Origin of the sequence: Yinghuangia sp. YIM S10712, from assembly GCF_051388935.1 — a bacterium.
GTDB lineage: Bacteria > Actinomycetota > Actinomycetes > Streptomycetales > Streptomycetaceae > Yinghuangia.
Genome location: NZ_JBPKBI010000004.1, coordinates 75188 through 132858, shown reverse-complemented (window position 1 = coordinate 132858; position 57671 = coordinate 75188). Strand labels below are relative to the sequence as shown.

Sequence of the window (57671 nt, the reverse complement as noted above, 5' to 3'; positions counted from 1 at the left end):
GCCCATGCCGCCGGCGCCCAAGCGGCGCAGCAGACGGTACGACCCGACGACGCGCGGGTCCTGCCGCCGCAGCCGCACCATCGTCATCGGGGGAGTTCTCCTCGCACGTGGTCGTTCCCGCCTGCGCGGACCGTCGATTGGGGCAGCCGAGCGGAGACGATCGGCCGTCTGGCACACACGGTAGAGGAATGTCCGTGCTTCCAGCGGTAACAACGCCCCGGAGCGAGCCGCGCAAAACCGGGTGACATCGTACGGCCGGACCGCCACCCTGGACGCGGTTCGGCGCTCAGCCGTCCTCGGCCCGCGCTGCGCGTCCGGGCCAAACCACAGTCGGTCCGGGGCCGTTGCGGAACCGGCCGGGCCACGCGGCGCACGCCGCCCATGGCGTCAACCGCCCGAAAACCGTCGAAATCCCCGACCCAAGGACCGTTTGTGCAGTCTTCCGTGACCGTGACCCCCGCCGAACTGCCCGACGTGCTGCTGCACGTGGCCGTGGTGCGACCGGTGTTCCTGTGGGGTGCGCCCGGCATCGGAAAGTCCTCGATGGTCCGGCAGTTCGCGGACGGGCTCGGCCTGGAATGCGTTTCGCTCCTCGGCACGCAGCTCGCGCCCGAAGACCTCATCGGTGTCCCGCAGATCGTCGACGGCCGCAGCCGCTTCTGCCCGCCCGAGCAGATAGCCCGCGACGAGCCGTACTGCCTGTTCCTCGACGAACTCAACGCCGCCTCACCGGACGTGCAGAAGGCGTTCTACTCGCTGATCCTCGACCGGCGCATCGGCACGTACGAACTGCCGCACGGTTCCGTTGTGGTCGGGGCCGGGAACCGCGCCACCGACAACGCGCTCGCGCGCCCGATGTCCTCCGCGCTCGCGAACCGTCTCGTCCACGTGCACCTGCGCGCCTCCGCCGCCGACTGGCTGACCTGGGCCGTGCACGCGGGCATCCACCCGTGGATCGTCGAATACCTCACGCAGCGCCCGGACCACCTGTGGAGTGCCCCGCCCAAGACCGAGGAGCCGTTCTCGACGCCGCGAAGCTGGCACATGCTGTCCGACACCCTGATCTCGTACGGCGACGCCGTACGCGGCCCGCGCGGCACCGACACCGTCGGCCTGCTCGCGTACGGCACGCTCACCCCCGCACACGCCGCCGGCTTCCTGGCATACCTCAAGACCGTCCGCAACGCGTACGGCCTCGACGCCATCGTGAAGGGTGCCGCGCGCTGGCCCACCGCGCCCGAGGACCGCGACCTGCTGTACTTCCTCGCCGAGACGTTCCGCGCCCGGCTCGTCAAAGAGCTCCCGGCGGACAGGCGGCACGCCTCGCCGGCAGTACGCCAGTTCGCGTTCCGTGCCAAGACCCTGCTCGTCGAACTGGCCGAGATATCCCTGGAGATCGCCCAATTGGTGATCGCCGACGACGAGCAGGGCGATTCCCGCCTGCCCGCGTGGTTCCTGGTCGACGCCGCGAAGGACATGCCGCGTCTGGTCGCGGCCCGCGCGGGGAAGTGACGCATGGCCAAACGCAGGTCCCCGGGCGGGGCGAGCGCCCAGACGGTCCACGACACCCGGCGCAGGGAGGCGATGGCCGCGGGCTGGGCGCGCGTACGCGAACACCCGGTCATGTGGCGGCTCGCCCGCGAGGCGGTGCTCTCGGACGCGCCGGCGGAGCAACCGGGCGGCTGGGCGCGGGTCACGTCGGTCGGCCGTGTCGACGCCGACCCGTACCGGGACGGCCGGCCGGACGAGTGGGCCTGGGTCTTCACCCACCTGCTGCTGCACCTCGGCCTCGGACACCTCGCCCCCGAACGCCTGCGCGAGGCCGGCATCACCCCCGGCGAGCCGATCCCCCAGGCGTACGCGGCGGCGTGCTGTGTCGCCGTCGAACGCTTCGCCCAGGAGGCCTTCCGCCTCGGAACCCCCCTCGTGCACCTGCCGGAACTCCCGGGCGGCGACGAACTGGCGCTCGCCGCCCGGTGGTCCGTCGAGGGCGTACCGCACGCGCTGCGCGGCCTCGGCCCGAACAGCCCCCGTCCGTGCTTGTGCTACATCCCCGAACCCAGCCGCCGCGACCCGAGCCTGGGCCCGTGGGACACCGACTGGCCGCAGTTGTTCGCACGCGGTCTCGCCGAATCGGCGCAGGCGGCCATGCAGAAGGCGAACGCGCGCGTGGGCGGGGCGGGGCGCAAGGCAGCCTCTGGGCCGTGGGACCGTGCGCTGGGCTGGTTCGTGTCCTCGTATCCGCTGCTCGGTGCGGTGGCCGCCGGGCTGACCATCGTCGACGACCCGGAGGTGGCGCGCGCGTGGGACATCTCCATCGCGGCGGTGAGCCCGAGAGCCGGGGAGATCTACATCAACCCGCGGGCTCGGCTCACCGAACGGGAGTGGCGTTTCGTTCTGGCGCACGAGATGCTGCACGCCGCACTCGGCCACGACCGCCGCGTCGCCGGCCGCGACCCCGAACTGTTCAACGTCGCCTGCGACTTCGTCATCAACGACTGGCTGATCCACATGGGCGTGGGCGACATGCCAGAAGGGCTGCTCTACGACCCGCAGTTGCACGGGCTGTCGGCCGAGGAGGTCTACGACACCCTGGTGACCGATCTGCGGCGCGCTCGGAAGCTGGACACGCTCGCCGGACGCACGCACGGCGGCAAGACCGGTGACGTGCTCGGCGATTGGCTGTGCGACACGCAGGCCGCCGACCGGCGCGGCAGCCGTTCCCGCGACCGCAGGCAGGCGGAGAGACGGGACCGGCGCGACCGCAAGGGCACGGCGGCACCGGCCGCTCCATGGGACCGCCCGGGCGCCCCGCGCGACGCCGTCGACCTCGACGCCTTCTACCGGCGGGCACTCGCGACGGGCCTGGAGTACCACGACTCGGCGCGCGGCCTCGTCCCCGCCGGGCTGATCGAGGAGATCCGGGCGCTCGAACACCCGCCGCTCGCCTGGGACGTCAGGCTCGCCCGCTGGTTCGACGAACACGTGCGCTCGCCGGAACACCGGCGCTCATTCGCCCGCGCGTCACGCCGCCAGGCAGCCTCCCCCGACATTCCGCGCCCGGGCCGCCACCTCCCCGAAGAGATCGCGGCGCGCTGCACGTTCGGTGTCGTGCTCGACACGTCCGGCTCGATGGAGCCCGAACTCCTCGGCAAGGCGCTCGGTGCGATCGCCTCGTACGCGGCGGCCCGCGACGTGCCGCGCGCCCGCGTGGTGTTCTGCGACGCTGCGGCGTACGACGCGGGCTACATGGCCGTCGAGGACATCGCCGGGAGCGTTCGTGTGCGCGGGCGCGGCGGCACCGTCCTGCAACCCGGCGTCGATCTCCTGCAACGCGCCGAGGACTTCCCCGCCGACGGGCCCGTGCTCGTCATCACCGACGGCTATTGCGACCGCGTGGTCGTGCGGCGCGAACACGCGTTCCTGGTACCGCGCGGCGCACGCCTGCCGTTCACGCCGAGGGGGCCGGTGTTCCACATCGCCTGACCGGTAGCCTTGCCCGGTTGCCGTGAGAGAGGACGGACCAACCGGATATGGGCGTGACGGACCGTCGAGAGATCGTCCAGCGGCTACGGGACACCTTCGCGTGGCGGGACACCCCCGTCGGGGTCTTCGCCGATCTCTCCGGCTGGTGGCGCGACCCCGAACTCCTGCGGATGCTCGGCCCGTCGCTCGCCGCGCTGCACACCGGGGCGCAGCCGACCGTGGTGGCCGGCATCGAGACGCGCGGCCTCGTCCTCGGCCCGCTGACCGCCCTGTCCCTCGGCGTCGGTTTCGTCGAGATCCGCAAGGAGTACCGCATCGCGGGCGAAGGGCAGCGCGAGGAGGACGACCCGATGCTGCGTGCGGGAACACCGCCCGGTTACCAGGACGGCGGGCTGACGCTGATCGCCCCGCGCCGGCTCTTCGGCCCGGGCGACCGGGTGCTGCTCGTCGACGAGTGGATCGAGACCGGAGCCCAGGCGAACGCGGTTCGACGCATGGTCGACGAGGCCGGAGCCGACTGGGCGGGCGTCTCGGTGATCGTCGACGCCTGCCCCGCGGACGTACGCGAACGCCTGTGCGTCAAGGCGCTGGTGACGGAGGATCAATTGCCGGGCTGAGCGCCCGCGCGCACCGGTCTTGCGGCTGTGGGGAGTTCACCGCGCACAACGCGCTCACGGCACGCGCGGCGCGCGCTGCCGGCGGCACCCGACACGGCCGGACCCCGCGGGGCGCGTCCCGGCATCGAACACCGCGGATTCCGCGGTGTTCCCGCCGTTCGGATGTGCCGCGCTCGGCGTCGTCGGCCGGTCGCCCCCGCGACGCCCGGCCCCGTCGTGTCTGATCCCGTCGTTCCCTGTCTGCTTTTCTTGTCGCCCGGCCTGCCCGGTCTGCCCGGTCGCCCGTGGCTACGCCGCGTGTTCGCGTTCCCGCAACAGCGCGGCCCGCTCGGTCTCGCCCATGCCGGCCCAGACGCCGCGCCGTTCAGGAACGGTCAACGCGTGGTCCAGGCACAGCCGGCGGACCGGGCAACTGATGCACACCTTCTTCGCGACGCGCTCACGGGCCCGGCGCTCACCGGGACGCTCCTGGTCGTCGCCGAAGAACAGTGCGGCGTCCATACCCCGGCAGGACGCGTCTTCCTGCCATCCGTACCGTGGCGGTGTCGGAATGGCGATCCTCGTGGTCCCCATCGCCCGGTTCTCCTCCTGCTGCTCGACCGGCACTCCCCGATCGGATGTCCGTTGGGCCTGTGCCGTACGGCCCCATGTCTCTATCCGACGCGTGTCCCGCCGTAATGGTTTCCGTGCGGCAGGAGTTTTCGTGCGAGAAGATGAGGGGCCGCTCGTCGTGCCGTCGCAACCGACGAGACAACACGCGTTCCAGGCGCGCTTCCTCCTGCGTCCCGTGACCGTTACGTGCCGTGTCGACCGCATTCGTCGACTCCCCGTCTGTTGCTCGGACTTCGACATCTACAGCTCGGTCACAACCCGTCCGCATCCTCCCCGCCCGTGCCCGGTACGGGTGTCCGTTGGATACCGTGGCGGGCACGGTACGGCCGGGGAACCCGGCGGTTGGGTGGAAACAGGAGGCGTTTAGTGGGCAGGACAAGGCGACGGATCCCCGCGGCAGTGCCGTTGGCTCTGTCCGTCGTGGTCACGGTCGCGCTCACCGGGTGCAGTGACGACGGCAAGGCCAAGGACACATCGCAACAGACCGCTCAGGAGTTCCTGGCCGCGTGGCAGGCGAAGGACATCGCCAAGGCCGCCGCCCTGACGGACGCCCCGGAGCAGGCCAAGACGGTGCTCACCGCCGCCCAGGGGCAACTCGGGCTCAACCAGGGCGAGTACGTGCCGGGCGTGTACACCAAGGCGGACGGCGACAAGCCCGCGACGCTGGAGTACAACGCGAAGCTCACCGTGCAGGGCATTCCGAAACCGATCGAGTTCAAGTCGTCGGTGCCGGTGGTCGAGGTGGACGGCAAGGCGGTCGTGCACTGGCAACCCACCATCGTGCACCCGCAGTACACCGAGGGCGCGAAGTTCAAGAACACCCGTGACGTGCCCGACCGCGCGCCGATCCTCGACCGCAACGGGCAGCAGCTCGCGGGCCCGACGCCCGCGGTCTCGATCTCGGTGTGGCCGGCCAAGATGGGGCCGAACGCGGAGGCGATCTACGCCGCGCTGTCCGACCCGGTCTTCGACAAGGACATCCCCAAGCTGCGGGAGGCGGTCGCCAAGTCCAACCCTGACATCGCCGTCCCCGTCGTCACGCTCCGCAAGGACGTGTTCGAGTCGAAGGCGAGCGCCAAGCTCGCGCCCTTCGGCCAGGCGATCGTCGTCAAGGACATCACGCTCCAGACCTCCGACAAGGCCAAGCAGCTCGTCGGAACGGTCGGCACCGCGACGGCCGAGATCCTGCAGAAGGAGGGGTACCAGAACGCCACCGCCGAGGACCAGGTCGGCGTGACCGGCCTCCAGGCCCGCTACCAGGCCGAACTGGCCGGCGTCGCCACCAGCAAGGTGACCATCCAGGGATCCAACGGCGCCGATATCGCCGTGCTCGCCGAGGTGCAGGGCCAGCCGGGAACACCGCTCAAGACCACCCTCGACCAGCGCATCCAGCAGTTGGCCGAGAAGGTGATCGCGGAGAAGAACGGCGGCAAGACCGCCGCCATCGTCGCCCTCGACGCCAAGACCGGCCAGATCCTCGCCGCCGCGAACAACCCCCCGAACGGCGCGAACATCGCCTTCACCGGCCAGTACGCCCCGGGCTCGACGTTCAAGACCATCACCGCCGCCGCACTGCTCCAGGCGGGCCTCAAGTCCGCCGACAAGGCGCCGTGCGAGAACACCCTCGTGGTCAACGGCCAGACGTTCAAGAACTACGACGGCCTGCAGCCGATTCCGGACGCCGACTTCCGAACCGACTTCGCCGAGTCGTGCAACACCGGATTCATCGCCCAGCGCCAGCGCCTGCAGAACGACAGCCTGAGCAAGGTCGCCGGCGAGTGGTTCGGCATCGGCCAGACCTGGGACGTCGGCGCGTCCACGTTCGACGGCTCCGTTCCGGCGGCGGCCTCCCAGAACGAACTGGCCGCGTCCATGATCGGACAGGGCAAGGTGGCCGCCAGCCCGCTCGTGATGGCCTCGGTGGCCGCGACCATCGCCTCGGGCACGTTCAACCAGCCCGTTCTCGTCACCGAGCCCATGCCGGCCGGCCGACTCGCGGCCAAGCCGCTGGACCCGGCCATAGGCGGTGAGCTGAAGAACCTCATGCTGGGCGTCGTCCAAAACGGCACCGCGGACATGCTCAAGGGCATCCCCGGGACCGTCGGCGCCAAGACCGGCACCGCCGAGTTCGTCGAGAACGGCAAGGTGCTCACCAACGGCTGGATGATCGCGTTCAAGAACGACATCGCCGTCGCCGTACTGGTCGAGAAGGGCGAGTCCGGCGGCAAGGCCGCGGGCCCGATCGTGCAGGCCTTCCTCAGCCAGGTCTGATCCTTCGGGAGTCTTGCGAACCCACGGCGGCCCCGGCGCTCTGCGCGCCGGGGCTGCCGTCCATCTGTCGCGCTTCGCCTCGGCGGGCGCCGGGTCAGTGACCGGCGTGCCCCCGCCGCCGCGCCGCCGAGGCCTGCTCCAAGGCCGTACGCAGGAACGCCGCCGCGTCGACGCTCTCCTGCGGGTCCGCCGACAACAACGCGTCGAGCAGGTCGGTGACCGCACCCAACGGCGAACCCACACCGGCCAGTTCCGCGAGCGTATGGGCGGACACCGCGAGATCCGGGCCCTCGCCGCGACGGGCCGTCCGATAGCGGCGGAACAACCCGGCGCGGTCGGGGAGATAAGCCCCGTTCAGCTCGCGCGCGAGGCGTACGGCGGTCTCGGACGGCATCTCGGCCGACCAGTCCCGCAGGTCCAACGCCTGCACGGCGTGGCTGCCGTTGTCGTCGGCAAGCGCGACCGCGCTGTCCAACAGCCGGTCCACCAGCAGCGGGCCAAGGCGCTCGGGCGGCAACGACGTGGCGTGGATGGGTGGATGACGCTGCATCAACTCGAACCAGCGGGAACCCACGACGCGCAAAATGCCGTGATACGTCGGACGCCACGGCTCCTCGGCGGCCACCGGGACCGCCGCATCGTCCTGTTGCTGCGGCACCCCGGGCAGCTCCTCCTCCGACGGTGCCTCCTCCGGTACCGCCGATCCCACCGCGAGGGCCCGAACCCCGGCCTCCGAGGCCTCCGAGGACTCCGAGGGCTCCGAACGCGCGGCAACAATCCCGGCGTTGGAAACCGGATCGCCGCCGACTGCCTCATCCGCGTCCTCACGATGCGGGCGGCACCGCCCGATCAACCGCATCGCGGTCGCCCGGTCCGAGGCATCGGGGGAGCGCATCAGGTGCTGGAGCTCGATCCCGACGTCCTGGTCACCGGCGTCGACCAGCGCCTCAAGGGCCACGGGACGCCGCGGCCCCGGCGTCGCCGCGAACGCGCGCACCCACATCACGACGGCCGGGTTGTCGCTGCCCGCCGCCGTGCGCACGAGATCGGCGAAGACGTCCGCGTCCGCGACCGACAGGGCGTCCATGAGCGTCACCGCCAGACGCGGGCGCAACGGCTCGGGCACCCCGACACAGACCAGGATCGCGAGCAGATCGGCGCGCGTCCCCGGGGCCGGGTGGCTTACGGCCAGGTCAAGCAGGCGCTCGGCAGGCTCGGGTGCGAGTGATTCGCACGCGTCGATCACGCTGACAACCTCCCGGCACCACCAGCGTCCGGCCCACGGCCTGTCCCCGGCCGATTCGTCGCTTCCCATGGTGGTACCCGGCACCCCTCCGGGGCCATACCCGGCACGCCGAGCGGCCCGGGTTTCCGACGCCGGTCCCCGTGACTCCGTGCCGGGAACGGGCCCACGGGCGCGGCCACCGTGCCGCGTTCGGACACGAACCGGCGGCGGTACGCGTTCCGGTGGCGCCAACTGGCAAGGATTCCAGGCGGAACACCGCGGCCCAAGGCTCAAGAACCCGGCCCGATAGGCCGATAGGTGTCGATAAGTGCCCACAGTCGTCCGGGCGTCCTCGCCCCCGACAGATCGGAAGCCGCATGTCGAACAACGTGACCCTGGGGCCCCGTGTGCCGGTCCTGCGCTCCACCGACGCGGAACGCCCCGTCGAACTGCGCTTCGGCCCGCACACCGACGCCGAAGGCCGCCCCACGGAGGAATGGACCGTCGAACGACTCACCCTCGCGCAGGCCGCGAGTCTCGTCGAGGACCTGGCCTCGATGCTCGGCCTCCCGGTCGGTGGCCCGCCGGACCTGCGCGTCGTCTCCTGAAGCCCCGTCCGCGGCGCTGACCGGCGACGCCCACCGCGACCTCCGCACCCGACAGGTCCGCGAACCGGGATCGTCCGGCGCGGTCGCCAGGCTCACGACGGCCCTCCTCCGCAACGCGACGCGCGTGGCGAGGAGGGCCGCCGAATTCCACCCGCCGCTGATCGCCGCGACACCGGCCCGGCACCGCGGCGATCAGCCCGCGCCGAGCCTGACCCGCCGGCTCGCCGAAGCCTGACGTTGCGCGCGCTGCCGGGGCAAGACGGCGTCTTGAGTGAGACATCTGAGGCAGCACGAATGGACATATCCGTCAAACGGAAGGTTTGGGCCACATGGGTGGTTGGGGTGGTCCCGGAGCCCAAGTTCTCGGGGTCTCGGGGGTCGGCGACCTAAGAATGTGACGCGTGATCAGCACCATGACCGGGGCGGCACGTCGTACCGGGCACGCCCCCTCCCGCTCCCGCACCGCGACGACCCCGCCTCCGGGCCGCGACGACGGCCTCGTGTCCTCCGGAACCCGGGTCCCCGGCCCCGCGCCCGAGCCGGCCGACGGATTCGCGGGTGTTCCCGGAGCCCCCACCGACCTGCAGGGCCCGCCCGAGCTGACCCGCCCCCGCCGCACCCGGCCGCCGCGCGTGCGCCTGCGACTGCCCGACGGCCAACACCTCGACGTCACCCTCGTGAGCTGGCACCAATACGCCGACGGCACATGGCGGGCCCGGGTGAGCTGGGCGCAGTGGGGTGCGGTCGTGCACGCCGGCGAGGTGCAGACCCGTAGCTGCGCGCAGCAGGCGTACGTCCCCGCCCGTGTGCTCAGCCCCCTGCCCGGCGAGGACTACCGGGCGGTCCGCCGGCACCGGCCCCGGATCAGCGTCCCCCGGCAGCCCTGACGACCCTGCGGACGGCGCGGGCGCGAATCCGTGCAAAGGGTGGCAGAGCGCCCGCCCGACGTCATCCGGTGTTCTTGTTTTTGAAATCCTGTTGCCCCCTGATCCGGGGCAGCGGATGCTGGCGGCATGTTCGATCCAGCAAGGAACAAGTCATGACCAGTCGGGCACGTGCCGCGTACGAGTCGGCCGACCCGGCCGGTCCCGCGCGCACCCCGGCCGGCCCCGCGTCGCCGAGCGACCTGCCCGCCCGGTTGCGCAGCGGCCACGGTGAGGGGGCCCGCCGCGCGGTCGCCACATGCGGCGCCGCGCGTGCGGAGGTCGTCGCCGCCCTCGACGACTGCGTCCTGCGCGACCCGCGCGCCGTCCCGGCCTCCGAGTCGCGTTCCTTGTATTACGCACGCCTTTACGCCGAGCTCGACGCGTCGCTCGACGCGCTCGCCGAGCACCTGCTGTGCGACGAGGACTGGACCGACGAGAACGCCGACCGCACCGCGCTTCCCCTCGCCGTCCTCGGCGACCTCGCCCGCGCCGACCGCCCCGAGGCCGTCGGCCTGCTGCGGCGCTACGCCGAAGAGGGCCGCGACTGGACGCTCGCACTCGACCACCTGGCCCGCGCCGCGGATCCGCGCGCCCTGGCCGGAATGCTCGCCCTCGCCCTCGAACGCGCGGACGACGACGAGCTCTACGACTGCGTGCGCCGAGGCACCGCCATGCGGCCGTGGCGCATGTGGGGCCTGGAGGACGAGCGCATGCGCGCCGTCGTCGAGAAGGTCGACTTCGACTGGTGGCGCTGGGAGCTGTCGCGTGGCAAGGGCACCGCACCCCGTACGCCGCTGACCGTCGACCAGGTGCTGTCGGAGGCGGCGGCGAGTCCGAGGAGAAGTTTCGTGTGCGGCAGACGCCTCGCGTCCGTCGCCACGGCCGAGCACCGGGGGCTCATTCTCGCGACCGCCTGGGCCGGTGCCGAGGGCGCCCGCGTCGCCGCGATGCGCTACCTCGGCGACGTCGGGGACCCGGCGCTGCTCGACCTTGCGGAAGCCGCGCTGACCAGCGCCGACACCCCCGCGCAGGTGCGTCACGCGGCGGCCTCGGCCGTAGGCGCGCTGCGCTCGGCCGAGGCCGTCGTCAGAGCGAGAGCCTGGCTTGCGGCCGACGGCCGGACCGGCGAAGACCCGGCGGCCGACGCGGCGCCCGCGGCGAGTTCGGGCCTGGCGCACGTCGCCGTGCGGATACTGGCCGGCGCCGGCGCACCCGCCGACGGGCCCGCGCTGATCGAGGCGCTGCGGCGATGTCGGCCCACAGCGGACCAGGACAAATTCACCCTCATCGACCTCGTCGACGGCGTCGGCAGACTCCGGCTCACCGACGCCCTCGAATCGGTACGCGGCGTCTACCACGACACCCCGTGCGCGGGTCTGCGCTCCCGCGCGGTGGACGCACTCGCCCGCATAGAGCCGGGCTTCACCGCGACGACCGCCGTCGACTGCCTGTGGGACTGCGAGGCCGAGACCCGGCTGCGCGCCGTCGACTGGGCGGATGTCACCGTGGACGGCGTCGCCGACCGCCTCCGCGTCCTCGCCCGCGATCCCGCCGAAACCGACGACGTGCGCGAAGCCGCCCGCCGCAGACTCGCCGCCACGTGACCGGAGTGGCGGGCCTCGCACGACGAACCGCGCGCCGGCGGTGCCCCCTTGCCGCCGCTCGGCCTACGACGCGCTTCGCGCGGAGCTCGTGGAGTTCGTGGAGTTCGCAGGGTTCCGTAGTCGGGTAAACTCACCGGTCGGTCGACCCGCCGCACGGGACAGCCGACAGACCGGCGTTCCGCCGGTGCGTCCGGCCGCCAAGTGGCTTCCTTCCCGGCCCCGGTCGTCCGCCGCGGCACCGGGAGGAAGTGTCGCGGGGACGCTCTACTCTTGTCGACCGTGACCGTTTCCGCCCAGGCTGCCCCTTCTTTCCGCGAACCCGGCGCGCGCCGGGGCACGGTCGCCATGCCCGGACCGCCGCCCGCGCCGGGTGGCGCCTCGTACCGTCCCGGGTTCACCGAGGAGGGTTTGGCCCGCCGCCTCAAGGCGCTCGCGTGTACCGCGCCGCTGCACGACCTGGAGGCGCGCAAGGTCAACCTCGCGGGCGAGTATTCGGTGTACGCGATGGCTGAAATCGGCCTGACCGCCATCGACTTGGTCACCGTGACCATGGACTTCGACACCGGCGCCGACCACGAGGAGGTCGTTGCACGGCTGCGCCCCCGGGTCGCCGCGCAGGCCCCCGAGCGCAGTGCCGCCGAGCACGAGCGCGTCGCCCGCTGGGTCTTGGAGAACCTCATCAACGTCGGCAACGTCGACCGGGGTTTCCGTGCCGTCTACGGCACATGGACGCACGGCGGCGGATACGTGCGCCGCGACTACGACTTCAAGCTCCTTGAGGAAGTCCCCGGCCCCGAGGGCGACATCTTCCTGCGCGCCACCGACGAGGCGGTCAACGTGCTCGTCGGCGCCCTCGACACCGACGTCACCAGCGCGCAGATCGCCGCCGAGGTCAAACTCGAACACCTCATCCGGCGCGGGCGCCTCGCCGAGGCGCGGTTCGCCGCCGAACAGGCCCGCTACCGCACGGTCCAGTACGCCGAGACGCTGCGCCGCGCGCTGGAGGCCACCCGTCGCAACGTCCGCGCGGTGGACTGGTTGCGCGCCGTACCGGACCTCATCGACGAGGCCCTCGACCACGTCGCGGACCGCTACCGGCACGAGAACGCCATCCTCACCAACATCCGCCGCGCCCGCGACGAGGCCGAGGACGCCGACCACAAGCGCGGCGCCGCCGAGTTGGTCGACATCGTGCAGGACTGCATCCGCCGCCACACGCAGTTGCAGACCCGCCTGTTGGAGGCCGGGCCGCTTTTTCGGGCCGAGCAGGACCGGCAGGCCTTCGCCGCCCGCCCACAGCGCCCCGGCCTCGACGTGTACGGCCAACTCCTGCGGCCCGTCCTCGAACTCCCGGTGGCCGACGCGCGTTTGGTCACCGACCGTTTCTTCGCGCGCGGCACCGGGCTGCGCACTCCTGTGTCCGTGCGCCTGCACGACCTCACCGAACTGCTGCTCACGCCACCGCTGGAACGCGAGCATCTGGGCGCCGAGGTGCCCGAGCCGGACCTGGTCGCGACACCCGACGACAGCCGCTTCAGCGAGGCTCAGCACGACGCCGCCGCCGCGCTGCTCGACATTCCGCCCGACGCGCCGCGCAGGTTGTCGGGGCTGCTGGCCGAGGCCCGCGCGAGCGACCCCGATCTGCCGTACCTTGTGGCGCTGTTGGCGTTCCACGCCGCATCGCCGCCGCTTGGCACCGCGCTGCGGCAGGGCGACCGCTCGCTGCTGGTCGCGGTGGACGACGGGGCCGAGCTCGACGATCCCGAGGTCGGCGGCGCGGACCTGATCGTCGGCACCGCTCTGCTCACCGCGGAAGACAGGCTCGGGAACGCTGCGGCCGACCCGTTGCACACCAGCGAACCACCCGACCCCATGGACCCGTCGGACGGACACCTGCACTCATGAACGACCCGATCGGCACCCCGGACCGGCCCGCCGTGCACCCTGGCGCGGGCCCGCAGCCGGCGGCGATGACGTCGGCCGATGTCAGCGACGCGGCCCGGCTCGTCGCCTTCGGCCTGCAACCGAAGCTGTTGCCGGCCCGCGACGCCGAATACGCCGAACTCGTGCGCCGCCACCGCGAGGATCACCGCTTCGCAGCCCTGTGCGACGCGGTCGCCGCCGGGCTCGGCCTCGTCGTCCTGGAGGTGTCGCCGCGCGCCGGCATGGCGGTGACCGCCGCCGAGGACTCGGTGTTCGCGGTCCGCATGAGCGACTACGCGCGCCGCGCCTCCACCGAGTCGACCGACCGGTTCCTGCACGGTCTCGCGCATCTGGCCATCGCGGCACTGGCGTTCCCGCGCGCGGACGACCTCGCGGAGGACTCCTACGTCGGCCGCATCAGCGTCCACGGCGTCGACGCGTTCGTCCGGCAGGCGTGCCGGCGCCTTGAGGAACGCGCCGAACAGACCGGCGAGAACAGCGACCCGGCCACCGACGCCCCCGGCTTGGAGGCCGCCTGGCGGGTGTACGCGCGGCGCAGCGCGACGGGTGCGACGAAGGACGCGCGGCGCTTGTCGGCGTCCACGACCGGCATCGTCGGCAAGGCCGTCGCGTTTCTCGTCGACTCCGGTTTCCTGCAACGCGTTTCCGACGACGCGGGCGGCACGTACCGCACCACCGCCCGCTACCAGCTCCAAGTGCGCGACATGGCCGGCAGCGCCGCGATGAGCGAACTCCTCGACCTCGGCATCGTCCCGGTGTCGGACGGCAGCGCCACACTGGTTCCCCCGGCCGACGACGCCGGCGAGCTGGTGCCGGGGGCGGGCCTGCCGTTCCACGGAGTCTGACCGCCGCACCCCCGCAGGACCCATCCCCACCCGAGAGAGAAGACCGCCGCCGATGTACGAGCTGTCCCGCGTCCGCCTGTTCTCCATCGGGCCCGCGGGTGCGCGCTACGCCGACACCGTGCTCGACCTGCGCGGCGTCGGCGAGCCGGTGCCGGACCCGGCGCCCCGGCAGGCCCAGCTCTTCGAGGGCGAGCCCGTCGGCCCGCCGCGGCGGCCGGCGCCGGCGGGCGTGCTGTTCCTGGAGAACGGCGGCGGCAAGTCGGTGCTGCTCAAACTGATCTTCTCGGTCATGCTGCCCGGCCACCGCAACACCCTCGGCGGCGCGAGTTCCGGCGTACTGCGCAAGTTCCTGCTCGCCGACGACTGCGGCCACGTCGCCCTCGAATGGCAGCACACGCTGACCGGCGAACTCGTCGTGGTCGGCAAGGTCAGCGAGTGGCGGGGCCGCCAAGTCTCCTCCGACCCGAGGAAGTTCGCCGAAGCCTGGTATTCGTTCCGGCCCGGCCCCGGCCTGACCCTCGACGATCTGCCGGTCGTGTCCGCCGGGCGGCGACGCACGATGCGCGGCTTCCGCGACGCGCTCGCGGAGACCGCGAAGCTCTACCCGGACGTCGACGTCGTCTGGGAGGAGATCCACGAGCGCTGGAACGACCACCTGGGCCAACTCGGACTCGATCCCGAACTCTTCCGCTACCAGCGCGAGATGAACGCCGACGAGGGTGAGGCCGCCGGGCTCTTCGCGGTCAAGAACGACGCCGACTTCGTCGACCTGCTGCTGCGTGCCGTCACCGACACCGCCGACACGGACGGCCTCGCCGACCTCGTCGACGGCTTCGCCGCCAAGTTGTCGCAGCGCGCCGAACTCACCGCCGAACGCGACTTCGTCGACGGCGCGACCGGCCTGCTGCACGCCCTCGCCGACGCCTCCGACCAGCGCACCCGCGTACGTGCCGCGCACCGCGCCGCCGAAGACGAAGCACGCTCCCTGGGACGCGGCTTCACAGCCCGTGCGGAACGCGAACGCGACCGGGCCGGCGAACTCGCCGAACAGGTCGCCGCCGCCGCCGAAGAGGTCGACGCCGCGCAACGTTCGCGCGCCCACACCGCTCTTGTCACCGCCGAAATCACCCATCGGCACGCCGGTATGCGCCTGGCCGCCGCCGAGGCGGACGCCGCCGCGCTGAAACGCGAACTGACCGAGGCACGCGGCGCGCACGCGGCCTGGCTCGGCACCGAGGCGGTGCTGCGGCACCGCTCCGCCGTCGACCGCGCCGAGCGCGTGGCCATCGCGATCCAGGCCGCCGAGCGCGACGCCGCACCCGCACTCGCCGCCCGCCAGACCGCCGCGGGCGCGCTCGTCCGCGCGCTCAACGCCGCCGCGGCCGTCGCCGCGGAACGCGCCGACGAGGAGGAGCAGCGCGCCGCCGACCTTCAGGCCCGGGGCGAGGCCGCGCAGCGCGCCGCCACTGTCGCCGCGACCGAGTCGCAGCGCACCCGCAGTGAGGCGGTCCACCTGCGGGCCCGGCTCAGCGAGGTCGGCAGCGAGCTCGATCAGGCCGTCGAAGCGGGCTGGATCGCCGCGGACGACGACCCGGCGGAGGCCGCGCAGCGTGCCGCAGCCGACGAGAAGGCGGCCACCGCCTCGTGGAACGAGGCCCGCGCGGCGGTCGAGCAGGCCACCGCTGCCGTACGCGACGCCGAGACCGAGCGAGGACGCGCCGAACTCGCCGCGGCCCGCGCAGCCGACAGACTGGCTGCCGCCGAGCAGGAACTGCAAGGCGTGCGCACCTCCGCCCGGGCGCTGCTCGACGACCCGCGCACCGCCGAACTGCTCAGCCTGGAAGCCCAGTCCGCGGGGTCGGCGGGATCGCAAGGCGTCCCGGGGCCCGCCGACGGCGCGGCCGGGGCCCAATCCGCCCGCGGGCCCCGCGGCGCCGGTCACGCACGCACCGCACGCGGCCCGGCGGGCACCGGCGACGCGCCCCACACCGCAGGCCCCGGAGCGGCAGCCGACCCCGCCGGCCACGCCGCGGTGCTCGACCGGGCCGCCGACGTCCTCGCCGGGCTCCTCGCCGACGCCGTCGGTGAAGGCGAGCGCGCGTTGTTCCAACTACGCACCGACGCCGCCGAGGACAGCCGCATTCTTGCCGCGCTCGGTGACGGCGGCCTGCTGCCGCCCGCCCCCGACGTGCTGGCCGCCGTCGAACTCCTGGGCGAACACGGCATTCCGGCCCTGCCCGGATGGCGTTACCTCGCCCAGTCCGTGCCGCCCGAGCGACACGCCTGCGTCCTCGACGCACACCCGGACCTGGTCGACGGCGTCGTTGTCACCGCCGCCGACCAGATGCAGCGCGCCCGGGAGGTGTTGGCCGAGGCCGCGCTGCTGCCGCGCTCGGCCGTCACCGTCGGTACCCCCGAGGCGCTGCTCGCCGACCGCACCGACGCACCGTCCGCCGACACGGTGTTCCTCGTCCCGCCGAACCCCGCGATGCACGACGAACGCGCCGCCGACACCGAACGCCAGGCGCTGCGCCGCCGCGCGACCGACCGCGACGACGCGATCCGCGCCCGCGCCGCCCGCCTCGACGGCGACCGCACGCTCGCCGGGCGGCTCGCCGCGTGGCGCGCCACCTGCCCCCCGGGCCGCGTCGCCGAACTCGTCGCGGCGCTGTCCGCGGCCACGGACGCGCTGGTCGAGGCCCGTGCGGCCGGTGCCGACGCGGAGGCCGCCGCAGCGACCGCGGAGACGGTACGCGCCCGCGCGGTCGACCAGCGCGACCGCCGCATGGACGCCGCGCAACTCGCCCGGCGCCGCGCCGACACGCTCGCCGCCCTGGCGTTCCGCCTGCGTGAGCGCGCCGGATGGACGCGCCGCATCCGCGAGCTGGACCAGGAGACCGGCGAACACGAGAGTGCCGCCGAAGCCAACCTCGTCCTCGCCCGAGCCGCCGACCAGGACCGCCGCCAGGCCCAGCGGGCCGCCGACGACGCCCGCCGCACCGCCCGCGCGCTCCTGGAGGAACGCGCCGAGATCAGCGGCCACCTGCGTATGGCGGCCACCGACTCGGCCCCTGACGACGGCGACACCACGGAGGCAGGCGACGCCCCCGGCGCACTGCCCGCGCTGCGCGAGGCGTACCGCACGGCGTCCGTGCTCTACGACAAAGTCGGCGTCGGCGCCGACCTGCGTGCCGAGCAGGCCCGCGCGGAGAGCGAACAAGCCGCCGCACAGGCCGCGTTGGACCGGTTGTCGGCGCGCGTACGCAAGCACGCCGGCGAGCTGCTGGCAGGGCCGGACGGCGCCGCCGGGCCCGCGCGCCTGGCCGCCGCCGCCCGCGCGGAAGAACACGTGCGCACCCTCGAAGGCCGCACCGACGCCGCCAACGAACTCCTCGGGCGCCTGCGCGGCGAGGTCGAACGCCACGCCCCCGGCGACGGCCGAGAGGCACACGTCGAACTGCCGGCGGACCGCGTGCCGCGCGATCCCGCCCACGCCCAGGAGCTCCTGCGCGAGGCAGCCGCCGAGCACGCCGGGTGGAGCGAGCGGCTGGGCGCCGCGCGCGACACCCACGCGCGGCTGGTCCGGGCGCTCTCGGAGGCCGAATCCGGCGCCGCGGTGTTCGCGGAGATCGCCGTCTCGCTCACCGACACGTTGCCGTCCGTCGAGGCGTCCTTTGACGAGACCCCCGAGGCGTTCGACGGCAGCGCCGCCGAGGCCCGCGACGCGGCTGCCGCGTGCCGCCGCGCACTCCGGACCGCCGCCGGCGAACTGACCGCCGCCGAAGGCCAGGTCCGCGAACGCGCCGAAGCCGTCGTACGGCACGCCGGCGCGGCCCGCTTCGAGCAAGTGCGCATGCCCGCGCGCCAGCAGATCCGTGAGCTTCCGCTCTCCGCCCTCCCCGAGCACGCCCTCGCCTGGGCCTCCGCGTTCGAGCCGAGACTGCGCGTGCTCACCGACGAGCTCGCCCAGATCGAACGCAACCGCGACAGCATCGTCGACCGCCTGCGCGGCATGGTCGAGGCGTCCCTCACCACGCTGCGCGCCGCGCAACGGCTGTCCCGGCTGCCCGACGAACTCGGCGAGTGGTCCGGCCAGGAGTTCCTGCGCATCCGCTTCGACGACCCGGACGCCGCACACCTGTCCGAGCGCCTCGGCGAGGTGGTCGACGAGGCCACGCGCGGCACCCGGCGCCCGGGAGGCTCGGCCGGCCCGGTACGCCGCGACGGTATGACGCTGCTCCTGCGCGGCGTGCACGCCGGTCTCGACCCCCGCGGCGTCCAGGTCGAAATCCTCAAGCCCGACTCCGTGCTTCGCGCCGAACGCGTGCCGGTGGGCCAAATGGGTGACGTCTTCTCCGGAGGGCAGCTCCTCACCGCCGCCATCGCCCTCTACTGCACGATGGCCGCGCTGCGCAGCAACGACCGGGGCAGGGCGAGGCACCGGCACGCCGGGACGCTGTTCCTCGACAACCCGATCGGGCGCGCCAACGCCTCCTACCTGCTGGAGCTGCAACGCGCGGTCGCCGACGCGCTCGGTGTCCAACTCATCTACACGACAGGGCTGTTCGACACGACCGCGCTCGCCGAGTTCCCGCTCGTGGTCCGGCTCCGCAATGACGCCGACCTCCGCGCGGGCCTGAAGTACATCTCGGTGGAGGAGCACTTGCGTCCCGGACTCCCGCAGCCCGACCCCGACATCCCCGACGGCCTCGGGCAGATCCACGCCACACGCGTCTTCCGCAAACCGCCCGACAGCGCGGAGACGGCCGCCGTACCCGCGCAGCCGCACCCGCACGACACGCCGGGAGTCAGCGTGCCGTAGTGCGGTCCGGCGGATCTCCGCGATCGGTGTGTTTTCGCCCGGGGGAGTCGGTCGTGATCGGCGGCGTGCGGTCGCGAGGTGCGGTCGCGAGGTGCGGGCGGGGAAGGGCAGCGGGCAGGGGAGACCCACCGGACGGGCCTCGGGCCCGCAAGGGCCGACGCGGTACCGCCGCCGCGACTCCACAAGCTGCCGGACCGGGCAGACCGCCCGACCTTGCCGCGTTAGTGTGGAAACGGCGATCTTCGACACGGTGAGGGATTTCATGGCGTTCGGCGAGTACGACCTGGGGATCCGCGAATACGCCGGAGAAATCCGCGAGTTGGGATCCCGGTGGCTGGACCGGCTGCTCTCCGATTCGGCCGTGGACCAGTCCGGCGGCAACGTCGTCTGCTCGCCGACCGGGCTGTGGCTCGCCCTCGCCGCCATCTCGTGCGGAGCCCTCGGCGACACCGCCGAGGAACTCGCCGACCTGCTCGGCGTCGCCGGCCCCGAAGCCGAACCGCTGGTCACCGCTGTGGCCCGGGACCTCGCCGCGACCGAGGCACTGGCCGTGGCGACCGGTGTCTGGAGCGCGAGCCCGGTCCGCGACGAATTCCGCGGCGGCCTCCCCGACATCACGTTCGGCGAACTCGGCGACCCCGCCGCCATCGACGCGTGGATCGCCCGCGCGACCGGGGGAATGATCGATCGAGCCCCTGGCGTACCGAGCGACGACGCTCTCCTTGTTCTCGTCAACGCCCTTGCCCTCAAAGCCCGTTGGGCCGAGCCGTTCGATCGCGACCTGACGATGGACGCGCCGTTCCGCCCCCGCGACGGCGACTCGGCGAGCGTCCCGATGATGTTCCGCGAGGTTCCCGCCGCGGACGTGTGGACGGTCGGCGCACACGGCGGCCCGGTCCATATCGTCGAACTGCCCTGCGCCGGCGACCATCCCGCACTCATCAGGTTCGCGCTCGGTCCCCGGGGCATGGCACCGGCACCGGTGATGTCCGCCGCGTGGGCGCCGCGCAGTATCGGCAACCCGATCACCGAAGAGGAAGTCGTCCTACGGCTCCCACGCTTCGGCCTGCGGACGTCGTTGCCCGTCCACGACCACCTGCCCGCTCTCGGTGTCACGCTCGCCCTCGCACGGCACGCCGCGGAATTCGGTGCGCTGTCGCCCGACCCGCTCTACATCGACCGAGTGGACCAGGAGTCACTGCTGCGCGTGGACGAGGAAGGCGTCGAGGCCACCGCCGTCACCGAGGTCCGGATGGAGCTGATGGGCTTCACCCACCACCCGTCCACTCTTCGTCTGACGTTCGACCGCCCCTTCGGCTGCGCGGTGATGGACGCCTCGGGAACCGTCCCGCTGTTCGCCGCCTACCAGGCGACGGTGCCGCGTCTCATCTGACACGGTTCCAACCGGTTGTGCCGGCCTCAAACGGTTTTCCCGGGTTGCGGGCCCGCGCCCGGGTAGCGTTCGCGCATGGTCGACTCCTCCGGATCCGCCCGGTCGCTCCGCACCCCCATCAGTGCCGCCGACATCGAATACGCCGTGGCGCTCGCCATCGCGGCATTCCGACGCGCCCCCGAGGGCGCCGACTGGCACGCCCCTGCGGGCACCCTGGAGTGGGACTGCTGGGAGACCGCCGAACACCTCGTCGACGACCTGCTGCAATACGCGTCGCAACTCGGTCCGGCGACACCGCCCACGACCATGGACACCCCGTATCGTTACGCCGCGCTGCGCCCCGGCGGGCCTGCCAACGCGGTCTTCGTCGACCGCGTGAAGGGCGCGGAAGGGCTGTTTGCGGCGCTGGAGGCGACCGCGGGCATGCTCGCCGCGCTGGTGTCGCTGCGTCCGACCCACGTGCGTGCGTACCACGGCTACGGCATCGCCGACCCCGAGGGATTCGCCGCGATGGGGGTGGTCGAGACATTGGTTCACGCCCACGACGTCGCGTCCGGCCTCGGCACGGTGTTCGTGCCGCCGTCCGACCTGTGCGCCCGTACACTCGGACGTCTTTTCCCCGAAGCCCCGACCGACACCGACCCGTGGGCGACGCTGCTGTGGGCCACCGGACGCGCCGACCTGCCCGGGCGCGAACGCGTCGTCGGCGATTGGCGCTGGCACTCGGCGCCGCTGGAAAGCGAGGTCTGAGCCCCCGGCCGACCGACGCGACTGACTCGCGGGGCGGACCCGACCCATGCCGGCCCCGCCCCCGCCCGACGCGCACACACGGCCGACTCGCACCGCCCACACCTGCACCGGGGCCGCACGCGAGACGCGATCCTGGCAGCCATCGACGCCGACGCGACGCCGCTGCGCCTCGTGCTGGGCAATGACGCCGTGGACGCGGTCCTGGCCCACGCCGACCAGGTGCAGGCCGACGTGCGGGCGTGGGAGAAGGTCGCCCGCAACCTCGACTTCGTCTGACCCGACCGGGCCACGCGGCCGGTGCGGTAGGTCTCAGTGGTGGAAGGCGCTCGCGGACGCGTCGGCCGACGCGGTCCCCTGGCCGAGTCGTTCGCATGCTCGGCTGAGGTCGGCGAGCAGCAGGTCGGCGAGGTCGTGGCTGAAACCGTTGCGGACCACCACGCGCAGCACCGCCAGGTCGGTGCGGTTCGCGGGGAAGGTGTACGCGGGCACCAGCCATCCGCGCTCGCGCAGCGCCCGGGACACCTCGAACACGGTGAAGCGCGTCTCGTCGGCGCGGATGCGGAAGGCGAAGACGGGGAGTTCGTCGCCTCGGGTCAGCAGCTCGAACGGCCCGAGGCGCGCGACCTGCGACGACAGATACGTCGCCACGTCGCGGCAGCCCTGCTGCACCCTGCGAAAGCCCTCGAAGCCCAGCCGCAGGAACGTGTAGTACTGCGCCACGACTTGCGCGCCCGGCCGCGAGAAGTTGAGCGCGAACGTGGGCATCTCGCCGCCCAGGTAGTTGACGTTGAAGATCAACTCCTTCGGGAGCGACGCGGCATCACGCCACAGCACCCATCCGATGCCTGGATAGACCAACCCGTATTTGTGCCCCGAGGTGTTGATCGACGCGACGCGCGGGAGCCGGAAGTCCCAAGCCAGGTCCGGGTCGAGAAACGGCGCGACCATGGCGCCCGACGCGCCGTCGACGTGCACGGGGACATCCGGACCGCCGCGCGCCCGCAACGCGTCGAGGGACGCGCAGATGTCCGCGACCGGTTCGTAGGAGCCGTCGAACGTCGAGCCCAGCACCGCGACCACGCCCACGGTGTTCTCGTCGCACAGCGCCGCCGCCTCGTCGGCGCCCAGGTGGAACCGGTCGCCTTCCATCGGCACGTATCGCGGCTCGACCTCGAAGTAGTTGGCGAACTTCTCCCAGCAGACCTGGACGTTGCTGCCCATGACCAGGTTCGGCCGGTCACACGCGAGCCCCGCCGCCCTGCGCCGCTGCTGCCAGCGGCGCTTGAGCGCGAGACCGGCCAACATGCCGGCCTCGCTGGAACCGGTCGTCGAGCAGCCGACCGCGCCCTCGGGGTCCGGAGCGTGCCACAGGTCGGCCAGGATCGCGACGCAGCGGTTCTCCAGCACCGCTGTCTGTGGGTACTCGTCCTTGTCGATCATGTTCTTGTCCGCACACTCGGCCATCAGGACCCTTGCCTGCGGTTCCATCCACGTGCCGACGAACGTGGCCAGGTTCAACCGTGCGTTGCCGTCGAGCATCAGTTCGTCGTGGACGATCTGGTAGGCGGTGTCGGGATTGATTTCGGTCGCCGACAGCTTGTGGCGGGGGAGTTGCAGAGGCTCCCGGGAGAAGAGCGGGTTCGCGATGATGTCGCGGTGCAGACCGGACGGTCCGTCGGGATGCCGCAGGACCACTGTGGGCCTCCATATGATCGTTCGCCCTCGCCGAATGAAAAGCGACCATATGGTGACGAATAGCCCCCCGTTGCCGTGACATGCCGACCGATGCTTTGGGCGTGTGTGGTAGTTGTGAGGTCGACTTCGTGGAGGCCCAGGTGACCACCGAACACGCGTACCGCTACGGCATCACCGTGCCGCTCAACGCTCCGCTGTCCGAACACCCGCGGCTTGTCCGCGAGTTGGTGGCGGCCGGTTACACCGACGTCTGGTCCGCCGAGGTCGACGGCCTCGACGGGCTCACGCCGCTCGCGGTGGCCGCGACCGCGGATCCGTCGGTGCGGCTCGGCACGGCCATCGTCTCGCCGTACACGCGCGGCCCGGCGACTCTCGCGATGAGCGCGGCCGCCATGGCGGAACTCGCGCCGGGGCGTTTCCACCTCGGGATCGGCGCGGCCTCGCAGATCATCGTCGAGTCGTGGAACTCCGCCGAGTTCGACCGGCCGTACCAGCGCGTGCGTGACACCGTGCGCTTCCTGCGCGCCGCGTTCGCGGGCGAGAAGGTGACCGAGGAGTACGAGACCTTCTCCGTGCGCGGCTTCCGCCTCGCCCGGCCGCCGCAGACCCCGCCGAAGATCTTCGTCGCGGCCCTGCGCGAGGGCATGCTGCGCCTCGCCGGCCGGGAAGCGGACGGCGCGATCATCAACTGGCTGTCCCCCGACGACGTTCGGACCGTCGTGCCGCACGTGCACGCGGGCGGGCCCGGCAAGGAGATCGTCGCGCGGATCTTCGTCTGTCCGGTCGACGACCCCTCGCACGCCCGGTCGGTCGGCCGCCGGATGATCACGTCGTACCTGAATGTGCCCGTCTACGCGGAGTTCCACCGCTGGCTCGGGCGCGGCGACGTTCTCGCGCCGATGTGGGACGCGTGGGCGGCCGGCGAGCGCAAGAGGGCCCTCGAACTCGTGCCGGACGAACTCGTGGACGAACTGATCGTGCACGGCAAGCCGGAGCACTGCCGGGCGAGGATCCAGGAGTACGTCGACGCGGGGGTCACCGTGCCGGTCCTCGGGGTGATCGGCACCTCCCCGGACGCGGACCCGATGGAGGCGGCGCGGTTGCTGGCCCCGGTCGGCTGACGCGGGTCACACCGGTTGCGCCGTCTCCCCGTCACTCCTGTCGGACCGGTCGCACCATGCACTCGCGCGGCCACCGGTCGAGGCCGTGCTCGGCTTCCCGGCGGCACAACTCCGCGAGCTGTGGGGTGACTTCGTCGTCGCGCAGGGTCCGGAACCCGACCCGGCGGTAGTAGGGCGCGTTCCAGGCCACGTCGGAGAACGTGGTCAACGTGAGTGCCGGGAAGCCGTGCCGTGCCGCGTGCCGGGCGGCGTGGTCGATCAGCGCACGGCCGACCCCGCGCCCTGCCGCGTCGGGGTGCACGGACACCTGTTCCACGTGCAGGTTGCCGTCGACGGGTGCGGCGACCAGGTAGGCGACGACGTGCTCGGTGCGGCCGCGCGCCTCCCCGGTTCTGTCGACGGCGACCCACGCGCGTCCGGCCCGCCGGAAAGCGTCGAGTTCCTCGACCGACAAGGGCTCGTCGTCGGCGATCTCGGGCATGCCGACGGAGCGAAAACACGCGCCCGCGGCCCGCTCGATGTCGCGTAGTACAGGCAGTTCGGCCTCACCGGCCGGGCGAATCCGCACCGTCGCCTCCCGTTCCGTGCTGCTCGCCTTCACCTCTGCTCCGCGTCGCCGAGCGACGCGAGCAGCGCACGCAGGCCGTCCCGCAGCGCGTTGCGCTCCTCGGTGGTCAGCGGGGCGAGAAGGCGTTCCTCGGTGGCCAGGTGATCGGGAAGCGCGGCGTCGATCAGCACACGCCCGGCGTCCGTGAGACCGACCAGGCGGTTCCGTCCGTCGGCTTCGCTCCTCGTACGCGTCACCAGCCCGCGCGCCTCCAGCCGGTCGAGGCGCTGAGTGATCGCCCCGGACGTGACCATCGACGCGCGCATCAGCTCGGCCGGGGTCAGCCGGTGCGGGGGAGCGCTGCGCCGCAGCGTCGCCAGTACGTCGAATGACGGACCGTCGAGTCCGTGCATCGCGAACGTGCGTGCGAGTTCCGTGCTCACCAGCCGCGCCGCCCGTGACAACCGGCCGAAGACGGCCATCGGGGATACGTCCAGGTCGGGGCGCTGGTCGCCCCACTGCGCGAGGACCAGGTCCACGTGATCCGTCATGCCGCCAGGCTAGCGGATATCTTAGCGTTGAGATATATTCTCTTAGTACTAAGAGATTATTCTCGTGAAGGAGTGCCTCATGCGTATCGCCGTGTTCGGAGCAGCGGGCAACGTGGGCAGCCGGGTCGTCGCCGAGGCATGGGCGCGCGGCCACGAGGTCACCGCCGTCGTACGAGGTCACCGCAACCTGAGCGGGCTTCCCGCCGACGTGGACGTGCGTACCGGAGACGCCCGCGACCCCGACGACGTCGCGGCGGCCACCGTCGGCCAGGACCTGGTCATCACCGCGACCCGCCCGGCTCCCGGCCGCGAGGCAGAACTGCCCGAGGCCACACGGGCGTTGCTGGCCGGCATCGGCAAGACGGGGGTGCGTGTCCTCGCGGTCGGCGGCGCCGGCAGCCTGACGGTGCCCGGTACCGGCGGTCGCACGGTCGCCGGCATGCCCGATTTCCCGGCCGATTGGGCGCCCATCGCGGCGGCGTGCGCCGAGCAGTTGGACGTGTACCGCGCCGCGCCCGCCGAGATCGACTGGGCGTACCTCAGTCCCGCCGCGATCCTGGAACCGGGCGAGCGGACGGGGGTGTATCGGCTCGGCGGCGACACGCTGCTGGTCGACGCGGACGGCAACTCGTCGATCTCGACGGAGGATCTGGCGGTCGCGCTCCTCGACGAAGCCGAGCGGCCCCGCCACCACCGCACGAGGTTCACGGTCGGCTACTGACTGAAGGCGGGCCCGCCCGACTCGGGCGGGCCGCACCTCTAGCGCGTCACGACGACCGACGAGCCATGGCCGAACAGCCCCTGGTTGGCGGTGATGCCGACCTTGGCGTCCGGCACTTGGCGGGCGCCGGCGCATCCGCGCAACTGCCATGTCAGTTCGCACACCTGCGCGATCGCCTGGGCCGGGACCGCTTCGCCGAACGACGCCAGGCCGCCTGACGCGTTCACCGGGATGCGGCCGGTGATCTCGGTCTCGCCGTCGCGCAGCAGCTTCTCCGCCTCACCGCGCCCGCAGATCGCCAGATCCTCGATCCAGTCCGACTCCAGTGCGGTGGACAGGTCGTACACCTCGGCCAGGCTCAGGTCCTCCGGGCCGAGACCGGCCTCCTCGTACGCCGCGTGCGCGAGTGACGCCCGGAAGGACAAGTCGCCGGGGGGCACCGCGGCGGACGAATCGGTGGCGATGTCCGGCATCTCGATGATCGCGCTCGGGAACGTCGGAGTGACCGTCGAGACCGCCGATATCCGCACCGGGCGGGTCGTGTGCCGGGCTGCGAACTCCTTGCTGCACAGCACGATCGCGGCACCGCCGTCCGAGGTGGCGCAAATGTCCATCAGGCGCAGCGGATCGGCCACGACCGGCGACGCGGCGACCTGCTCGGGGGTGAACGCCTTGCGATAGCGCGCGTTCGGGTTGTGCAGGCCGTTCTTGGCGTTCTTGACCTTCACCCGGGCGAAATCCTCGACGGTCGCGCCGTAGAGGTCGATGCGGCGGCGTGCGTACAGCCCGAAGTACGTCGGGTTGGTCGCCCCGAGCACGGCGAAACGCACCCAGTCCGGATCGTCGGGACGGTCGCCGCCGACGGGTGCGAAAAAGCCCTTGGGCGCGGCGTCGGCACCGACCACCAGGGCGACGTCGGCCAGACCGGCGAGGATGTGGGCGCGCGCGTTGGCGATGGCCTGCGAGCCGGACGCGCACGCCGCGTACGAGCTCGACACCCGGGCGCCGGTCCAGCCCAGCGCCTGTGCGAAGGTCGCGCCCGCGACGAAGCCGGGGTAGCCGTTGCGGATGGTGTCCGCGCCGGCGACGTACTGGATGTCGCGCCAGTCGAGCCCGGCGTCGGCGAGCGCGTCCTGGGCCGCCTTGACGCCGTACTCCACGAAACTGCGGCCCCACTTGCCCCACGGGTGCATGCCGGCACCGAGGACGACGACCTCGTTCATACCGCGGCCCCCGTCGGCTTGAACTTCCAGGTGGTGAAGACCTGTTCGTCGGTCTCGTAGAGCACCCCGGGGACGATCTCGACCTCGGCGCCGACGGTCAGGTCGTCGACGGTGACGCCGGGCTCGGCCTGGCCGAGGACGATCATGCCCTCCTCCGCCAGCCGCACCGCCACGATTGTGAAGGGCTCCCACTCCGTCTCGGCGTCGGAGATGTACGGCGCGGGCGGCCGGTACCCCGCGTTCGTGTATGACCACACGGTGCCGCGTCCCGACAGCCTGACCTCCTCGAACTCCCGGCCCGCGCAGGCGGGGTTCCGGCAGAAGGCGTCCTGTCGGGGGAAGAACACGGTCCCGCAGGCGGTGCACCGGGTACCGAGGAGGCGGAACTCCCCGTCGTCCGTGGTGAACCAGCCGGGGACCACAGGCTTGCGGTCCTTCATCGCGCGGGCCTCCTTGGCGTCGGAAACGGCCCCGCCGACCCGAAACGGGCATGCGGCGGCTCGGGTAGGGCCGGCGAAAGCCCCACCCGTCTATTCTGACGGTACGTCAGTTCTCTGGGGCAAGACGCCGGGCAACACCGATCCGCCAATCGAACACCGCACGACCGGGCACGGGTGTTACCGCAGGTAACGAGGCCGTGTCTCCCGTCGCCTGTCCACCGTCCGAGCGCGCGCCGAACAGCGCTGCCCGCCACATCGGGTGGCATCCTCGGGACAGATACGACTGCCCGGAGGTTCGCCCATGCCCGCCGTGCCCGAGCCGCCCGCCGCTCCCGAGGTTCTGTGGCGACCCTCGGAAGAACGCGTACGCGCGGCCCGCATCACGGACTTCGCCACCCGCACCGCCGAGGCCCGCGGTATCGACCCGTTCACCGACTACGCCGACCTGTGGGCCTGGTCGGTCGCCGAGCCCGAAGCCTTCTGGGCCTCCGTCTGCGCCTACTTCGACGTCGCCTTCAGCGCCCCACCCACGCGCGTGCTCGCCGACGCGGCCATGCCCGGAGCGGTCTGGTTCCCCGGTGCGCGCCTCAACTACGCCCGGCACGCGCTGCGCCGCGCCGAGACAAACCCGGACGAAACAGCGATCGTGCACCTCGGCGAGGCGCTCGACCCACGCGAGATCACGTGGGGCGAACTCCGGCGCTTGGTCGCCGCGTTCGCCCACCACCTGCGAGGGCTCGGGGTGGGCCCGGGCGACCGGGTGGCCGCGTACCTCCCCAACATCCCCGAGGCGGTCGTCGCGATGCTGGCCTGCGCCGCCGTCGGGGCCGTGTGGTCGTCCTGCGCCCCCGACTTCGGCGCGCGCAGCGCACTCGACCGCCTGCGGCAGATCGAACCCGCGGTGCTCATCGCGGTGGACGGCTACCGCCACGCCGGCAAGGACATCGACCGCCGCGGTGAAGTCGCCGCAATCGTCCGCGAGTTGCCGACCCTGCGGCAGACCGTCCACGTCCCGCTGCTCGGCCACGCCGCGCCCGAAGGCGCCGTGGCCTGGGGGGACACCGTTCACGGGGACCATGAAGTCGCTTACGAGCCAGTCGATTTCGACCACCCGCTGTGGATCCTCTACTCCTCCGGCACCACCGGCCTCCCCAAGGCCATCGTGCACGGCCACGGCGGCATCCTGCTCGAACACCTCAAGCACAACGCGCTCCACCTCGACCTCGGCCCGGCCGACCGGTTCTTCTGGTTCACCTCCACCGGCTGGATGATGTGGAACCTCCTGGTCGGCGGCCTCCTCGTCGGCTCCACGATCGTGCTGTACGACGGCAGCCCCGCCTTCCCCGACCCCGACACGCAGTGGACCGTCGCCGAACGCACCGGCACCACCGTCTTCGGCACCTCCGCGGCCTACCTCATGGCCTGCCGCAAACACGGGCTGCGCCCGCGCGAGACCCATGACCTGTCGCGCGTACGCTGCGTCGGCACGACCGGATCCCCGCTTCCGCCCGATGGGTTCCGCTGGGTGTACGAGGACGCCGTCCCCGATGTCTGGCTGGCGTCCGTCAGCGGCGGCACCGACGTGTGCAGCGGCTTCATCGGCGGCGTCCCCACCCTCCCCGTTTACTCCGGCGAGCTCCAGGCGCGGCTGCTCGGCTGCGCCGTCGAGGCCTGGGACGAGGAGGGCCGACCGGTGACCGACCGGGTCGGGGAACTCGTCCTCACCGCCCCGATGCCGTCGATGCCCACGATGTTTTGGAACGACCCGGACACATCGCGCTATACCGCGAGTTATTTCGACACGTATCCCGGCGTGTGGCGGCACGGCGACTGGATCACGATCACGTCACGGGGAACCGCCGTCGTCCACGGCCGCTCCGACTCGACACTGAACCGCCAGGGCATCCGCATGGGTTCCGCCGACATCTACGAAGCCGTCGAACGCCTGCCCGAGATCACCGAATCGCTGGTCATCGGCGTCGAACAACCCGGCGGCGACTACTGGATGCCACTCTTCGTCGTGCCGGCGCCCGGAGTCCGGCTCGACGACGCGCTGCGCACACGCATCAAGGACACGATCCGCACACAGGTTTCGCCGCGCCACGTCCCCGACGACATCATCGAGGTTCCCGGAGTGCCGCACACCCTTACCGGCAAACGCCTCGAAATCCCCATCAAACGCCTCCTCCAAGGCCACGCCGCAGCCGAGGCCGTCAACCCCGGTTCGGTCGACAATCCCGACCTGCTGCGCTACTACGCCGGCCTGGCCGCCGAACGCGCCTCGGGCCCCGACGAGACCGCCTGAACGACGCCTATGTGGGCGGTGGTACGGTGCTTTCTCGGCACGTACACCTTGGCGATTGTGCGCCGGTGAGGCAGACCCTCGACAGGCTCGGCATCGTCGCCCACGGGGTAGGCCGCACAAGCTCCGGCCGCGCGCGAGCACAACCCGACCGGGGCCGCGACCGGCCGATATTCTGACCGCGGCCGTGTTCTCCGGCCATCCGTGCCTGACGTGGAGTCCGCTACAGACATGTCCTTCCACCGCGTGCTCGTCTCGTCCTTTCGCGAGCTGCTGACCCTCGCACCGCGGGCTCCGTTCACAGGCAAGAAGGACAAGACGTTCCGCCGAGGACGACTTCTGCTCATGGCCGGTATTCCGGCGGCGCTGCTGACGGTCGGGCTGTGGGTGTGGTGGTCGGTCACCCAGGACGTCATCTTCTGGCGAATGCTGGACTTGAACGTCTACTACGGCGCGGCCGAGTCGCTCGAGCGAGGCCAGCAACGGCTTTATCGCGAGAACCACGGCGACTGGGAACTCCCCTTCATCTATCCGCCCTTCTCCGCCTACATCTTCTACAAGCTCCCGTTCGGCTTCGGCGGCCTGCAATGGGCCATGACCGTGACGAGCTTCGTCTCACTCGCGGTCATCGTGTGGGCGGCGTGGGGCATGCTCGGCCACCGCCGCACGTGGGGGCGCGTCGGCATCACACTGCTCACCTTCGCCGCCGTCGTGTGGTTCGAGCCGGTGGCGTGGACCCTGATCTGGGGTCAGGTCAACCTCGTCCTGCTCGCCCTCGTGCTGGTCGACCTGTCGTTCCCCGACTCGCGGCGGTGGAAGGGCATCGGCATCGGCATCGCCGCCGGCCTCAAGCTCACACCGGCGATCTTCGTGGTGTACCTGATCATCACGCGCCGTTTCCGGGCCGCCGCCGTCGCCGTCGGTGCCTTCCTGGCGACCGTCGCGTTCGGCTTTCTGATGATCCCCCGGGCGTCCAAGGAGTACTGGACCAACCTCGGTGAGATCAGCAACAAGGTCAACGGCGAACTCAGCGTCGGCACCCTCAACAACCAGTCGATCAAGGGCATGCTCACCCGCCTGATCGACAACGAGACGGTGGTGACGGGCATTTGGCTCGTGCTGTGCGCCGCCGTCGTGGTGATCGGCCTGCTCGCCGCCGCCAAGGCGTCCCTGGCCGGGCGCGAATTGCTCGGCGTCGTGATCGTCGGCGCGCTGAGCCTGCTCGTGTCGCCGATCTCGTGGTCGCACCACTGGGTGTGGGTCGTCCCGGCGTTCATCCTGCTCGTCCACACCGCGTACCGCCGGGCGACAAGGCTCTGGTGGGCGGCGGTCGGCGCGTTCTTCGTGTTCTACGCGTCGTGGCCGATGAAGATCAACGCGCTCGGCGAGTGGGACGACAACGTGCCGTTCCAGCCATTCGGCCTCATGTGGCTCGTGCCGCGCGACGGCGGTCGCGAGAAGGACTGGAACATCTGGCAGTTGTTCGTCGGCAACAGCTATCTGCTCGGCGGCGCCGTGTTGACGGTGGTCATCTCCTGGCTCGTGCTCACCAACACGAGGCTGGCCCCGAACGCGGTCCCCGCCGTGCCGGTCATCGTGCCCGAGGCTGTTCCGGCGGTCGCGTCGGCCGCGTCCGGCGGCGGCAAGACGGCGAAGGCTTCCGCCGACGCTGCGGCCGCGAAAGACGGCACGTCAGGCGACCCCGGCGACGGCCCCGACCGGCGCGGCGTCGAAATAGGGAACTGACGCGGAATCAACAGCGGCCGTCCGGCGCGGTGCCGGGCGGCCACGGTGCGTTGACGGGTCGTTAAGATCTCGCACACGCGTACGAGAAGGGAGGGCAGCCGTCACACGTTCGAGGACCCCTCGAATGGCGCCCGCGACCGCGCGAACGCCATGATGCAGCCCATGCCGACACTGGGGACGACAACCGCAGCCATGCGCAACGAGCACCAGCGAGACAGCCACGACGGCGGCGGAAACACCCTGCGTGCCTTGCAGCGCGAGGTCGTGACCTTCGCGCCCCGGGTGCCCTACCGCCCGGCCGATGACCGCTCGCTGGCCGCCCGGCTGTGGCTGCCGCTCGGCATCGTCATCGCAGCGGTCGCCGCCGCGACGTGGGTGTGGACGGTCCGTCACCATCCCGAGTGGCTGTGGCGGTTGATAGACCTGAGCGTGTACGACGACGCGGCCGATTCCCTCAACCGCGCGCAACACCGGATCTACCGGGACCGCTTCGGCGAGGGCAATCTGCCGTTCATCTACCCGCCGTTCGCCGCGCTCGTCTTCTACAAGCTGCCTTTCACCTTCGCGACGCTCAAGCTCGTGGCCACCGGGCTCACGCTGGCGTGCCTGCTCGCGGTGGTCTGGGCCTCGTGGGGCATGCTCGGCTATCGGCGCGACTGGGGGCGGCTCGGTGCGACGCTCGCGGTCGGCGGCATCGTGCTGTGGCTGGAGCCGATACAGCAGACGCTGCTGTTCGGCCAGGTCAACGTGATCCTCATGGCGGCGGTGGTCCTCGACCTCTCTCTCCCCGACACCCGCTGGTGGAAAGGCGTCGGGATCGGGTTGGCCACCGGGTTCAAACTCACGCCCGGGATCTTCATCGCATACCTTGTGCTCACTCGAAGGTTCCGGGCCGCCGCCGTGGCGACGGGCACGTTCGTCCTCACCGTCGTGGGTGCGTGGGCCCTGATCCCCAGCGCGTCGAAGACCTATTGGACCGACGCGATAGGCGTGGGCGACAACGTCGGCCAGGACTTCATCTCCAACCAGTCGTTCAACGGCATGCTGCGCCGCGTCTTCGACGAAGGCCCCGCGGAGAAGCCGCTGTGGCTCCTCGCGGTGGCCGTTACCGCCGTCGTCGGGCTCGGCGCGGCGACGCTGCTGTCCCTGCGCGGGCGTGAGCTCGCCGCCGTCGTGGCGTGCGGCATGACCGGCCTGCTTGTCTCTCCCATCTCGTGGACCCACCACTGGGTCTGGATCGCGCCGATCTTCGTCCTGATCGCGCACGTTTCGCTCACCCGCTTCCGTGCGTCCGCGTCGGCGGCTGTCCGGGCCGGATGGGCCGCGCTGCCGATCGCCTTCGTGCTGCTGACCTTCGCGTGGCCGATGTCGATGGACCGGCGGCCCGCCCTCACCCCGCAGGGCCTCCTGTGGCTGCTGCCGTACGCCGAGAAGCGCGAACACGACTGGAACCTGTTCCAGTTCCTCGCCGGGAACTCCTACCTGATCGCCGGCGTCGCCCTCATCGGCATCGCGGCCGTCACGGCATGGCGCACGCCGCCCCGACGGGGGGACGCGGCGGCGCCTCCACCACCCACCGATACGCTCAGGGCATCCGTACCGAGCGTCGATCCCACCCCGTGAGCGGCACCAGATGACGGCAGATTCGAGGGAGTCACGCGTGGCCGAGGCGCCTCAGCCCCCTGCGGCCGAGCCCCACGGCAACGGCGACGTGGTCACCACCGACCGCGTCCTCACCATTCCCAACCTGCTCAGCTTCGCGCGTCTGCTCGGGGTGCCCGTCTTCCTCTGGCTGATCCTGTGGCCGGAGTTCGGCGGTCCGAAGAACGACGTCATCGCGCTGGTCATCCTCATGGTCAGCGGCTTCACCGACTGGCTCGACGGCAAGTTGGCCCGGCGGTGGAACCAGATCAGCAAGGTCGGCCAGGTGCTCGACCCGGCGGCCGACCGGCTCTACATCCTGTCCACACTCATCGGACTCACGTGGCGGGAGATCCTGCCGCTGTGGGTCACCGCCCTGCTGGTCGCCCGCGAGTTGTTCATCGCGGCACTCTTCCCGTACCTGCGCGCTTACGGCTACGGCCTGCTGCCGGTGAACTTCATCGGCAAGGCGGCAACATTCAATCTGATGTATGCGTTCCCCTGCCTGTTGCTGAGCGACCACAGCGGCAGTATCGGAACGCTGTCTGCCATCTTCGGCTGGGCGTTCGCCTGGTGGGGTATCGCGCTGTACTGGTGGGCAGGAGTCCTGTACGCGGTCCAGGCCAGACGTCTGGTTTCCGCGGTGAAACAGGCCGAGGCCGGGTACGCCTAGCGAGCCCTGCGTGTCTGTCCGGCTCGTGAGGCATTCGCCCTGTGCGGTGCCATCCGCGCGGGCCAAGCGAAGCGATAGGAGGACGTGACTCGATGAAGGCCGTCGTCATGGCCGGTGGTGAGGGAACCCGCCTGCGCCCGATGACCTCAAGCATGCCCAAGCCGCTCCTGCCGGTGGTCAACCGCCCGATCATGGAGCACGTTCTGCGGCTGCTCAAGCGGCACGGGTTCTCCGAGACCGTGGTGACGGTCCAGTTCCTCGCATCCCTCGTGCGGAACTACTTCGGCGACGGCGAAGACCTGGGCATGAGCCTGACCTACGCCAACGAGGAAACGCCGCTCGGCACCGCGGGAAGCGTCAAGAACGCCGAGGAAGCGCTCAAGGACGACACGTTCCTGGTCATCTCCGGTGACGCGCTGACCGACTTCGACCTGACGAAACTCGTCGAGTACCACCGCGAAAAGGGCGCGATGGTGACGGTCTGCCTCACCCGCGTCCCCGACCCCGTCGAATTCGGCATCACGATCATCGACGACGAGGGCCGCGTCGACCGCTTCCTCGAAAAGCCCACGTGGGGCCAGGTGTTCTCGGACACCGTCAACACCGGCATCTACGTCATGGAGCCCGAGGTCTTCGACTACGTTGCCGCGGGCGTCTCGGTCGACTGGTCCGGGGACGTCTTCCCCAAGCTCCTCGAAGAGGGCAAGCCCATCTACGGCTACGTCGCCGAGGGCTACTGGGAGGACGTCGGCACCCACGAGAGCTACGTCAAGGCCCAGGCCGACGTCCTCGACGGCAAGGTCGACGTCGACATCGACGGCTTCGAGCTGGCACCGGGCGTATGGGTCGCGGAAGGCGCCGAGGTCGATCGCGACGCGATCCTGAAGGGCCCCCTCTACATCGGCGACTACGCCAAGGTCGAGGGCGGTGTCGAGATCCGCGAGCACACCGTGCTGGGCAGCAACGTCGTCGTCAAACGCGGCGGTTTCCTGCACAAGGCCGTGGTCCACGACAACGTCTACATCGGCCCGCAGACCAACCTGCGCGGCTGCGTCATCGGCAAGAACACCGACGTGATGCGCGCGGCCCGCATCGATGAAGGCGCGGTCATCGGCGACGAATGCCTCATCGAAGAGGAGTCGCTGGTCGCCGCGGGCGTCCGCGTGTACCCGTTCAAGACCATCGAGGCCGGCGCCGTCGTCAACACGTCGGTCATCTGGGAGTCGCGCGGCCAGAAGAACCTCTTCGGCCCGCGCGGGGTCTCCGGCATCCTCAACGTCGAGATCACCCCCGAGCTCGCGGTGCGCCTGGCCGGCGCGTACGCCACGACGCTCAAGAAGGGCGCCACCGTCACGACCGCGCGCGACCACTCGCGCGGTGCCCGAGCGCTCAAGCGCGCGGTCATCTCAGCACTCCAGGCGAGCGCGATCAACGTGCGCGACCTCGAAAACGTGCCGATGCCCGTGGCCCGCCAGGAGACCGCGCGCGGCTCGGCCGGCGGCATCATGATCCGTACGACCCCCGGCGTTCCCGACTCCGTCGACATCATGTTCTTCGACGAGCGCGGCGCGGACCTCTCGCAGGCCGCCCAGCGCAAGCTCGACCGCGTCTTCGGCCGTCAGGAGTACCGCCGCGCCTTCCCCGGCGAGATCGGCGAACTCACCTTCCCCTCGCGCCCGTTCGACAGCTACGCGGGCTCCCTCCTGAAAGCCGTCGACGTCACGGGCGTGCCCGACGCCGGCCTCAAGGTCGTCGTCGACGCGGCCCACGGCAACGCGGCCCTGGTGCTGCCCAGCGTGCTCGGCCGCCTCGGCATCGACGCGCTGACCGTCAACACCGGCCTCGACGACGGGCATCCGACCGAGACCACCGAAGACCGCGCGGCCGGGCTCGTCCGGCTCGGCGAGATGGTGTCGTCGTCGCGTGCGGCGTTCGGCGTACGCTTCGACCCCGTCGGCGAGCGCATGTCGCTCGTCGACGAACGCGGGCGCATCATCGACGACCACCGCGCCCTGTTGGTCTTCCTCGACCTCGTCGCGGCCGAACGCCGAGGCGGGCGCATCGCGTTGCCGGTCACCACGACCCGCATCGCGGAACAGGTCGCGGCGTACCACGGCGTGCAGGTGAGCTGGACGACGACATCCCCCGACGACCTCGCGCGGGTCGCCGCCCAGGACGGCACGGTCTTCGGCGGCGACGGCCGCGGCGGTTTCGTCGTGCCGGAGTTCAGCACGGTCTTCGACGGCACCGCGGCCTTCGTCCGACTGATCGGCCTGGTCGCCCGCACGCAACTGACACTGAGTCAGATCGATGCGCGCATCCCGCGCGCCCACGTGCGGCGCCGCGACGTGCCGACGCCTTGGGCGGCCAAGGGCATGGTCATGCGCTCGGTCGTCGAGGCGGCCGGCGAACGCGGCATCGACACCACCGACGGCGTACGCGTCGTCGAGTCCGACGGCCGCTGGGTGCTGGTGCTTCCGGACGTCGCCGAAGCCGTCACCCACCTGTGGGCCGAAGGCCCCGACGACACCGCCGCCGAGGAACTCCTCGACGAATGGGCCGCAGTAGTGGAACGCGCCGGCGACTGACCAACCCGTGGGGGCGGCCCACCCCGCCCCCACACCCACCCCACCCCGCTCACGCGCTCACGCTCACGCTCACGCGCTCACGCGCTCATCCCCATTCCTCCGCCCAGCCCTACGGGCCGTGTCCGTTAGGGATGCGCTTCGTGGCTTTGTGTTCATGGGCGTTTCCGCGTACGTGCGTGCGTTCGTGTCGCTCGCGTACCCGGCATCCGGACACCGCGACGGGCGCTACCGTCGGCATGGAACGATGGGGCCCATGACGCGGACACCGACGCCCGGGGAGGCCCGGTACGAACGCCCCGATGCGTCGATGTCGCTGCTGATCAACATCATGGACCACAGCCTCGACGAGGGATATGCCGAGGCCACCGCGCGCCGGGCGGTCCGTGGTGAGGTCCATGGCGGCAATCGCGCGCGCGGCACCCGTTTGTTGGCCGTCATCGGGGTCGCGCTCATCGCCGCAGTCGTCACGTTGGCCGCCATCCACCAGGTCCGGGTCGCGGCTCCCCGCGCGGCCAAGGAACGCGAAGACCTCGTCAACCGCATCCACGCCGGCGAAGCCGAGGCCGACCGGCTCCAGGACGAAGTCGAGGCGCTGCGCGACCAGGTCGACGCGATGCAGGACGAAAACCTCTCTCCGGACGAGGCCAAGCGCGTCGGGCTCCTCGCCGCGCGCGCCGGCGCCGACCCCGTCGAGGGCCCCGGGGTCAAGATCGTCGTCGACGATGCCGAGCAGGCCGGGGCCAAGGACGGCGCCAACCAAGACCCGAGGCAGCAGCAGGCGCTCGCCAACGGCCGGGTCCTCGACCGCGACCTGCAACGTGTCGTGAACGGTCTGTGGGCGGTCGGCGCCGAAGCCATCGGTATCAACGGGCAGCGCCTGACCGCCCTTTCCGCGATCCGTGCGGCCGGGGCCTCGATCCTGGTCGACAACCGGCCGCTGTCGCCGCCGTACACCGTGCTCGCGATCGGTGACGCCAAGAAGATGCGCACCGACTTCCCGAAGACCTCGGACGGCATCTACCTGCACGACCTGACCCAGAGGTTCGGCCTCCGCGCGACCATCGGGACGCAGAAGAAGATCAAACTGCCCGCCGCGATCGGTATGACGCTGCGCGTCGCCCTGCCCGAGGGCGCGGTGCCGGCGACGGGCACCACGGCCACCCCCGTCCCGGCTCCGGGACCGACGGCAACACCCGGTACCGGTACGGTGTCTCCCTCGGCGGGCACGACCGGAGACGCGGCCGGGACCCGGACCCCGTCCTCGTCGAGTTCCGCGCGTCCGACGCCGTCGAAGTCCGCATCGCCCAGGACCACACCGTCCGCCACCGGGACGGCCACCACGGGGGCCACGACCAGACCTCCGTCGAGCAACGCGACCGCGCGGAACACCGGCGCCGCGCCGTCGCACGAGGAAGGACAAGCGTGATCGCGGTACTCGGCCTGGCGTTGGGAGTCGTGGTCGGCTTTTTCGCCCGCCCGGTGATCCCGGCCGACCTGGAGCCGTACCTCCCCATCGCGGTCGTGGCCGCCCTCGATGCGGTCTTCGGCGGTGTCCGCGCGCTTTTGGACGGGATCTTCGACGACAAGGTCTTCGTCGTGTCGTTCCTGTCCAACGTCGTCGTCGCCGCGCTCATCGTCTTCCTCGGCGACAAACTCGGCGTCGGTGCGCAGTTGTCGACGGGTGTCGTCGTCGTTCTCGGCATCCGGATCTTCTCGAACGCCGCGGCCATCCGTCGGCACGTCTTCCGGGCCTGAGAGGGGGAGCTGTGGCCGAGGAACCCCCGCCGCGCGACGGCGCCGGTACGCCCGAAACCGGTCGGCCGCGCCGCGAACCGCCTCCCTACCGCCGGTATTTCGCTCCGGAGACGCCTTCGGAGGCCGAGGAGTACGTGGACGACCCGGGCGCCGGGTCGGCCCCTCCTGCCGCCGGCTCCGCCACCGATCCCACCCGTGAGCCCTTGCCGCAACGGCGCCGGCCGGTCGATCTGCGGCACGACGGCCGCGAGGCGCCGGGAGGCCACGGGGACGCGTGGTTCCGCCGGAGCCCGAGCGAGCGCGGCGCCGGGCCGCAGGCTGCCGGGCGCGCTGCGTACGATGAGGACTGGTACGGCGACGAGACGCGCCGTACCGCTCCGGGGTCGGCCGCCGGTGCGACGGCCGAAGGGGAGCCGGGGCGTTCCAAGCCGGACGTGTCCGCCGAAGAGCTGCCGTCCCCGTACTTCAACGCGCCCGCCGCGCCTCGTGGACGCCGCCCCGGTCCCCGCACGCCGGACGAGCGTGCACGGCCGTCCGAGGGCTCCCCGGACCGGACACCGCCCGCCGCCCCCCAGGGGCCTGACGCTGCGTCAGAGCCCACGCCCGAGCCGCCCCCCGCCGTCCCGCTCCGTAGGGCATCGCAGGACCGGCCTTCCCCTTACTTCAACGTGCCGGCCCGGCGCGGTCAGGCCCGGCGGCCTACGGGCGGCGATCCGGCGGCACCGCAGCCGGTGTCCGGCGGAGAGAGCGCCCCGCCGGTTCAAGGGAGCACATCGCCCGCTCCGACCGGCCGGTCTCCACGGCCGCCCGAGGCCGGCGGCGGCCCGACTCACCCGCAGTCGCCCGCCGAAGGCGGCACCGCGCCTGCCGGTGCCCGGCGCCCGGCGCTCTCCTTGCCGCCTGCCGGGCCGCGCACGCCCGCCACCGAGCAGGCGACCGGAGGGCCGTCGGGCATTGCGCCGGGCACCCGGGAAGCCCGAGCCCCATCGGGTGACGCCGCCGTGCGCGCACCTCGGAGCACGGGCGGTGCGGAGCCCGCACGCTCTGCGTTCGGCCGCCGCGACAACAGCCCTGCCGACGAGGGCCGTTCCGGTCCGGGCCGACCTCGCCCCGACGCTTCCGAACCCGCGTCGGGTACGGCCCCCGGTGGCCCGGACGTCCACGGCCGAGGCGCGACCCCGGGCGGCGCCGCATCCTCCCCGGCCCCCGTGCCCGAGGGCCGCGAAGACGGGGACAGGACCGCGCAGTTGCGCGTCGGACCGCGTGACACGTCCGGCGGCCGCGCCGACGGACCGCCGGGTGATCGCCGTACCCCGGCCCACCGAGCGAGTTCCTCCTCCGCCCCGCAGGCCCGGCAGACCGCGCCGAATGCCCCTGAGGCCGAGATCACGCAGGCCACCCCTGCCGTCGCCGACTCTCCGGAGCGGACGGGACCGTCAGGCGGCCGTACGCTGCGCCGCAGCCGGGGCCGGAAGCACCGGCAGACCCGTGCGGCCAGGTCCGCCGAATCCCGGAGCGAAGCCGATGCCGCGACGGACGAATCGCCGGCCCTTCGTGATCCCGAGGAGCCCGGCCGCCGAGCCGGGGCGCCCCGACCCGAGCCCCCGAACGGACCGGATGCCCAAGCGACTTCAGGTGCCCTCGGGACGCCGGGCGCCTTCGGCGACGACGGTGCCCCAGGGGGCACAGGTGGCGGGGACGGCCCCGACACGCCCGGCGGGCCCGGCGAGTTCGACGGAGACGAACCCCCCGAAGACCCCAACACCCCCGAACCCAGCGGGCGTCGCCGACTCGCCGCCGCGCTGTGGCCGCCACGGGTCAGCCGCGCGCAACTGGTCGTCGGCGTCCTGCTGTTCGCGCTCGGTGCGGGTCTCGCCATCCAAGTGCGCAGCAACACCTCCTCCGACCCCCTGCGCGGCGCGCGCGAATCCGACCTCGTCCGCGTCCTGGACGAGCTCGAACAGCGCACAGAACGGCTGGACTCCGAGAAGAGCCGCCTGGAGATCGACCGCGCCGAGTTGGAGAGCAGCAACAACGCGGCCGAGGAAGCCCGCGCGCAGACAGACCAACGTGCCCAGGTGCTCGGCATTCTCGCGGGCACGATCAAGGCGACCGGGCCGGGGATCACGCTGACGATCACCGATCCGAAGGGCACGGTGAACTCGGACATGCTGCTCGACACCTTGCAGGAACTGCGCGCGGCGGGCGCCGAGGCGATCCAGATCAACCAGGTCCGGGTCGTCGCCGAGACGCACTTCACGCAGCCCGGCGGCCCCGGGACGCAGATCTCCATCGACGGCCAACCCGTCGCCCAGCCGTACGTGTTCAAGGTCATCGGCAATCCGCAGGACCTCGAACCGGCGCTGAACATCCCGGGCGGGGTGATCCGTACTTTGGAGAAGAAGGAGGCGCAGGCCGTCGTCGTGCCCTCCCAGCAGGTCGTCGTGGACGCCTTGCGGGTGCCGACGGCGCCTGACTACGCTCGCTCGGCACCGGATGCGGGCAACGACGGCTGATTCCCGAATGATCGAGACCTGACAGAATCAGCGTCAGCACCGCCACGCGGCGCCTGCGGCAATGGTTCGACTGTTCCGGCGGCGGTTTCGCGAGCGCACGCACGGAGCAACGACGCAAGGAAGGCAGGGCGGATCCGGCATGTACCCGGAGGACCTCACGTACACGGCGGAGCACGAGTGGGTGCGCTCCCTCGGCGACGAGGACGGGACGTTGCGGATCGGCATCACCGAGTACGCCCAGGACGCCCTCGGCGACATCGTGTACGTGACGCTCCCTCAGAACGGCGCGACGGTCACCGCCGGCGAGCCGTGCGGCGAACTGGAGTCCACCAAGAGCGTCAGCGACGTCTACGCACCCGTCAGCGGTGTCGTGGTCGCCGTCAACGACGTCTTGGAGACCGCGCCGGATCTGGTGAACTCCGACCCCTACGGGGACGGTTGGATGTTCGAGGTACGCCCCGACGACCCCGCCGCAGCCGGCGCGCTGTGGGACGTCGCGGCCTACGTCAAGAGTCTGGACGCCTGAGCACCATGCCAGGAATCCAGCGGCCACGGCGGCGAAGCAGCCGTGACACCACCGGCCCCACGGGCGGCACCGAGGTGCCCGCCGGTGCGGCCACACCTACGACGACACATTCCTGCCCCATGGGCGGGCCAGGCTCTCTCGGGGAGGTTCTCGCGTGAAGTTGTTCGCGAGGCTGTTCGGTCGTTCGCGTCGCGCCGAGCAGGAGGCACCGCAGGCGCCTGCCTCAGTGCCGTACCCCGGGCCCGGAGCGGCGCCGCAGGGCGGCCCCGGACCGGCGCAGCCGGACCCGCGCATAAGCTCGGGGCACTCCGCAGGCGGCGCCTACGAGGCGCCGGAGCCGACTCCGCCGGGCGGCGTCCCGATCTTCGGCGCGGCGGCCGGCGGGCCGGAAGCCGGCGCGGTCACGTGCCGCAACTGCGGCAACACCAACCCGGCCGCCAGCCGATTCTGTTCGAACTGCGGCAACCCGCTGCGCCCGGACGTGGAGCGCCCGTCGGAGCAGACCTCGACGATCTCCATCACCGGCATCGAGGCGCTGGACGCCGACCAGGCGGCCCCGCGCGAGGCCTTGAGCCCGGAGGCCCAGGCCGCGGTCGAGGCGCTGCCGCCGGGCACCGCTCTGCTCGTCGTGCGCCGCGGCCCCAACTCGGGCAGCCGCTTCCTGCTCGACTCGGACCGCACCACCGCGGGCCGCCACCCGGAGAGCGACATCTTCCTCGACGACGTCACGGTCTCCCGCCGGCACGCCGAGTTCCGGCGCACCTCGGGCGGCTTCTCGGTCGCCGACGTGGGCAGCCTGAACGGCACCTATGTGGGACGCCAGCGCATCGACGAAGTGCCGCTCACCGCAGGCGACGAAGTGCAGATCGGCAAGTACCGGCTGGTCTTCTTCCCGAGCCGCCACACGCAGATCGGCAGCGGGGAGCACCCGTGACGTCGGCGCCGCCCAGGCCCGGCGGCGGTCGCACGCTCGTCGGCATCGGCGAGGTCATGGAGATGCTGCTGCCCGAGTTCCCGGACATCAGCATCTCCAAGATCCGCTTCCTGGAGGCGGAGGGCCTCGTCGAGCCGCAGCGCACGCCGTCCGGCTACCGCAAGTTCGGCCCGACGGACATCGACCGCCTGCGGTACGTGCTGCGCGCGCAACGTGATCAGTACCTGCCGCTCAAGGTGATCAAGGACCACCTCGACGCGATCGACCGCGGCCTCGAACCGGTCGACGACGGCCGCGACCCGGTCGGCACTGACCCCGAGGGTGTCGCGGCCCACCCCGGCGCGGCCGACGGCCCGAGCCGTGCGCCGGTGCTCCTCGACCGCGCCGAACTCCTTGTCGCGGCCGGGATAGACGAAGCCGCACTCGCGCGGCTGGAGGAGTTCGGCCTGATCGAGCCGCGGCGAACCGCCCCGGACGCGGGCGCCGCGACTGCGGCCGAGGGCTCGGAAGCCCCGGGGGAGCCCGGTCCCCCCGGGGAAGCGGCCGAGGCCGCGGCCGAGATGGCGGTGGACGCCGGCAAGGCCCCTCCGGCCCCGCCGACGCCCCGCTACGACGGCGATGCCCTGGTCATCGCCCGCCTCGTTACCGCGCTCGGCGAATACGGCCTGGAACCGCGCCACCTGCGCCAGGTCAAGGCCGCCGCCGACCGTGAGGCGGCACTCGTCGAGCAGATCGTCGCGCCGCTGACGCACCGGCGCGGCGCGGGCGCCAGAACCGGTGCGGAAGAGACCGTGCGTGATCTCGTGTCGCTGACCTCGCGGCTGCACACCGTGTTGGTGGGCGCCGCGCTACGGCCGCTTCTCGACCGGTGAACACGAAATTCACACGATCCGGGGTTTACCGCGACCGAAGAAAATGCGACGAATACATGCGCGAATGGGCCCCGGGGGATCTGTGCTCCTCACCCGGGCGCGCTAGTGTGGCGATGTGAACGAGCTTGAGGTCGTGGGCGTCCGGGTGGAGATGCCTTCCAACCAGCCGATCGTCCTCCTGAAGGAAACAGGGGGCGACCGGTACCTCCCGATTTGGATCGGCCCCGTGGAGGCGACCGCGATCGCCTTCGCGCAACAGGGCGTGGTCCCGGCCCGGCCTCTGACGCATGACCTGTTCCGCGACGTGCTTGAGGCACTGGGCCAGGAGCTGACCCGCATCCGCATCGTCGACCTCCGCGAAGGCGTTTTCTACGCCGAGCTGGTGTTCGCCAACGGCACCGAGGTCAGCGCCCGGCCGTCCGACGCGATCGCGCTCGCCCTGCGCACCGGTACGCCGATCTTCGGCGCCGAGGCGGTCTTGGACGAGGCCGGGATCGTGATCCCGGACGAGCAGGAGGACGAGGTCGAGAAGTTCCGGGAGTTCCTGGACCAGATCTCGCCCGAGGACTTCGGCACCACGAGCCAGTAGTCCGGACGTCCCGGACACTCCGGAGACCCGGAGGCACCGGGACCGCGTCAGTCGCCGCTTGCGGGGGGCCGCGGTATCTCCGCCCCGAGCCCACACGACGAACCCCAGTCCGAACCCGCTCCAACCCCACGCGAACACCGCGCGCCACGACTTCGGCCGTGCGCGCGGTCTTCCTGCCCGCATGCTGTATGGTCACTCGATCGAGTGACCGGGCGCGCCACCCGATCGGTCCGATTCGACTCCGGGTCGCACGGAGCCGACAGATGGGCGGTCGCCATGGCTACCCGGACCGTCGCGGAATCAAACGCAAATTGAGACCTGCGTCACTCGGCGTGCCGAATGCGGCGGTCGTTGACGCGCTGTGGGTGACTGCCTACCGTCGAAAACGACAGTTCCGGGGATCATCCGCGCGCGCTGCAAACTGCCGCTTGCGGTCCGGAAGTCACGGTATTCCTCTCCCCGCAGGCCAGGGCGGAGAGGCGAAACGGAGGTCGGCGTGAGCAGCACCGGCGAAACTGCGGGCCGGGCCCGCGCGACGCGCCCGATGCCGTCCGCTGCGCCTCAAGGCGCTTACTCCGATGGGCCCAACGGCCGTCCGCCGTCCGCGGCCGACGAAGTCGGCTACCGCGGCCCCACCGCGTGCGCCGCCGCCGGCATCACCTACCGGCAGCTCGACTACTGGGCCCGTACGGAGCTCGTCGAGCCGAGCATCCGTCCCGCCCACGGCTCCGGTACGCAGCGCCTCTACAGCTTCCGGGACATCCTCGTCCTCAAGATCGTCAAGCGTCTGCTCGACACCGGAGTCGGCCTGCAGAACATCCGTGTCGCCGTGGCCCACCTGCGCGGTCGCGGCGTCGCCGATCTCGCCGGCATGACGCTGATGAGCGACGGCGCGAGCGTGTACGAGTGCACGTCGTACGACGAGGTGGTCGACCTCGTCCAAGGCGGCCAGGGGGTCTTCGGGATCGCCGTCGGGGCGGTGTGGCGGGAGGTCGAGGCGTCCCTGGGCACCCTCCAGGGCGAGCGTGCCGACACCGGCGAGGTGTTGTACCGCCACCACCCCGGAGACGAACTCGCCCGCCGCCGCCGCGAACGCGCCGGCTGAGACCCCGGCGAGCCAACCCGCTCCCACGGGCGGACCGAGCCCCCGGGGTGCTTTCGGCCGGACGCGCGCGGCCCGTCGCGCACACACCCGCGCCGCCATCGGGCGCGCCGACAACCGCCGCCCATCGGCACGGCGTCCCCTGCCGGGAACCGGTCGGAAGGGCCGAGACGTCCCCCTGACATGGGAATTCGGACAGGCGGCCTGCTGCGGCGTCGACGCGGGCAGCGGATCGTGTTCCAAGCCGCCGTTGTCGCGACGGTGATCGGCCTCGCGCCCGTCACGTGGGTCTATGCCGCGGGCAGCGACCGCATGCGCAGAGTCGACGATGTCCCTCCCGCGCCCGTGGCGCTGGTGCTGGGCGCGGGGGTGCGCGGCGACGAGCCGTCGCGGTTGCTGGCCAGGCGCCTCGATCTGGCGATCGAGCTGTTCCGGGCCGGCAAGGCGAAAGTGCTTCTGGTCTCCGGCGACAACGGCCGGGCCGACTACAACGAACCGGACGTCATGCGCCGCTACCTGATCGAGCGCGGAGTGCCGGAGAAGCAGGTCGTCGCCGACTATGCGGGATTTTCCACCTGGGACTCCTGCGTACGCGCGCGGCGCGTCTTCGGTGTCGACAAGGTGATTGTCGTCAGTCAACGCTTCCACATGCGCCGCGCTCTCGCGCTGTGCGACGCGGCCGGGCTCGACGCGTACGGCGTGGCCGATGACTCGATGCGCGGCGATCTGGTGGGCCTCACCCTCTTCGGCGGCGCGCGAGAGATCCTGGCGGCCTACAAGGCGTTCGGTGAGGCGGTGCTGAAACCCGACCCGGTCGCCCTCGGCCCGCAGGAGCCAGGTGTGGCCGAGGGGATCGCCGCGGCTGCCCGCTGAGGTCGGCATGGCGGGGGTGCGAGGCGCCCGGATGTCGGGGCGGTGCGCCATCATCGGAGGAAATGCGACCCACCCCGGCCATCCTCCACCTCGACATGGACGCGTTCTACGCGTCGGTCGAGCAGGCCGCCAAGCCGAGTCTTCGCGGAAAGCCGGTCATCGTCGGGGGCATCGGGCCGCGCGGCGTCGTGGCCACTGCGTCGTACGAGGCGCGCAGGTTCGGGGTGCGGTCGGCGATGTCGACGGGCGAGGCCCGGCGGCGGTGCCCCAACGCGGCGTTCCTGATTCCGCGCTTCTCGGCCTACCGCGAGGTCAGCGAGCTGGTCATGACGCTGCTGGGCGAGCTGTCGCCGCTTGTGGAACCGCTCAGCCTGGACGAGGCATTCGTCGATTTGGAGGCAGGTCCCTTCGGCGATGCCCTGGATCCGGCCAAAGCCACCCGTTTGGCGGTACGCCTGCGCGCCGACATCCACGCCGCGACGGGCTTGACCGCGTCCGTCGGTGTCGCGTCGTCCAAACTCGTCGCCAAGATCGCGTCCGAGGCCGCGAAGCCCGACGGGTTCGTGGTCGTGGCACCCGGCGAGGAACGCTCGCTCCTCGACCCGCTGCCGGTCCGCGCGCTGTGGGGCGTGGGGCCCGCGACCGCGGAGGCCATGCGCAAGGTGGGCATCGGCACGGTCGCCGACATCGCGGCCGCCGACCTCGACGAACTGATCCGCTTGTTCGGCCAGGCCCACGGCCGCGCGCTGCACGAGCACGCGCGGGGCCTGGACGACCGCCCGGTGGTCGCCGAACGCGATGCCAAGTCGATCTCGGTGGAGGACACCTTCGAAGTCGACCTCGTCGACCGCACACGCATCGCCGCCGAGCTCGACCGCCTCGCGGCACGCTGCGTCGAGCGGCTGCGTGCGGCGGGCCGCACCGGCCGAACCGTGGTCGTCAAGATGCGGCGGTACGACTTCAGCACGCTCACCCGGTCCGAAACCCTCCGCGCACCGACGGACGACCCGGCGGTCGTCCGCGAGACCGCCCAGCGCCTGGCCGCCCAGGTCGACTTCACAGGCGGCCTGCGCCTGCTGGGCGTCGGGGTCGCGTCGCTCGCGGACTTCGCCCAGCAGGATCTGTTCGCAGCGGAGACGGAGGAACCGGACACGGATGCGCCGGAGAGCACGCCGGCGGCGGAAGGGGAGTCCGGCACCGCAACGGCCGTGCCGACGGCGGCCGACGCGAGCCGCGACGCGGTGCCGTTCGACAACCGGGACGATCTTGCTCGTCCGCATTCCGTCCGAGCCGGCGAGACGGCCGTCCCCCGGCTCCACGACCCGACACCCGACGCGGTGGCCGCCACTGGCGACGGCGAGGGCGAGATGATCGGCGGTCGCGGCACGGTCGGGCCCGCGAAGGGTGTGGCTGTCGGCGGGCACGCCGCAACAGGACCCGCCGGGGATGCGGTCGAGGACGGGCACAGCGCCGGACGCGGCGAAACCGCCGTCGGCGGCCGGGATGTGGCGGCGGGCGATAGCGGTGCGCCTGGCGCCGGCGGGGACGAGCGGGACGCCGCTGACCATGCGCACCCCGCACGGACGGCCCGTGCGGCAGGGGCCGTCGCTCCCGAGGGGCCGCCTCCAGCCATGCCCGACGTGTTCTCGGCTGGGCCCCTCGACGTCGGGGGAGCCGGCGACAGTCGGGGCATGGTCGAGCCCGTCGGCGGACAGGGAGTGCCCGGCCCGGACAGCGCGAGGGACGCCGGGGGGCCGGACGATCCGGAGGTCGGAGCGTACGGACGTGTTCCGGTGTTTCATCCCGGGCGCTCAGCGGGCCATCCCTGGCGTCCCGGCCAGGACGTCGTGCACGAGGAGCACGGGCCGGGTTGGGTGCAGGGGAGCGGGGTGGGCCGGGTGACCGTGCGCTTCGAGACGCCCGGCTCGGCCCCCGGACGCATCCGCACCTTCGCGGTCGACGACCCGGCCCTGCGTGCATCGGAGCCGCTGCCGCTCGCCCCGGTCGCAGCCAGGCGGGCGGGTGAGAGAACGGCAGGGGCGTCGGAGGACGACGAGCGCGGTTGAGCGCGTGCGGGGTGCGGATGCGAGCGGCCGTGTCCAGGCCGGGACGCCCGAGGCGTACCTCGTCGGTGAGTTGCGCTTGTGCGGGTTCCGGGCGTGCCGCGCGGTGTGATCGTACGACCGGCCGAGATCGTCACGACGTGATGCATGCGCCCGCGTACTCCCGGACCCGAACCGACCCCGTTTGGTCGCCGCGCGCTCATGGACGGCGCCGCGGGCTGGGCCGGGCCGACCGCGCAGGCGGCCGACACGACGCCCGCCGCGACCAGGCACCACGCCGACGACAGCGCCGTCGCGCGGATGCCGTGGGAGCGCGGCCGAGCCGCGGGGCCGCGCTGCCGGGGCTCGCGGCGTCCGGTTGCCGGCTGTTCGCCGCCGCGCCCGCCCGCTTCTTCCGCGTCCCGGCCGGACGGTCCCGGCCCCCGGTGAAAGCCGTGTGCGGGATGTCAGTGCGTCTGCATAGGCTGCACTGCCGTTCCCGTCGACTCGGAGAGATCCGCGCTCACATGAAGCCATCACACGCGCGCCTCATCGGGCGTGCGCACGCGAGCGGGTTGTTGCGGGCTCACGTCGAGCGGGCCGTCGAGAGCCACGGTGGTCTGGTGCTCGTGACAGGTGAGGCCGGGATCGGGAAGACCGCGCTGGTGACCGGGGCTGCCGAGGAGGCCCGGCAGCGCGGGGCTTTGGTGCTGGGCGGGTCGTGTTGGGACTCCGACAACGCGCCCGGCTATTGGCCGTGGGTGCAGGTCGTCCGGGCGCTTCGGCGGGCGCTGGGGGCGACGGAGTGGGAGGCCGCCGCGCGCGAGGCCGGCGGGAGCCTTGCGGGGCTGCTCGGCGAGACGCCGGGGGCCGACGGGGGCGACGAGCATCGCGGCGAGGTCTTCCGGGTGTACGACGCGGTCACCACGCTCCTGGTCGGTGCGTCGCAGGACCGGCCGGTCGTCGTGGTGCTCGATGACCTGCACTGGTCCGACACCGCGTCCCTGCGCCTGCTCGAGTTCGCCGCCCAACACGCCTGGTTCGAACGCCTGCTGATCATGTGCACCTACCGCGACGCCGAGGCCGAGTCGCCGGGGCATCCGCTGCGTTCGCTGATTCTGCCCCTCGTTGCGAAGGCCACCACGGTCACGTTGACGGGGTTGGCGCGCGACGAGGTGGGCGCGCTCGTGGAGCGTACGGCGGGCCGCGTCCCGGATCCGCACGTGGTCGACGAGGTCCACCGGCGTACCGGTGGCAACCCCTTCTTCGTGGAGCAGACCGCCCGCCTGTGGGCGAGCGGCGGCGACGTCGCCGCGGTCGCGCCGGGAGTGCGGGAGGCGGTGCGCCGCCGGCTCTCGCAACTGCCCGATCCCGTGGTCGAACTGCTCACCACCGCAGCCGTGCTGGGCCGTTCCTTCGACCGGCGGACGCTGGCCGCGGCCGACGGCGCGCCGGCCCCGCACGTCGACCGTCTGCTCGAACAGGCGGTCGCCGCAAGGCTCGTGGTCGTGCTCGGCGCAGGCCGCTTCGAGTTCGCCCACGACCTGGTACGCGAGACGCTGTACGACGCCCTCGACGAGGACGACGCCCGCCGCAGGCACGCCGATGTCGTGCGCGCGTTGACCGCCGCCCCCGGCCTGGGCGGCCGGTCGGTCCCCGCCGATCTGGCCCGGCACGCCTACCTCGCCGGCCCGGAGCTGCCCCCCGAACGGGCCGTCGACCTGTTGGACGACGCGGCCAAGGACGCCGAAGGCCGTCTCGCGTTCGACGAGGCGATCGGGCACATGCGGCGGGCGAGCGAGGTCGCGGAGCTGATCGACGACGTGCCCCGGCGCATTCTCGTCCACCTCGGGTTCGGCGGATCGCTGCGGCGCAGCGGCGATCCGGCGGGCTGGGAGTATTTCGAACGCGCACTCGAAGCCGCCCGCGAGCACGGTGACCCGGAGCTGTTCGCCCGGGTCGCCCTCACGGTGTACCGCGACGGCAGCATCCCGCGCCGGGCCGAGGTCGCCGCCGTCGTGCATGAAGCCCATCGCCGCCTCATCGGCCACGACCGGAGCGTCGGCGAAGCCGGCGAGGGGGTGGCCGTCGACCGCCTGGCGCGCGAACTCGGCGTCCGGCTGGCCGTCGTGGCCCGGCGCGGCGCCGACGACGACGCGCTCGGGTTCAGCCTGTGGGCGACGCACGACACCATCTGGGGGCCCGGCACGGCAGCCGAACGCCTGCCGCTCACCGACGAGATGATCGCCGTCGGGCGCCGCAAGCGCGATGTGGAGATCGAGCTGCACGCGACGTCGATGCGCTGGGTGACGCTGCTCGAAATGGGCGATCCGGCGTACCTCGACCAGTTCCGCACATTCGTGGCCGCCGCCGAGCGCTCCGGGCAGCCGCGGTTCCTGATGTCCGCCTCGATCGATTCCAGCCTCATCGCCTCGCTGTGCGGCCGCTTCGCCGAAGCCGAACGCCATCTCGACGCCGCGGTCGGCCTGTTCGAGGACGACGACGCCCAACACTCGCCCTACCGGCACCTGCCCGCGCACATGCGCTGGACGATCGCGTTCCTGCACGGCCGCCCCGACGAGCTCGACCGGATTCGCGACGAACTCGCCCGCCGTGACCACGACCACCCTCGGCTCCTCGTCGCACTGACCGACGTCGAGCGCGGGAACACCGGCGCAGCCCTGCGCCACCTGCGCAAAGTGCTCGACGAGACAGGCGGCGAGGACCCGTTCGACCGGGTGTACGCGCCGCTGTGGCTGCGGTTCCTGGCCCTCACCGCAGCCGGTTCGGGCGACCCCCAGCTGTGCGAGCGGGCGAGACGCGCCATCGCTCCCTACCGCGACCAGTGGGCCGTGTCGCTGTTCGGCTGCGACATCAGCGGCCCTATGGTCCTGTGGGCGGCCGTGGTCGACGCCGGCCAGGAGCGCTGGGACGACGCGGTGGCCGGCTTCACCGCCGCGGCCGAGAGCGCCGACCGTGTCCGGGCCCGGCCATGGGCGGTGTACGCGCGGTCGCGTCTCGCCCTCGCGCTGGCGGCACGCGGCGGGCCCGGGGACCTCGCGGCGGCACGCGACACGATGGCACGTGCGGAGGCCGACGGACGCGCGATCGGCATGTGCCAGGTCCCCGAATGGGCCGCGCGCGCAAGGGAGTCCATCGCGGCGGCCGAACAACGCGGGGCCGGGCGCACGGCCGCGGCGCCGACCGCCGCGGACACGGGTGCCCCGGCCCGGTTCCGTCTCGACGGACCGGTGTGGGAGCTCGTGTTCGGCGGGGTCACCGCGCACATGCCCGACGCCAAGGGCCTCCGCGACCTGCACTACCTGTTGGGCCGCCCGGGGACCGAGGTGCCTGCCGTACGCCTGCTGGATCCCGCGGGCGGTGACGTGGTGGTCGCGGCCCGGGGACTCGGCGGGGATCCGGTCCTCGACGACGAGGCCAAGGCGCGCTACCGGCAGCGCCTCGCACGACTGGACGAGGAGATCGACCGGGCGACGCAGCTCGGCGACGACGCCCGTGCCGCCGCGTACGACAGCGAACGCGCGGCCTTGCTGGACGAGTTGAGGGCGGCGGCCGGCCTGGGCGGGCGGGCCAGAAGGCTGGGCGACGAGGCCGAGCGCGCGCGCAAGACGGTGACCGCGCGCATCAAGGACACTTTGCGGCGCATGGATGCCGTACACCCGGGGCTTGCGGCGCATCTGCGGGAGAACGTCTCGACGGGCGCGGCGTGTTCGTACCGCGCGGAACGCGGGATCGCCTGGCGCCTGTGAGGCACCGGGCGATCCCGCGCGGCGGTTCGTCCTACTTGCGGTTGTACAGGCGCATCGTCAGCGTCCCGAAGACCGCGACGAAGACCGCCGAGAAGAGCAGCACCCACAGCGTCTCGGACGTGTTCCAGTCACCGCCCATCAGATCGCGCACCGCGCTCACCAGGTGGGTGATCGGGTTGACGTCGACGAACGCCTGCAGCCAACCCGGCATCGTCTCCGGGTCGACGAACACGTTGCTGAGGAAGGTCAGCGGAAACAGCACCATCATGCTGACGCCCATGACCGACTTCTCGCTGCGCAGCAGCAGCCCGAACATGGTCCAGATCCACGAGAACGCGAACGAGAAGACCACCAGCAGTGCGATGCCGGCCAGGACGCCGAGCACGCCGCCGTCCGGACGGAAGCCCAGGATCAGGCCGACCGTCATGATGACCGCGGACGCGAGCACGTACCGCAGCAGGTCGCCCAGGATCATTCCGACCAGGGCCGCGGGCCGCCAGATCGGCAGCGTACGGATGCGGTCGAACACCCCGCGTTCGATGTCGTTGTTGAGCGAAACACCCGTGTACATCGTGATCATCACGATGCTCTGCACCATGATGCCCGGCAGCACGAATTGGAGATATTCGCTGGTCGACCCGGCCAGCGCGCCGCCGAACAGGTAGGTGAACATCAACGTCATCATGATCGGAAACGCGGTGACGTCGAAAAGCTGTTCGGGAACGTGCTTGATCTTCAGCATGGCCCGCCAGCCGAACGTCACCGACGCCGACAGCGGGCCGGGCCGCGGCGGGCGCTCCTTGGAGACGAAGACGGCGGCCAGGTCCTCCACGGCGACCGGCGCGGGGGTGTCGAGGTCGACGTCCTTGTCCTTGGTGACGACCGTGCTCATGCTGCCGACTCCTTCGCGGTCGTGGTGGTGTCACCCGCGGTGGCGCGGGCGGACGGGAGATCCGATTCGGTGAGTGCGAGGAACACCTCGTCGAGGCTGGGCTGGCCCAGCGAGAAGTCGTCCACGGTGATCCCGGCGCGAGCCAGCTCGGCGAGTGCGCGCGCCGCGTCCTCCGCCGCGCCCAGTTCGGTGCCGTGGCTCGGCACCGCCGCGGTGAGCGCGACCGGGTCCGCGCCGACCTGCACCGACGAGCCGAGCACCTTCAGCAGCACGCGCTCGGCGTCCCCGCGCTGCTCGGGGTCGCGCAGACGCAGGTGGATCGCCCCGGCGCCGACCGACGACTTCAACTCGCCGGGGGTGCCCTCGGCGATGACCCTGCCGTGGTCGATGACCGCGATGCGCGAGGCCAGGCGGTCCGCCTCCTCCAGGTACTGCGTGGTGAGCAGGACGGTCGTGCCCTGCGCGACGACGGCCCGCACGATGTCCCACACCTGGTTGCGGCTGCGCGGGTCCAGGCCCGTCGTGGGCTCGTCCAGAAACAGCAGGTCGGGCGTGTTGAGGATGCTCGCCGCGATATCGATGCGCCGGCGCATGCCGCCCGAGTACGTCTTGACCTGGCGGCCGGCTGCCGCGGTCAGGCCGAACGCCTCCAGCAGCTCGGCGGCGCGCTTGCGGGCGAACGTCTTGTGGTGGCCGAGCAGACGGCCGAGCAGAACGAGGTTCTCCGTACCGGTGAGGTCCTCGTCGACCGACGCGTACTGCCCGGTCAGGCTGACCCGGGAACGCACCGCGTCGGGCTCGCGCAGGACGGAGTGGCCGAAGACGTACGCCTCGCCGCCGTCCGGCCGCAGCAGGGTCGCGAGCATCTTCACGGCCGTGGTCTTCCCGGCGCCGTTCGGGCCCAGCACGCCGTAGACGCTGCCGGCGGGCACCTTGAGGTCGATGCCGTCGACGGCTCGGTTGGTGCCGAAGACTTTCACCAGCCCCTGCGTCTCGATCGCCAGGCCGGATGTGTGCGTGGTCATCGTGTGTCCTTTTCGGGGGTCTCGACCGCGTCCTCGCCAGGTATGACTGTCGTCGTGGTCGGTTCTCATCGGTGGTCCGGAATCTCGGTGTCTTTGCCTTGGAGAAGGGGGTCACGCGGCGTAGGGGCGCGCCGCCCGGGCGTCCCGCAGGGCGTGCGCCCACCAGGACAGTTGTTCGAGGAGCGTGTCGACGGCCGGCTCCAATTCGCCGCCCGCTCCCGGCCCGTCGCCGAGCCCGCCGATCTGCCCGTCCAGGCCGGCGGCGAGATCGACGCCGACGGTGTCGCGCATCGTCACGGTGTGCAGTTCGCCGAAGACCTGCCGCAGGTGCTCGACCGCGAGAAGTCCGCGGGTCTTGTAACCGTATGAGACGAAACCGACAGGCTTGGCCCGCCACTCGTCGTACGCGTAGTCGATCGCTTGTTTGAGTGACGCCGGGAAGCTGCGGTTGTACTCCGGGGTGACCACGAGGAACGCCTCGGCCTCCGCGATCCGCCCGGCGAAGTCGGCCATCGCAGGCGTCGCACGCTCGGGGAAGCGGGACGGGAAGTCGAAATCCGCCAGATCGACGGTGACCGGCGCCCAACCCCGCCTCCGGCCCGCGGCGTCCGCGACCCACCGGCCGAGCCTGGCACCGACACGCCCTTCCCTGGTGCTCCCCACGATCACCGCGATCCGCAGCGGCTGCTCTCGGTCCATGCGCGTCGCCTCCCGCCGTTGCCCGCCTCGTACCTCTCACCGGTCAGGCGCGAGACGCACGGGCGCGGCCGCCAGACGCAATCTCGCGGCAGGCCGCGTGCCGCCGCCTCGCGTCTCGCTCCCGGGGGTGGTTCGTACGTCCGGGCGGATCTTGACCCGTCGCCCCGAAAGCCGCACTGGTAGCGTTGGGGCCGCACCGACAGCCACGCGGGAGAGTCCCGGCCGACGAGCCGGGCGCCGAAGGAGCAACCCCTCCCCGGAATCTCTCAGGCACCCGTACCGCGCGGCCATGGGCACTCTGGAAAGCAGTCCCGCGCGACGGCGCGGGGCTCACCGACGGTGAAAGCCTCGGCCCGCGGCTATTTGCGGCGGCGAGCGGGTGAAGCTCTCAGGTACCGATGACAGAGGGGGAGGCCGCAAGGGCCTGTCCGGTGGATCTCTCCGGGCCCGCGCGGCGTGGCGCGCGCGCTTGCGGCGTTGCGGGCGAAAGAGGGCCGTCAGGCCCGGCGAGCGAGTACGACCGAGTACCCGCCTCGGGCCCGCGCCCCGCGATCGCACGCGCCACGCCACGCGGGCCGGTCCGGAGACATCCGTCCAGACAGGCGCCGGGCCACGCGCACCCGCGTGTCCTTCTCCGCGAACCTGGAGGCCTCCACAGTGAGCTCGTCCCCGCCCACTCAGCCCCCGTCCGCCGCGCCCGCGCGCTCCGGTGCCGGCAGCCTCGCCGCTCTGGAGGCCGCGTCGCCGTTCAGCGGCCGGCACATCGGTCCCGACGCCGACCAGCAGGCGAAGATGCTCGCGCACATCGGCTTCGGATCGCTCGACGAGCTGACGGACGCCGCGGTGCCCGGGGCCATCCGCACGCTCGACCGACTCGACCTGCCCGAGGCTGTCGGCGAGGCGGCGGTGCACGGGCTGCTCCGCGGGCTCGCCGCACGCAACACGGTCCTGCGGTCCATGATCGGCCTCGGCTACCACGGCACGCACACGCCGCCCGTCATCCTGCGCAACGTTCTGGAGAACCCGGCCTGGTACACCGCGTACACGCCGTACCAGCCGGAGATCTCCCAGGGACGGCTGGAGGCGCTGCTCAACTTCCAGACGATGGTGTGCGACCTGACCGGACTCCAGGTCGCGGGCGCCTCGCTGCTCGACGAGGGCACCGCGGCCGCCGAGGCGATGACCCTCGCCCGCCGCGCGGGCCGCGCGAAGTCCGACGTCTTCGTCGTCGACGCCAACTGCCTGCCGCAGACCATCGCCGTCGTGCGCACCCGCGCCGAGGCGCTGGGCATCGAGGTGGTCCTCGCCGACATCGCCGACGGCCTGCCCGACGGTGAGTTCTTCGGCGTGCTGGCGCAGTACCCCGGTGCCGACGGGCACGTGCGCGACCTCGGCCCGCTCATCGCCGACGCCCACGCGCGCGGGGCCCTCGTCGCGGTCGCCGCCGACCTCCTCGCCCTCACGCTGCTCCGGTCGCCCGGCGCGATGGACGCCGACATCGCGGTGGGGACGACGCAGCGCTTCGGCGTCCCGATGGGATTCGGCGGCCCGCACGCCGGCTACCTGGCCGTGCGCGAGAAGTTCGCCCGCTCGCTGCCCGGACGCCTGGTCGGGGTCTCCGTCGACGCGGCCGGCGACCAGGCGTACCGCCTCGCGCTCCAGACACGCGAGCAGCACATCCGCCGGGAGAAGGCCACCAGCAACATCTGCACCGCGCAGGTCCTGCTCGCGGTGATGGCCGGGATGTACGCCGTCTACCACGGCCCCGAGGGCCTCACCGCGATCGCCCGGCGCACCCACCGCCTCGCCGTCGTCCTCGCCGCCGGGCTGCGCCACGACGGAGTCGAGGTCGTCCACGGGCGGTTCTTCGACACGGTGCTCGCCCGCGTTCCCGGCCGCGCCGACGAGGTCGTGGCCGCCGCGCGCGCCGAGGGCGTCAACCTGTACCGCGTCGACGCCGACCACGTCTCGGTGAGCTGCGACGAGACCACCACGCGCGACGATCTCGCGGCCGTGTGGCGGGCGTTCTCGCCGAACGGTGCCTTCTCGTGCACCGCTGACGTCGACTGCGGCCACGACCACGTCGCGGCGCTCGACGCCGAGACCCCCGACGCGCTGCCGGCCGACCTCGCCCGCACCGAGGACTTCCTGACCCACCCGGTCTTCCACGCGCACCGCTCCGAGACCGACATGCTGCGCTACCTGCGCCGCCTCGCGGACAAGGACTACGCGCTCGACCGCGGCATGATCCCGCTCGGCTCGTGCACGATGAAGCTCAACGCGACCGCCGAGATGGAGCCCATCACCTGGCCGGAGTTCGCCGACATCCACCCCTTCGCCCCCGCCGACCAGGCGGCCGGCTACCTGGAGCTCATCGGCGGCCTGGAGGACGCGCTGGCCCGCGTCACCGGCTACGACAAGGTCTCGTTGCAGCCCAACGCCGGATCCCAGGGCGAGCTTGCCGGCCTCCTGGCGGTACGCGCCTACCACCGCGCCAACGGCGACACCGCACGCGACGTGTGCCTGATCCCCTCGTCCGCGCACGGAACCAACGCCGCCAGCGCGGTGATGGCCGGGATGCGGGTGGTGGTGGTCGGCACCGGCGAGAACGGCGACGTCGACCTCGACGACCTGCGCGCCAAGGTCGACGCGCACCGCGACAGCCTGGCGGTGCTCATGGTCACCTACCCCTCGACGCACGGCGTCTTCGAGGAGCACATCGGCGACGTCTGCGCGCTCGTGCACGAGGTGGGCGGCCAGGTCTACGTCGACGGCGCCAACCTCAACGCGCTCGTCGGCCTCGCGCAGCCGGGCAGGTTCGGGGCGGACGTGTCCCACCTGAACCTGCACAAGACCTTCTGCATCCCGCACGGCGGCGGCGGTCCCGGCGTCGGACCGGTCGCGGTCCGCGAACACCTCGCGCCCTTCCTGCCGAACCACCCGCTCCAGCCCGCCGCCGGCCCGGCCGGGGGTGTCGGTCCGATCTCCGCGGCGCCGTGGGGTTCGGCGGCGATCCTGCCGATCTCGTGGGCGTACCTGCGCCTCATGGGCCCGGACGGACTCAAGCGCGCCACCCAGGTCGCGGTGCTCGGCGCGAACTACATCGCGCGCCGCCTCGCGCCGCACTACCCGGTCCTCTACACCGGCCCCGGAGGCCTGGTCGCGCACGAGTGCATCGTCGACCTGCGCGGCATCACGAAGGCGACCGGCGTCACGGTCGACGATGTCGCCAAACGGCTGATCGACTACGGCTTCCACGCGCCGACGATGTCGTTCCCGGTGCCCGGAACGCTCATGATCGAGCCCACCGAGAGCGAGAACCTCGCCGAGATCGACCGGTTCTGCGAGGCGATGATCGCCATCAAGGCCGAGATCGACCGCGTCGGTTCCGGTGAACTCCCCGCCGACGACAACCCGTTGCGCAACGCGCCGCACACCGCCGCCATGGTGGTCGACAGCGCGTGGCCGCACGCGTACCCGCGCGAAGAAGGCGCGTTCCCCGGCGGCGTGCAGCCGGCCGGGAAGTACTGGCCCCCGGTCCGGCGCATCGACGGCGCTTACGGCGACCGGAACCTGGTGTGCTCGTGCCCCGCACCGGAGGCGTACGAGCAGTAAGACGCGCGGCGCGCACCCTTCGCCGCGCCCTCATGCCCGCGCCCGCCCGCGCACCTGCCCTGGCGGAAACGGCAGCGTCGGAGGGCGGCCACCCACAAGGTGGCCGCCCT

Annotated in this window: 43 protein-coding genes and 2 riboswitches (1 of these 45 cut by a window edge); of the genes, 32 read left to right on the top strand and 11 right to left on the bottom strand. The window is 72.0% G+C overall.

Annotated features, from left to right (window positions below):
* Nucleotides 1–87: the start of a serine/threonine-protein kinase gene (locus ACRX5W_RS12605; RefSeq protein WP_436788154.1), read on the bottom strand. The gene continues 1683 nt to the left of window position 1, outside the view; 87 of the gene's 1770 nt are visible here — the first part of the coding sequence; it begins with the start codon at nt 85–87; the stop codon falls past the left edge of the window.
* Between the two features lie 345 nt (nt 88–432).
* Here ACRX5W_RS12605 and ACRX5W_RS12600 point away from each other — a divergent pair, with 345 nt between their 5' ends.
* From ACRX5W_RS12600 to ACRX5W_RS12590, 3 genes are read left to right on the top strand one after another with little or no spacing between them, the layout of a single operon-like run.
* A complete protein-coding gene (locus tag ACRX5W_RS12600) occupies nt 433–1512 on the top strand; it encodes an AAA family ATPase (RefSeq protein ID WP_436788153.1) in 1080 nt (359 codons plus the stop codon).
* A gap of 3 nt (nt 1513–1515) precedes the next feature.
* Entirely contained in the window at nt 1516–3486 is a 1971-nt protein-coding gene (locus ACRX5W_RS12595; protein WP_436788152.1) for a vWA domain-containing protein, read from the top strand.
* Between the two features lie 53 nt (nt 3487–3539).
* Nucleotides 3540–4103, top strand: coding sequence for a phosphoribosyltransferase family protein (locus ACRX5W_RS12590; protein WP_436788151.1), 564 nt, complete (start codon nt 3540–3542; stop codon nt 4101–4103).
* A 288-nt stretch (nt 4104–4391) separates the two neighbouring features.
* Here the strand turns inward: ACRX5W_RS12590 and ACRX5W_RS12585 are convergent, their stop codons facing one another.
* Nucleotides 4392–4676, bottom strand: coding sequence for a WhiB family transcriptional regulator (locus tag ACRX5W_RS12585; RefSeq protein ID WP_358354603.1), 285 nt, complete (start codon nt 4674–4676; stop codon nt 4392–4394).
* 438 nt (nt 4677–5114) lie between these two features.
* On the opposite strand from ACRX5W_RS12585, the gene ACRX5W_RS12580 reads away from it, so the two are divergent.
* On the top strand, nt 5115–6986 hold the full coding sequence (locus tag ACRX5W_RS12580) for a penicillin-binding transpeptidase domain-containing protein (protein WP_436788150.1): 1872 nt from the start codon (nt 5115–5117) through the stop codon (nt 6984–6986).
* Between the two features lie 94 nt (nt 6987–7080).
* Here the strand turns inward: ACRX5W_RS12580 and ACRX5W_RS12575 are convergent, their stop codons facing one another.
* Nucleotides 7081–8301 (bottom strand): hypothetical protein, encoded by a 1221-nt coding sequence (locus ACRX5W_RS12575; RefSeq protein ID WP_436788149.1) that lies wholly within the window; start codon nt 8299–8301, stop codon nt 7081–7083.
* A 287-nt stretch (nt 8302–8588) separates the two neighbouring features.
* On the opposite strand from ACRX5W_RS12575, the gene ACRX5W_RS12570 reads away from it, so the two are divergent.
* The 9 genes from ACRX5W_RS12570 to ACRX5W_RS12530 all read left to right on the top strand — a co-directional run bounded on the left by ACRX5W_RS12570 (nt 8589) and on the right by ACRX5W_RS12530 (nt 21103).
* Nucleotides 8589–8819 carry a hypothetical protein gene (locus tag ACRX5W_RS12570; protein ID WP_436788148.1) on the top strand — a complete coding sequence of 77 codons (231 nt, stop codon included), beginning with the start codon at nt 8589–8591 and terminating at the stop codon, nt 8817–8819.
* On the top strand, nt 8788–9054 hold the full coding sequence (locus ACRX5W_RS12565; RefSeq protein WP_436788147.1) for a hypothetical protein: 267 nt from the start codon (nt 8788–8790) through the stop codon (nt 9052–9054). Before ACRX5W_RS12570 ends, ACRX5W_RS12565 begins: the two co-directional genes overlap by 32 nt.
* Before the next feature lie 166 nt (nt 9055–9220).
* A complete protein-coding gene (locus ACRX5W_RS12560) occupies nt 9221–9706 on the top strand; it encodes a hypothetical protein (protein ID WP_436788146.1) in 486 nt (161 codons plus the stop codon).
* 152 nt (nt 9707–9858) lie between these two features.
* A complete protein-coding gene (locus ACRX5W_RS12555; protein ID WP_436788145.1) occupies nt 9859–11349 on the top strand; it encodes a HEAT repeat domain-containing protein in 1491 nt (496 codons plus the stop codon).
* Between the two features lie 345 nt (nt 11350–11694).
* A complete protein-coding gene (locus tag ACRX5W_RS12550; RefSeq protein ID WP_436788330.1) occupies nt 11695–13254 on the top strand; it encodes a hypothetical protein in 1560 nt (519 codons plus the stop codon).
* On the top strand, nt 13251–14138 hold the full coding sequence (locus ACRX5W_RS12545; RefSeq protein WP_436788144.1) for a hypothetical protein: 888 nt from the start codon (nt 13251–13253) through the stop codon (nt 14136–14138). Before ACRX5W_RS12550 ends, ACRX5W_RS12545 begins: the two co-directional genes overlap by 4 nt.
* Nucleotides 14139–14190: 52 nt before the next feature.
* Nucleotides 14191–18960 carry a hypothetical protein gene (locus ACRX5W_RS12540; RefSeq protein WP_436788143.1) on the top strand — a complete coding sequence of 1590 codons (4770 nt, stop codon included), beginning with the start codon at nt 14191–14193 and terminating at the stop codon, nt 18958–18960.
* A gap of 250 nt (nt 18961–19210) precedes the next feature.
* Nucleotides 19211–20353, top strand: coding sequence for a serpin family protein (locus tag ACRX5W_RS12535; protein ID WP_436788142.1), 1143 nt, complete (start codon nt 19211–19213; stop codon nt 20351–20353).
* Nucleotides 20354–20428: 75 nt separating this feature from the next.
* Complete coding sequence (locus tag ACRX5W_RS12530) at nt 20429–21103, top strand: maleylpyruvate isomerase N-terminal domain-containing protein (RefSeq protein ID WP_436788141.1); 675 nt, start codon at nt 20429–20431, stop codon at nt 21101–21103.
* A 309-nt stretch (nt 21104–21412) separates the two neighbouring features.
* Here ACRX5W_RS12530 and ACRX5W_RS12525 read toward each other — a convergent pair whose 3' ends face one another.
* Nucleotides 21413–22798, bottom strand: coding sequence for a glutamate decarboxylase (locus ACRX5W_RS12525; RefSeq protein ID WP_436788140.1), 1386 nt, complete (start codon nt 22796–22798; stop codon nt 21413–21415).
* 140 nt (nt 22799–22938) lie between these two features.
* Between ACRX5W_RS12525 and ACRX5W_RS12520 the strand changes: the two genes are divergently transcribed.
* Entirely contained in the window at nt 22939–23919 is a 981-nt protein-coding gene (locus tag ACRX5W_RS12520) for an LLM class F420-dependent oxidoreductase (RefSeq protein WP_436788139.1), read from the top strand.
* Nucleotides 23920–23950: 31 nt separating this feature from the next.
* Here the strand turns inward: ACRX5W_RS12520 and ACRX5W_RS12515 are convergent, their stop codons facing one another.
* Nucleotides 23951–24487 (bottom strand): GNAT family N-acetyltransferase, encoded by a 537-nt coding sequence (locus ACRX5W_RS12515; protein WP_436788329.1) that lies wholly within the window; start codon nt 24485–24487, stop codon nt 23951–23953.
* A gap of 29 nt (nt 24488–24516) precedes the next feature.
* Nucleotides 24517–25017, bottom strand: a complete 501-nt coding sequence (locus tag ACRX5W_RS12510) for a MarR family winged helix-turn-helix transcriptional regulator (protein ID WP_436788138.1) — start codon at nt 25015–25017, stop codon at nt 24517–24519.
* 79 nt (nt 25018–25096) lie between these two features.
* Here ACRX5W_RS12510 and ACRX5W_RS12505 point away from each other — a divergent pair, with 79 nt between their 5' ends.
* Nucleotides 25097–25738, top strand: coding sequence for an NAD(P)-dependent oxidoreductase (locus tag ACRX5W_RS12505; protein WP_436788137.1), 642 nt, complete (start codon nt 25097–25099; stop codon nt 25736–25738).
* 38 nt (nt 25739–25776) lie between these two features.
* Here ACRX5W_RS12505 and ACRX5W_RS12500 read toward each other — a convergent pair whose 3' ends face one another.
* Entirely contained in the window at nt 25777–26961 is a 1185-nt protein-coding gene (locus tag ACRX5W_RS12500; protein ID WP_436788136.1) for a lipid-transfer protein, read from the bottom strand.
* On the bottom strand, nt 26958–27401 hold the full coding sequence (locus tag ACRX5W_RS12495; RefSeq protein WP_436788135.1) for a Zn-ribbon domain-containing OB-fold protein: 444 nt from the start codon (nt 27399–27401) through the stop codon (nt 26958–26960). Before ACRX5W_RS12495 ends, ACRX5W_RS12500 begins: the two co-directional genes overlap by 4 nt.
* Nucleotides 27402–27702: 301 nt before the next feature.
* Between ACRX5W_RS12495 and ACRX5W_RS12490 the strand changes: the two genes are divergently transcribed.
* The 16 genes from ACRX5W_RS12490 to ACRX5W_RS12415 all read left to right on the top strand — a co-directional run bounded on the left by ACRX5W_RS12490 (nt 27703) and on the right by ACRX5W_RS12415 (nt 51330).
* Nucleotides 27703–29706, top strand: coding sequence for an acetoacetate--CoA ligase (locus ACRX5W_RS12490; RefSeq protein ID WP_436788134.1), 2004 nt, complete (start codon nt 27703–27705; stop codon nt 29704–29706).
* A gap of 228 nt (nt 29707–29934) precedes the next feature.
* The gene (locus ACRX5W_RS12485; protein WP_436788133.1) at nt 29935–31449 is read left to right on the top strand and encodes a glycosyltransferase 87 family protein; all 1515 of its coding nucleotides are present in this window, start codon (nt 29935–29937) and stop codon (nt 31447–31449) included.
* 162 nt (nt 31450–31611) lie between these two features.
* Nucleotides 31612–33072 (top strand): glycosyltransferase 87 family protein, encoded by a 1461-nt coding sequence (locus tag ACRX5W_RS12480; RefSeq protein WP_436788132.1) that lies wholly within the window; start codon nt 31612–31614, stop codon nt 33070–33072.
* 37 nt (nt 33073–33109) lie between these two features.
* A complete protein-coding gene (gene pgsA / locus ACRX5W_RS12475) occupies nt 33110–33763 on the top strand; it encodes a CDP-diacylglycerol--glycerol-3-phosphate 3-phosphatidyltransferase (RefSeq protein WP_436788131.1) in 654 nt (217 codons plus the stop codon).
* A 92-nt stretch (nt 33764–33855) separates the two neighbouring features.
* The gene (locus ACRX5W_RS12470) at nt 33856–36351 is read left to right on the top strand and encodes a sugar phosphate nucleotidyltransferase (protein ID WP_436788130.1); all 2496 of its coding nucleotides are present in this window, start codon (nt 33856–33858) and stop codon (nt 36349–36351) included.
* A 253-nt stretch (nt 36352–36604) separates the two neighbouring features.
* Nucleotides 36605–37777, top strand: coding sequence for a DUF881 domain-containing protein (locus ACRX5W_RS12465; protein ID WP_436788129.1), 1173 nt, complete (start codon nt 36605–36607; stop codon nt 37775–37777).
* Nucleotides 37774–38106: a small basic family protein gene (locus tag ACRX5W_RS12460; RefSeq protein WP_436788128.1), complete on the top strand. Its 333-nt coding sequence runs from the start codon at nt 37774–37776 to the stop codon at nt 38104–38106. The genes ACRX5W_RS12465 and ACRX5W_RS12460 overlap by 4 nt, the downstream gene beginning before the upstream one ends.
* A gap of 1208 nt (nt 38107–39314) precedes the next feature.
* Nucleotides 39315–40622: a DUF881 domain-containing protein gene (locus ACRX5W_RS12455; protein WP_436788127.1), complete on the top strand. Its 1308-nt coding sequence runs from the start codon at nt 39315–39317 to the stop codon at nt 40620–40622.
* 139 nt (nt 40623–40761) lie between these two features.
* Entirely contained in the window at nt 40762–41148 is a 387-nt protein-coding gene (gcvH, locus tag ACRX5W_RS12450; RefSeq protein ID WP_436788126.1) for a glycine cleavage system protein GcvH, read from the top strand.
* A gap of 154 nt (nt 41149–41302) precedes the next feature.
* Nucleotides 41303–42082: an FHA domain-containing protein gene (locus tag ACRX5W_RS12445; RefSeq protein WP_436788125.1), complete on the top strand. Its 780-nt coding sequence runs from the start codon at nt 41303–41305 to the stop codon at nt 42080–42082.
* A complete protein-coding gene (ftsR, locus tag ACRX5W_RS12440) occupies nt 42079–42954 on the top strand; it encodes a transcriptional regulator FtsR (RefSeq protein WP_436788124.1) in 876 nt (291 codons plus the stop codon). Before ACRX5W_RS12445 ends, ftsR begins: the two co-directional genes overlap by 4 nt.
* A 115-nt stretch (nt 42955–43069) precedes the next feature.
* Complete coding sequence (locus ACRX5W_RS12435; protein ID WP_235051707.1) at nt 43070–43543, top strand: bifunctional nuclease family protein; 474 nt, start codon at nt 43070–43072, stop codon at nt 43541–43543.
* Between the two features lie 544 nt (nt 43544–44087).
* Entirely contained in the window at nt 44088–44648 is a 561-nt protein-coding gene (locus ACRX5W_RS12430; RefSeq protein ID WP_436788328.1) for a MerR family transcriptional regulator, read from the top strand.
* A gap of 180 nt (nt 44649–44828) precedes the next feature.
* Complete coding sequence (locus ACRX5W_RS12425; RefSeq protein WP_436788123.1) at nt 44829–45518, top strand: SanA/YdcF family protein; 690 nt, start codon at nt 44829–44831, stop codon at nt 45516–45518.
* 62 nt (nt 45519–45580) lie between these two features.
* Nucleotides 45581–47584: a DNA polymerase IV gene (locus tag ACRX5W_RS12420; protein ID WP_436788122.1), complete on the top strand. Its 2004-nt coding sequence runs from the start codon at nt 45581–45583 to the stop codon at nt 47582–47584.
* A 503-nt stretch (nt 47585–48087) separates the two neighbouring features.
* Entirely contained in the window at nt 48088–51330 is a 3243-nt protein-coding gene (locus ACRX5W_RS12415; protein ID WP_436788121.1) for an ATP-binding protein, read from the top strand.
* Between the two features lie 31 nt (nt 51331–51361).
* On the opposite strand, the gene ACRX5W_RS12410 is transcribed toward ACRX5W_RS12415, so the two are convergent.
* The 3 genes from ACRX5W_RS12410 to ACRX5W_RS12400 all read right to left on the bottom strand — a co-directional run bounded on the left by ACRX5W_RS12410 (nt 51362) and on the right by ACRX5W_RS12400 (nt 53946).
* Complete coding sequence (locus ACRX5W_RS12410) at nt 51362–52222, bottom strand: ABC transporter permease (protein WP_436788120.1); 861 nt, start codon at nt 52220–52222, stop codon at nt 51362–51364.
* On the bottom strand, nt 52219–53247 hold the full coding sequence (locus ACRX5W_RS12405; protein WP_436788119.1) for an ATP-binding cassette domain-containing protein: 1029 nt from the start codon (nt 53245–53247) through the stop codon (nt 52219–52221). Before ACRX5W_RS12405 ends, ACRX5W_RS12410 begins: the two co-directional genes overlap by 4 nt.
* Nucleotides 53248–53358: 111 nt before the next feature.
* Nucleotides 53359–53946, bottom strand: coding sequence for an NADPH-dependent FMN reductase (locus ACRX5W_RS12400; RefSeq protein WP_436788118.1), 588 nt, complete (start codon nt 53944–53946; stop codon nt 53359–53361).
* Nucleotides 53947–54144: 198 nt separating this feature from the next.
* Nucleotides 54145–54238: riboswitch (glycine riboswitch) on the top strand.
* Nucleotides 54239–54240: 2 nt separating this feature from the next.
* Nucleotides 54241–54355: riboswitch (glycine riboswitch) on the top strand.
* A gap of 320 nt (nt 54356–54675) precedes the next feature.
* On the opposite strand from ACRX5W_RS12400, the gene gcvP reads away from it, so the two are divergent.
* Complete coding sequence (gcvP, locus tag ACRX5W_RS12395) at nt 54676–57561, top strand: aminomethyl-transferring glycine dehydrogenase (RefSeq protein WP_436788327.1); 2886 nt, start codon at nt 54676–54678, stop codon at nt 57559–57561.
* Nucleotides 57562–57671 lie beyond the last annotated feature (110 nt).

Coding starts and splice junctions, on each gene's coding strand:
- ACRX5W_RS12555 (WP_436788145.1), top strand. CDS start 9,859: ATGACCAGTCGGGCACGTGCCGCGTACGAGTCGGCCGACCCGGCCGGT.
- ACRX5W_RS12495 (WP_436788135.1), bottom strand. CDS start 27,401: ATGAAGGACCGCAAGCCTGTGGTCCCCGGCTGGTTCACCACGGACGAC.
- ACRX5W_RS12570 (WP_436788148.1), top strand. CDS start 8,589: ATGTCGAACAACGTGACCCTGGGGCCCCGTGTGCCGGTCCTGCGCTCC.
- ACRX5W_RS12545 (WP_436788144.1), top strand. CDS start 13,251: ATGAACGACCCGATCGGCACCCCGGACCGGCCCGCCGTGCACCCTGGC.
- ACRX5W_RS12575 (WP_436788149.1), bottom strand. CDS start 8,301: ATGGGAAGCGACGAATCGGCCGGGGACAGGCCGTGGGCCGGACGCTGG.
- ACRX5W_RS12420 (WP_436788122.1), top strand. CDS start 45,581: ATGCGACCCACCCCGGCCATCCTCCACCTCGACATGGACGCGTTCTAC.
- ACRX5W_RS12500 (WP_436788136.1), bottom strand. CDS start 26,961: ATGAACGAGGTCGTCGTCCTCGGTGCCGGCATGCACCCGTGGGGCAAG.
- ACRX5W_RS12480 (WP_436788132.1), top strand. CDS start 31,612: ATGCCGACACTGGGGACGACAACCGCAGCCATGCGCAACGAGCACCAG.
- ACRX5W_RS12470 (WP_436788130.1), top strand. CDS start 33,856: ATGAAGGCCGTCGTCATGGCCGGTGGTGAGGGAACCCGCCTGCGCCCG.
- ACRX5W_RS12405 (WP_436788119.1), bottom strand. CDS start 53,247: ATGACCACGCACACATCCGGCCTGGCGATCGAGACGCAGGGGCTGGTG.
- gcvH (WP_436788126.1), top strand. CDS start 40,762: ATGTACCCGGAGGACCTCACGTACACGGCGGAGCACGAGTGGGTGCGC.
- ACRX5W_RS12485 (WP_436788133.1), top strand. CDS start 29,935: ATGTCCTTCCACCGCGTGCTCGTCTCGTCCTTTCGCGAGCTGCTGACC.
- ACRX5W_RS12430 (WP_436788328.1), top strand. CDS start 44,088: ATGCCGTCCGCTGCGCCTCAAGGCGCTTACTCCGATGGGCCCAACGGC.
- ACRX5W_RS12400 (WP_436788118.1), bottom strand. CDS start 53,946: ATGGACCGAGAGCAGCCGCTGCGGATCGCGGTGATCGTGGGGAGCACC.
- ACRX5W_RS12595 (WP_436788152.1), top strand. CDS start 1,516: ATGGCCAAACGCAGGTCCCCGGGCGGGGCGAGCGCCCAGACGGTCCAC.
- ACRX5W_RS12490 (WP_436788134.1), top strand. CDS start 27,703: ATGCCCGCCGTGCCCGAGCCGCCCGCCGCTCCCGAGGTTCTGTGGCGA.
- ACRX5W_RS12550 (WP_436788330.1), top strand. CDS start 11,695: ATGCCCGGACCGCCGCCCGCGCCGGGTGGCGCCTCGTACCGTCCCGGG.
- ACRX5W_RS12465 (WP_436788129.1), top strand. CDS start 36,605: ATGACGCGGACACCGACGCCCGGGGAGGCCCGGTACGAACGCCCCGAT.
- ACRX5W_RS12425 (WP_436788123.1), top strand. CDS start 44,829: ATGGGAATTCGGACAGGCGGCCTGCTGCGGCGTCGACGCGGGCAGCGG.
- ACRX5W_RS12585 (WP_358354603.1), bottom strand. CDS start 4,676: ATGGGGACCACGAGGATCGCCATTCCGACACCGCCACGGTACGGATGG.
- ACRX5W_RS12530 (WP_436788141.1), top strand. CDS start 20,429: ATGGTCGACTCCTCCGGATCCGCCCGGTCGCTCCGCACCCCCATCAGT.
- ACRX5W_RS12510 (WP_436788138.1), bottom strand. CDS start 25,017: ATGACGGATCACGTGGACCTGGTCCTCGCGCAGTGGGGCGACCAGCGC.
- ACRX5W_RS12505 (WP_436788137.1), top strand. CDS start 25,097: ATGCGTATCGCCGTGTTCGGAGCAGCGGGCAACGTGGGCAGCCGGGTC.
- ACRX5W_RS12540 (WP_436788143.1), top strand. CDS start 14,191: ATGTACGAGCTGTCCCGCGTCCGCCTGTTCTCCATCGGGCCCGCGGGT.
- ACRX5W_RS12410 (WP_436788120.1), bottom strand. CDS start 52,222: ATGAGCACGGTCGTCACCAAGGACAAGGACGTCGACCTCGACACCCCC.
- ACRX5W_RS12415 (WP_436788121.1), top strand. CDS start 48,088: ATGAAGCCATCACACGCGCGCCTCATCGGGCGTGCGCACGCGAGCGGG.